Origin of the sequence: Dickeya dadantii NCPPB 898 (genome assembly GCF_000406145.1) — a bacterium.
Lineage (GTDB): Bacteria > Pseudomonadota > Gammaproteobacteria > Enterobacterales > Enterobacteriaceae > Dickeya > Dickeya dadantii.
Genome location: NZ_CM001976.1, coordinates 2,769,008 through 2,826,678, shown reverse-complemented (window position 1 = coordinate 2,826,678; position 57,671 = coordinate 2,769,008). Strand labels below are relative to the sequence as shown.

Here is a 57,671-nt window from a genome sequence, read left to right as displayed (position 1 = left end):
CTACGCCGCCACGATCTGACCGACAACCCGCTCGATCTGTTCGAACGCTGGCTAAAGCAGGCTTGCGAAGCACAGCTGGCGGACCCTACCGCGATGTGCGTGGCGACGGTCGACGAACAGGGCCAGCCTTATCAGCGCATCGTGCTGCTGAAACACTATGACGAAAAAGGCATGGTGTTTTATACCAATATGGGCAGCCGCAAGGCGCAGCAGCTGGCGATGAATTCCCGCATCAGCCTGTTGTTCCCCTGGCACATGCTGGAGCGTCAGGTCATCGTGCTGGGCAAGGCGGAAAAACTACCGATGCTGGACGTGATGAAGTATTTCCACAGCCGCCCGCGCGATAGTCAGATCGGCGCCTGGGTTTCAAAACAGTCAAGCCGCATTTCCGCCCGCAGCATGCTGGAAAGCAAGTTCTTCGAGATGAAGCAGAAGTTCCAGCAGGGTGAGATTCCGTTGCCGAGTTTCTGGGGCGGATTCCGCGTCACTATCGAGTCGATGGAGTTCTGGCAGGGCGGCGAACACCGCTTGCACGATCGTTTTCTGTACCAGCGCGAGGGCGAAGGCTGGACAATCGACCGGCTGGCGCCCTAAATCACCGGAATTTGTTGCGCTAAGCGCTGGCACTCGCGGTGTCGGCGCTTTATTCTATGTCACCCTGAATTTTTCTTTCGCCAAAGAGGCGAAAAATCGTGTACCGGCAAAGGTGCAGTCGTTTATACATGGAGACTTTGATGGCAAGCAATCTGATTCAACAATTGCAAGAGCGGGGCCTGGTGGCCCAGGTAACGGACGAGGGCGCGTTAGCAGAGCGACTGGCGCAGGGGCCAATTGCACTGTATTGCGGTTTCGATCCGACTGCCGACAGCTTGCATTTGGGACATCTGGTGCCACTGCTGTGCCTGAAACGCTTTCAGATGGCCGGTCACAAACCGGTGGCGCTGGTGGGCGGCGCGACGGGGCTGATCGGTGATCCGAGTTTCAAAGCCGCCGAGCGTAAGCTGAATACCGAAGACACGGTGCAGGAATGGGTGGAAAAAATTCGCCGCCAGGCGGCGCCGTTCCTGGATTTCGACTGCGGCGACAACAGCGCCGTGGCGGCCAACAACTACGACTGGTTCGGTTCGATGAACGTGCTGACGTTTCTGCGCGATATCGGCAAGCACTTCTCCGTCAACCAGATGATCAACAAAGAAGCGGTCAAACAGCGCCTGAACCGGGATGACGTGGGTATTTCTTTCACCGAGTTTTCCTACAACCTGCTGCAGGGTTATGACTTCGCTTCGCTGAACGCGCTGCACGGCGTGGAGTTGCAGATTGGCGGTTCCGACCAGTGGGGCAACATCACCTCCGGTATCGACCTGACGCGTCGTCTGCATCAGAAACAGGTGTTCGGCCTGACCGTTCCGCTGATCACCAAGTCTGACGGCACCAAGTTCGGCAAAACCGAAAGCGGCGCGGTATGGCTGGATCCGAAGAAAACCAGTCCGTACAAATTCTACCAGTTCTGGATCAATACCGCTGACGCCGACGTATACCGGTTCCTGAAATTCTTTACCTTCCTCGACATTGAAACCATCAATGCGCTGGAAGAAGAAGACAAAAACAGCGGCGCCGCGCCGCGCGCCCAGTATGTGCTGGCGGAGGAAGTGACCCGTCTGGTGCATGGCGAAGAGGGATTGACCGCGGCCAAACGTATCACCCAGAGTCTGTTCAACGGTAACCTGAGCGACCTGACCGAAGCGGATTTCGCGCAGCTGGCTCAGGACGGCGTGCCGATGGTTGAGCTGGCGACAGGCGCTGACCTGCAGCAGGCGCTGGTGGATTCCGAACTGCAACCGTCCCGCGGGCAGGCGCGCAAGACCATCGCTTCCAACGCCATCACCATCAACGGCGAGAAGCAGTCAGACCCGGAATACACCTTCACGGGCGCCGATCGTCTGTTCGGCCGTTATACCCTGCTGCGCCGGGGCAAGAAAAACTATTGCCTGGTCTGCTGGAAAGACTGATTGATCCACTAAAGGGAGCGAAATGCTCCCTTTGTTTTTAGGCGCGTTCCCTGCGCATTCCGCGTCATGATGGGAAACGGGCTGACAACACCGGATTGCGCTGTATCGGCTATGCGCCGAACGGCGGAACAAAGGCAACACGCGGCTTTATAACAGGCTGTTGTATAACGGACTGTTTTATAACAACAAGCACATCGCATTTGAGCAGGCAAGGGTAGTCACTTTCATGAAAAACATACTGTCGATTCAGTCTCACGTGGTTTTCGGTCATGCCGGCAACAGCGCGGCGGAGTTTCCCATGCGCCGGATGGGCGTGAATGTCTGGCCGCTGAACACTGTGCAATTTTCCAACCACACCCAATATGGTCAGTGGACCGGCTGTGTAATGCCTGCCGAGCATCTGACCGAGATTGCTCAGGGCATCAGCAATATCGATCACCTGAAGGACTGCGACGCGGTATTGAGTGGGTATATCGGTTCGCCGGAGCAGGGCGGGCATATTCTGGAAGTGGTTCGCCGGGTCAAAGCCGCCAATCCGCGAGCCATCTACTTCTGCGACCCGGTGATGGGGACGCCGGAAAAAGGCTGCATCGTGCCGGCAGGCGTGACCGATTTTCACTGTAACCAGTCACTATTGGCGAGCGATATGATTGCGCCCAATCTGCCGGAGCTGGAGCTGCTGAGCGGCCGCACCGTTCATACGGTGGATGAGGCGGTGCAGGCTAGCCGCGAGCTTTGCCGACGCGGGCCGAGACTGGTGCTGGTCAAGCACCTGAGCCGCGCCGCCGCCAGCAAAGACAGCTTTGAAATGTTGCTGGTGACGCCGGAAGACGCCTGGCATATTCAGCGTCCGCTGGTGGATTTCGGGCCGCGTCAGCCGGTTGGCGTGGGTGACCTGACCAGCGGTCTGCTGCTGGTGAACCTGCTCAAAGGCGTTGCGCCGGAAAAAGCGCTGGAACACACCACCGCAGCGGTTTATGAAGTGATGCTGGTGACGAAAGAGATGGAGCAGTATGAGCTGCAACTGGTGGCGGCGCAGGACGGCATCGTGCAGCCACGCCATCATTTTCAGGCCGTTCGTCTCTAAACGGCCGTCAGATCAACAACGGGGCGTGTGGCGCCCCGTCGTGTTCCGCAATCTTGTATTCCGCTATCAGGGGATGTCAGTATTTGACGTCAAGCCCTTCCGCCGTCAGCGCTTTTTCCACCGCCGGCCGCCCCGAGACTCGCTCCAGATAAGCCGTCAGCGCCGGGAACTGAATCAGGTCGAACCTCAGATCGTGCGCCCAACGACAGATGGTAAACAGGTAAGCATCGGCGACGCCAAAGCGATTGCCCACCAGATAGTCGTGCTCGCTCAGTACCTGGTTCAGGTAGCGGAAACGTTGCTCCAGATAGCTTTTCAGCAAATCTTTGTACAGCTCCGGCGTGCCGGGGCGGAACAGCGGCGAGAAGGATTTGTGCAGTTCAGTGGAAATGTAGGCCAGCCATTCGATGGCGCGATAATGATGAATGGTACTGGACGGCGCGATCAGATTATATTGCGGCGCTTTGTCCGCCAGATACAGGGCAATGGCAATGGTTTCGGTCAGAATGGTGCCGTCATCCAGCGCCAGCGCCGGCACCATCCCTTTGGGGTTGATCTGCAGGTAGTCATCGCCCTGTTCGGTTTTTTTGGTGCGCAGGTCGACGTTCACCAGCGTGAACTTGGTCCGGGTCTCGTGCAGAATAATGTGAGGAAACAGTGAGCAACTTCCCGGTTTGTAATAGAGTTTCATTCGCCATTCCTTCAGTAAACGCCTTCGCGGTGAGCCGCAGTGTCAGGTAACAGTGTTAACTACGATAAAAAGTGTAACTACGGTAAAAGCTTAACTACGGTAAAAAGTTTAACTATGGTAAAAGTTTTAACAACGGTAAACGTTTTCACATGATCGTGTAAATCATATTGCTATAAATCAGTAAGGCTGGCTGTGCGCGGCATCGCAAGATATAGAGTGCTGTGAAATCAATGTGCTGCCGGACCATCGCTTTCTCCCGACATCCTTGTCCAAAGGCAAACTGTCTCCTTTCTGTTGTTATCGGTTGCATAGCGGGAATATTCACCCTCGCCTGTGGCTTATCTTGCTATCCGGTATGTTGCAAATGCGTTAATCATAGTTTGTGTTATCTTTAAATAAGCATTACCTATCGCCGTAAGGCGATGCCACACCGATGGTTTTTAGCCATCAGATCATGTTGCAGCTATGTCTGCGTGGCGTTCACTGACGTGAGTCCGCCGGGCAGATTGCCTGCCGGGGAGAAATCATGTCATCTCAATCTTATCGTGATGCTTGTCTCGCTACCCTTACGGTCCACAAGCAAACTTATCAATACTGGCGTTTACCGCTGGCGGCGCAACGGCTGGGGAACCTCGATCGGCTACCCAAGTCGCTGAAGATCCTGCTGGAGAATCTGCTGCGCCATCTGGACGGCGACACGGTGCAGGAAGCCGATCTACAGGCGCTGGCGGACTGGCAGCGCGACGGTCATGCGGACCGCGAAATCACTTTTCACCCTGCCAGAGTGCTGATGCAGGATTTTACCGGCGTGCCGGCGGTGGTAGATCTGGCGGCGATGCGCGACGCGGTGCGGCGGCTGGGCGGGCAGGTCAACCGGGTGAATCCGCTGACGCCGGTGGATTTGGTCATCGACCATTCGGTCACGGTGGATCATTTCGGTAATGAACGCGCGCTGGTAGAAAACACCCGGCTGGAGATGGCCCGTAATCACGAACGTTACGCCTTCCTGCGTTGGGGACAGAAAGCCTTCCGGCATTTTCGCGTGGTGCCGCCGGGGACCGGTATCTGCCATCAGGTCAATCTGGAGTATCTGGCGAAAGCGGTCTGGAGCCGGCAGCAGGACGATGTGCTACTGGCTTACCCGGATACACTGGTCGGCACCGATTCGCACACCACCATGATCAATGGGCTTGGCGTGCTGGGTTGGGGCGTCGGCGGTATTGAAGCGGAAGCGGCGATGCTGGGCCAGCCGGTTTCGATGCTGATCCCCGATGTGGTCGGGGTGCGGTTGAGCGGCAAATTGCGCGAAGGCATCACCGCCACCGATTTGGTGCTGACGGTGACCCAGATGCTGCGCCGGCACGGCGTGGTAGGCAAGTTTGTCGAATTTTTCGGTGACGGTCTGGACCATCTGCCGCTGGCGGATCGCGCCACGCTGGCCAACATGGCGCCGGAGTACGGCGCTACCTGCGGCTTTTTTCCGATCGACGACATCACGCTGGATTACCTGCGGCTGACCAACCGCGGCGACGAGCAGGTCGCGCTGGTGGAGGCGTATTGCCGCGAGCAGGGCCTGTGGCGCCATCCGGGGGATGAGCCACGTTTCAGCAGTGTGCTGGAACTGGACATGGCGAGCGTTGAAACCAGTCTGGCCGGCCCCAAACGGCCGCAGGATCGGGTGACGCTGGCCGAGGCACCGCAGGCGTTCAACGCCAGCCGGGAACTGGAGCTGACGACGGAAAACCAGGCGGCAGGCACATCGTCAACGCAGGAAAAGGACGAGCCAACGCGGCTGGCGCATGGCGCGGTGGTGATCGCCGCCATCACCTCTTGTACCAACACCTCGAACCCCAGCGTACTGATTGCGGCGGGATTGCTGGCGCGTAATGCCGTTATGCGCGGGCTGAAAGTTAAACCCTGGGTAAAAACCTCGCTGGCGCCCGGCTCCCGGGTGGTGTCGGACTATCTGGAATTGGCCGGGTTGACCGAGCCGCTGGCGCAACTGGGTTTTCATCTGGTGGGATACGGGTGCACCACCTGCATCGGCAATTCCGGGCCGTTGCCGGAGGCAATCGAAAGCGCTATTCGTGAGGATGACCTGACCGTGGCGGCGGTGCTGTCCGGTAACCGTAACTTTGAAGGGCGCATCCATCCGCTGGTGAAAACCAACTGGCTGGCTTCGCCGCCGCTGGTGGTGGCCTACGCGCTGGCCGGGAACATGTCGCTGGATCTGACCCGCGACCCATTGGGTGAGGACGCGCAGGGGCAACCGGTTTATCTGCGCGATATCTGGCCGCCTGCCGATGCGGTGGCGGATACGGTACAGACGGTCAGCGCCGGGCTATTTAGCAAAGCCTATGCGTCGGTGTTCGACGGCACGCCCGAATGGCAGGCGATCGAAGTGGGCGAAGAGCCGACCTACCACTGGCCGGCGGGCTCCACCTATATTCGGCGTACACCGTTTTTTGACGATATGCAGAAAACGCCCGCGCCGGTGCAGGATATCCGCGGCGCGCACATTCTGGCGATGCTGGGCGATTCGGTCACCACCGATCATATCTCGCCCGCTGGCAGCATCCGACCTGACAGCCCGGCCGGGTGTTATCTGCAAGAGCAGGGCGTTGCGCCGACTGATTTCAACGCTTACGGCGCGCGGCGCGGCAACCATGAGGTGATGATGCGCGGCACCTTCGCCAATGTGCGGATCCGCAACGACATGGTGCCGGGCAAAGAGGGCGGTTTCACTAGGCATGTGCCGTCGCAGGAGGTTACAACGATCTATGACGCGGCGGTACGCTACCGCGAACAGCATATACCGCTGGCGGTGATCGCCGGTAAGGAGTACGGCTCGGGGTCCAGCCGTGACTGGGCAGCCAAAGGCCCGCGCCTGCTGGGCGTGCGGGTCGTGATTGCGGAGTCGTTTGAGCGTATCCACCGCTCTAACCTGATTGGAATGGGGATTTTGCCGCTGGAATTCCTGAATGGCGAAAGCCGCAAGACGCTACACCTGACCGGCGACGAACGGATTGAGGTGCTTAAGCTGGCAGACCTGACGCCGGGGGCGACGGTAGCGGTGACGATCACCCGGCCGGATGGCGAGTCCCGGATTATTCACACTCGCTGTCGCATCGATACCGCCACCGAACTAACCTATTTTCGTCATGACGGCATTCTGCATTACGTTATTCGCCGTATGCTTGGTTAGGCGCCACACGCCAGACACCTGAACGGTTACCCTGCCTTCTGCCTGCTATCAGCCTCCATCCGGAGGCTGATTTTTTGCCATTGTGGCGGTGCGGGGGGAATTGTGCCGTGTCCTCTTGTGCTGATCGTACAGATGCAGTATTAGTGAATAATGGCTTAATGCCATGATCCATAAAATAAAATTATAGAGGAGCACATGGAATGACGATAGACAAGGGTTGGCTGGCATCGATACTGGGTGCATTGAGTCTTACTGCGGTTTCGGTACAGGCGGCCGAGGTGCCTGCCGGCGTACAACTGGCGGATAAACAGGAACTGGTGCGCGCCAACGGTTCCGAGCCAGCGTCGCTGGACCCGCATAAAGTGGAAAGTGACGTAGAAGGCAACCTTATCCACGATTTTTTCGCAAAGCTGGTGTCGGTGCGCGATGACGGCACCGTGGTGCCAGGCCTGGCGGATCGCTGGGAAAATAAAGATAACCAGGTCTGGACCTTCCATCTGCGTCCGGGGCTGAAATGGTCTGACGGTAGCCCGATTACCGCCGATGATGTGGTGTTCAGTTGGCAGCGGCTGGTGGACCCTAAAACCCTGTCGCCGTACCAAACGTATGTCGGCAGTATGCATGTGCTGAACGCCGGCGACATCATCGCCGGTAAGAAAAGCCCGCAGGAGCTGGGCATCAAGGCGCTGGATAAACAGACGGTACAGGTCACGCTGGAGCAACCGCTGTCCTATTTCCTGCCGATGGTGGACCACTATGTGATGGTCGCCGTGCCTAAAGCCGCGATTGAGAAATTCGGCGACAAGTGGACCCAGACCGCCAATTTTGTCGGCAGCGGCCCGTTTATTCCCACCGACTGGGTGGTCAACGAGCGTATCACCGCCAAACGTAACGCTAACTATTGGGATAACGCCCACACGGTGCTGAACAAAGTGACCTATCTGGCGATTGTCTCCAACACCGCCGAAGTGAACCGCTATAAAGCCGGTGAAGTGGACGCAACGTACACCATGCCCAATCAGTTGTTCAAATCCCTGAAAGAAGAACTGCCGAACGAAGTAAAAGTCACACCGTACCTCTCGACGTATATCTATCGATTCAATACCCAGAAACCGCCGTTCAACGACCCACGAGTCAGACGTGCGCTGGATCTGGCGCTGGATAAGAGCGTGATTGCCGAGAAAGTGCTGGGGCAGGGGCAGGTACCGGCGTATAACTATGTGCCGCGCGGCATGGCCGGTTATACCAGCAATCAGCCGGAATGGGCGGGCTGGACGCAGCAGCAGCGCAATGCCGAAGCCAAAAAACTGCTGAAGGAAGCTGGCTACGATCAAAGCCATCCGCTGAAATTCGAGTTGTTGTACAACACCTCAGAATCGCATCAAAAAATCGCCATCGCCGCCGCGTCAATGTGGAAACAGAATCTCGGGGCGGAAGCCACGTTGCTGAATCAGGAATGGAAGACCCTGCTGGATACATCACGCACCGGCAACTTTGAGGTGGTGAGAAACTCCTGGGGCGCCGACTATAACGAACCGTCCACCTATTTCGATACGTTGCGCGCCAACGACAGCAACAATACCGGTAAATTCAACGATAAAGCCTATGACGAGGTGCTGGACAAGGCGGTGAAAGCCTCTTCGCTGGACGAACGCAGCACGCTCTATCATCAGGCGGAGACTATCCTGCAACAGCAGATGCCGCTGATCCCGATTTACTACTACGTGCGCAGCCAGATGGTGAAGCCGTATGTGGGCGGGTTTAAACCCGATCTGAAAGGGGATTACTACAGTAAGGATATCTATATCATCAAGCATTGATGATGACACGCCAGGCGGGTGACCGCCTGGCGAGATGTCGCTTATTTGGTGTCCAGCAGGTGGCCCATCTTGGCCGCTTTAGTCGCCAGATAGTGTTCGTTTTTCGGATTGCGGCCGACAATCAGCGGCACGCGTTCTACGATGTTGATACCCGCTTCGCTCAGAATAGCGACTTTTTTCGGGTTATTGGTGAGCAGGCGAACCGCTTCCACGTTCAATAACTTGAACATGTCGGCGCACAGCGTGAAATCACGCTCGTCGGCGGCGAAGCCCAGTTGATGGTTGGCTTCCACCGTGTCGGCGCCCTGATCCTGCAAGGCATAAGCCCGGATCTTGTTCAACAGCCCAATGTTGCGCCCTTCCTGACGGTGATACAGCAGTACGCCGCGCCCTTCTTCGGCAATGTGATTCAGGGCCGCTTCCAGCTGAAAACCGCAATCACAACGCAGGCTAAACAGTGCATCCCCGGTCAGACATTCAGAATGCACTCTGGCCAGTACCGGTTCGGGACTGGAAATATCGCCATAAACCAACGCCAGGTGATCGCGCCCGGTCGCCGTTTCCTCAAATCCTACCATCAGGAAATCGCCCCACGGGGTGGGTAGTTTGGCTTCCGCCACCCGTTTTAGCTGCATGTTAATCTCCAACGCATAAATGATGAATTCCCGCTCCGCACTGGAAGGGAATCACGTATAGACGCCACCGGACTATAACCCCGGCAGCGGGGTGATAAACCGTTTCTCTAATCGGTGGCTGAATGACTCGGGATAATCGTGGTGTCGTTGACATAACTGACAAGTATTTTACGTCATACTGACAACTGGCGCCCCCTTTTTTGATAAAATTGTGAAAATTTTGTTCTAATATCCTGCTGAATTATAGGGAGAAATAATGCACGACCTGGTCAGACGCATTCTGATTGGCACAATATCATTGATGGTGTTGCCCGTATTGGTTTGGACGACGGGATGGCAATGGCAACCGAGCGTGACGGGATGGTGGCTTAAGCCCTTGTTCTGGATGACGGAAACCGTGTCGGCGCCGTGGGGAATCCTGACCAGTGTGGTGCTGTCGGTCTGGTTTTTATGGTTGCTGCGCGTGCGTATTCGCCCGGCGGTGGTGCTGGTGACGATACTGCTCGCCAGCGTGGTGCTGGGGCAGGGCGTTAAATCGGTCATGAAAAACTGGACGCAGGAAGCGCGGCCGTTCGTGGTCTGGCTGGAACAGGCGCACCTGGTGGATGACCGCTATTTTTACTCGCTGCCGGCCAGCGCGCGCGCCAGCTTGCTGGAACATCAATTGCAGCAGGAATCACAACTGCCGTCGTGGCAGCGTCAGCACTGGCAGGAACAGGCTGACTATTCTTTCCCGTCCGGTCATGCCATGTTTGCCGCCACCTGGGCGCTGCTGGCGGTAGGATTGCTGTGGACCCGACGCCATTATGTGACGGTTTTGTTAACTATTTTATGGGCGAACAGCGTTATCGGCAGCCGTCTGCTGCTGGGGATGCACTGGCCGCAGGATGTGGCGACCGCCACCCTGATTAGCGCCGGGCTGGCGGTGATTGCCGTGTGGCTGGCACAGCGCTGGTGTGGTCCGTTGCTCACTGATGCTGTACCGCGAAACGCAACCTATCGTCAGCCTGCACGCCCGGACGCCTGACCGGTCAGGGTCAGGTTCGTCGGTCAGAAGGATGTCGCCGTTTGTCGGGCATCCTTCTGTACGTCGATTCTGTATATCGGTTATGCATATCGGCCCTGCATCTTGGTCCTGGACATCGGTAGCCGTGCGTCGTCATCCGTTTTTCCCTCCGCTATTCCCGTTAGCGTTCCCCACCCGGTGAGGAAATGTTAAGTTAATAGGGTTCACTGCCGAAATTTGGCATAATTCATCCGTTTAAGGCGATATCACAGGAAGCGAACGTGAAATATATGCTGATTTTTTTTCTGGTGCTGGCGGTATTCATCGTATCGATCACGCTGGGAGCGCATAACGATCAGGTTATTACCTTCAACTATCTGCTGGCGCAGGGAGAATACCGGTTGTCGACGTTGCTGGCGACGCTGTTCGCCGCCGGTTTTGCGCTCGGCTGGGTGATCTGCGGTCTGTTTTATCTGCGTCTGCGCATTGCGCTGGGGCGCGAACAACGTAAAATCAAACGTCTTGAGCAGCAACTGCCTGCCCCGGAGAGCGCCAGCAGCGCCCCCTCCGCTGAGTCAACCCACTAAGGATCGCTTCCATGCTAGAACTGCTGTTTCTGTTGCTGCCGGTTGCCGCCGCCTATGGCTGGTATATGGGGCGCAGGAGTGCACAGCAGGACAAACAGGACGAAACCAACCGCTTGTCGCGCGAATACGTCACCGGGGTGAACTTTCTGTTGTCCAACCAGCAGGATAAGGCCGTTGAGCTGTTCCTCGACATGCTCAAAGACGACAGCAATACCTTCGAAGCTCACCTGACTCTCGGCAATCTGTTTCGCTCGCGCGGCGAGGTGGATCGCGCCATCCGCATCCATCAGGCATTGACCGAAAGCGCTTCTCTCAGTTTTGAACAGCGACTGCTGGCGGTGCAGCAACTGGGGCGCGACTACATGGTGGCCGGGCTGTACGACCGCGCCGAAGAGATCTTCAAGCAACTGGTGGATGAAGAAGATTTTCGCGTCAGCGCGTTGCAGCAACTGCTGCAGATTCATCAGTCCACCAGCGACTGGCCGAACGCCATCGACACCGCCGAAAAACTGGTCAAGCTGGGCAAAACGCAGTTGCGCAGCGAAATCGCCCATTTCTATTGCGAGCAGTCGCTACAGGCGATGGGCAGCGATGATCTCGACAAAGCGATGACGATGCTGAAAAAGGCGTCCGCCGCGGATAACCAATGCGCTCGCGTGTCTATCATGCTGGGGCGCATCTATATGGCGCAGCAAAATTATGCTCAGGCGGTTGCCGTGCTGGAGCAGGTTCTGCAACAGGATATGGAGTTGGTCAGTGAAACGCTGCCAATGCTGCAGGAATGCTATCGTCACCTGCAGCAGCCGGAGAACTGGGCGGCGTTTCTGCGCCGTTGCGTTGAAGAGAAAAGCGGTTCCACCGCGGACCTGATGATGGCGGACGTGCTGGAACAGTATGAAAGCACGGAGTCGGCTCAGACTTACGTCACCCGCCAGTTGCAGCGTTATCCCACCATGCGGGTGTTCCATCGGTTGATCGATTACCACCTGCGTGAAGCGGAAGATGGCCGCGCCAAGGAAAGCCTGCTGGTGCTGCGCAACATGGTTGGCGAGCAGATTCAGGCCAAACCTCGTTATCGCTGCCACAAATGCGGCTTCACCTCGCAGTCGCTCTACTGGCATTGCCCTTCCTGTCGCACCTGGGCCAGCGTAAAACCCATCCGGGGATTGGACGGGGAATAAGTTCCCCGTTATGCGTCGTGGTTTATTGTCTGGTTTTTTAGTTACAACATACTAAAGGGCTTGCCGCCCTGCGTACCGGTCAGGCTATCGCGCGGTTTGGCATTTACCAGCAGGGGCGGGTAGAATGCGCGGCGGAAATGATGTTACTCACTCATGCTTAACGACGGGATCATACCAGTGAACGGCTCAAACACCTCTTCGAATACCACGGTTACCGGTTCTCCGATTATTGTCGCGCTGGATTACGCCGATCAGCGTGCGGCTTATGACTTTGTCGATCGCATCGACCCGCAAGACTGCCGGCTGAAGGTCGGCAAAGAGATGTTCACGCTGTTTGGGCCGCAACTGGTTAAAGACCTGCAACAACGCGGCTTTGAGGTATTTCTCGATCTCAAGTTTCACGATATTCCCAACACCACGGCCAGAGCTGTCGCCGCCGCCGCGGAGCTGGGGGTGTGGATGGTTAATGTACACGCCAGCGGCGGCGCACGCATGATGACGGCGGCGCGTGAAGCGCTGACGCCGTTCGGCAGCAACGCGCCGTTGCTGATTGCGGTGACGGTGCTGACCAGTATGGATGAGGCGGATCTGCAAGGACTGGGGATTACCCTGTCGCCCGCGGAACAGGCGGAGAAACTGGCGCGGCTGGCGCAACAATGCGGTCTGGACGGCGTGGTTTGTTCCGCCCATGAAGCGGTACGGCTGAAGCAGGCCTGCGGCGCGGATTTTCGTCTGGTAACGCCGGGGATTCGCCCGGCGGGCAGCGACGCGGGCGATCAGCGCCGTATTATGACGCCGCAACAGGCGCAGCAGGTCGGGGTGGATTACATGGTGATTGGCCGTCCGATTACGCAGTCCGCCGATCCGGCCCAGACGCTGAAAACCATTCTGGCCTCGCTGGGGGACCAGTGATGCGCGACGACAACAGCCGTCTGGTGTATTCCACCGAAACCGGACGTATTGATGAACCCGAGGTAAAAGCGGCCCGCCCGAAAGGGGACGGTATTGTACGCATTCAACGTCAGACCAGCGGGCGCAAGGGTAAGGGCGTGTGCCTGATTACCGGCATCGATCTGGATGACGCGGCGCTGGAAACGCTGGCGGCGGAACTGAAAAAGAAGTGTGGCTGCGGCGGCGCGGTGAAGGATGGCGTGATCGAAATCCAGGGCGACAAGCGCGATCAACTCAAGCAACTGTTGGAAGCCAAAGGCATGAAGGTCAAGTTGGCCGGGGGCTAAGTTATACCGCGCCGCGATATGCCGGTTAAAGAGTGAAAACAGAACAGGCTCCCTCGGGAGCCTGTTTGACTGTCAGCCTTAAACCACCTCACTGGGAGGGGGCGATTATTTCGTGGTCTGGTGACCGATAACGCCGCCTACCGCCGCGCCGCCAACGGTGCCGAGCGCGCTGCCGTTGGTCAGCACCGCACCGCCGAGTGCGCCGATGCCGGCGCCGATAGCGGTATTACGTTGGCGTTTGTTCATGCCCGCGCAGCCCGCCAGTGTGCTAACTATCACCATAGCCAGCACGGCCGTTGTGAATTTTTTATTGATTTGCATGGTTATTCTCCTGTTGTTCGTGTTCCATGACTCCGCATAGCCGCAGGCATGGAAATCTTGTCGTAACGCGAATTCAGTTTATGGCATCGTCGTTACCAGCTGTGTGTTACCTGGCTGCCAGTATAATTACCGGCTAGGGCCGTAAAAGGTGAAAAACTCTTAATTCACAGTGCCCTGACGGTGTTTGCCCATCTTTTGTCAAAAGCCCGTGTCGGTCCGATCCCTTTCTTGTGGTCCCAGCAGAACGCAGCCTGCTTTTCAGCCATTCAGCCCATACCTGCGCCGGTAGCCGGACGTGAGAATAAGACAAATCACACAGGAGGGCGGACGATGTTGGAAGAACTGAAAATTCAGGTGCTTGAAGCCAATCTGGCTTTGCCCCGGCATCAGTTGGTGACCTTCACCTGGGGGAATGTCAGCGCGGTGGATCGTGAACGCGGTCTGATGGTGATCAAACCCTCGGGCGTGGAGTACGACGTCATGACCGTGCAGGATATGGTGGTAGTGAATCTGGAAAACGGTCAGGTGGTGGAAGGGCAGCGCAAACCCTCGTCCGACACCGATACCCACCGTGCGCTGTATTTGGCCTTCGCATCGCTGGGCGGTATCGTCCATACCCATTCCCGGCATGCCACCATTTGGGCGCAGGCCGGGAAAGATTTGCCGCCGTGGGGCACCACCCACGCCGATTATTTTTACGGCCCGATCCCCTGTACCCGGTTGATGACCGAAGCGGAAATCAATGGCCGCTACGAGTGGGAAACCGGGCAGGTGATTGTGGACACCTTCCGCGAGCGCGGCCTGTCGCCGCAGGATATCCCGGCGGTGCTGGTCAATGCGCATGGCCCGTTCGCCTGGGGAACCGACGCGCATAACGCGGTGCATAACGCGGTGGTGCTGGAAGAGATCGCCTACATGGGGATTTTCTCGCGCCAGTTAACCCCGGCGCTGGAGCCGATGCAGGCGGCGCTGCTGGATAAACACTATCTGCGTAAGCACGGTAAGAACGCGTACTACGGGCAGTGAGAAGCTGATCGTTCGTCGGCGCTCGACGGCTGGCGAACGTAACGCTATTTTCACCTCGTGTGATAGGGTTTGGTCTATTTCATCCTCTTTACTTCGATATAAATGAAATAGTGATCCACTAAAAAAGAAACATTGTTTCATTTGTTTGCAAGCGATCACTTTTCTCTTCCGGCTAAACGACTACCTTCAGCAATGAGAAGTGGATGGGCTGTGTCCCCCAGGAGTCGTTTTCTTCATTGTCATACAGGCGACGCATGTGCATGGATGTGGCGCAGTCCGGCCTTCGGGTGGGCTGAACGGTCGGTATCCCATTATGAGGAGGATCATGATGGGTGGCGTCCGTATTGCTCATGGTTTCTGTCCCTTTTTCAGGCAATGAATCTATGCATATCAAGCGTTCTATCGAAAAGATTCCGGGTGGCATGATGCTGGTGCCGTTATTCCTCGGCGCGCTGTGCCATACCTTTGCGCCGGGTGCAGGCAAGTATTTCGGGTCCTTTACCAACGGTTTGATCAGCGGCACGGTGCCGATTCTGGCGGTGTGGTTCTTCTGTATGGGTGCATCGATTCGGCTGAGCGCCACCGGAACGGTGCTGCGTAAATCCGGCACGCTGGTAGTGACGAAAATTGCCGTAGCCTGGGTGGTGGCGGCGGTGGCTTCGCGTATTTTGCCGGAAAACGGGGTTGAAGTGGGATTTTTTGCCGGGTTATCCACGCTGGCGTTGGTGGCGGCGATGGACATGACCAACGGCGGTCTGTACGCCTCGATCATGCAGCAGTATGGCACTAAAGAGGAGTCGGGCGCGTTCGTACTGATGTCGCTGGAATCCGGTCCGTTGATGACCATGGTGATTCTCGGCACCGCCGGCATCGCCTCGTTTGAGCCGCATGTGTTTGTCGGCGCGGTGCTGCCGTTTCTGGTGGGGTTTGCGCTGGGGAATCTCGATCCGGAATTACGCGACTTTTTCAGCCGTGCGGTACAGACGCTGATCCCGTTCTTTGCCTTCGCGCTCGGCAATACCATCGATCTGAGCGTCATTGGTCAAACCGGGCTGCTGGGGGTATTGCTGGGAATTTCGGTGATCATTATTACCGGTATTCCGCTGATCGTGGCGGACAAGGTATTGGGCGGCGGTGATGGGACCGCGGGCATCGCTGCGTCCAGTTCGGCGGGCGCGGCAGTGGCGACGCCGGTGCTGATTGCGGAAATGGTCCCGGCGTTTAAGCCGGTGGCGCCGGCGGCAACTACGCTGGTGGCGACATCGGTGATTGTCACCTCTGTTTTGGTGCCGATCATCACCGCGATGTGGTCAAAACGCGTTAAAGGCGGCGATGGCACCGTGCCTAAGGAAGACGCGGTGGAAGAGAAGGCTGAGCAACAGCGGGCGGCGCATCATTAAATAGCGTTCACACCTCCCTTTACGGGGGAGGTGTGAACGCCAGCGATGATAGTGCCATTTCATGTCGTTCGGTAATGGAGGCATCCGCACTGACGAATATGGCTGTCAGCCGTTATGCGCCTCCTGACGCCATGCCGCCGTCGTTTCGTGCGTGGTGGGTATGTCGCTGCGCTGCGCGCGACGTATGGCGAAGAACGCGGCGACCAGCATGGTGACGGCGACCAGCATGAAGAAGCCGCACAGGATGGCGTTAATCTGGTTGCTGAACACGATGGTCGCCATGTCCTGCATGTTTTTCGCCGGAGCGATCAGCGTGCCGGATTCAATACCGGCCGAGAAACGCCTGGCCTGCGCCAGAAAACCGATGCTGGTTTTTTCGTGGAAAATCTTCTGCCAGCCGGCGGTCATCGAGGTGATGAACAGCCAGGCGGTAGGCAGTATCGTCACCCAGGCGTAACGCTGTTTCTTCATTTTAAACAACACCACGGTGCCGAGAATCAGCGCCATCGACGCCAGCATCTGGTTACCGATGCCGAACAGCGGCCACAGCGTGTTGATGCCGCCCAGCGGGTCGATCACGCCCTGATAGACGAAGAATCCCCAACCGGCCACCGCCACGGTAGTCCCGGCCATATTACCCAGCCAGGAGTGGCTCTTGCCCATGTTCGGCACCACCAGCCCGGCCAGATCCTGCACCATGAACCGGCAGGCGCGAGTACCGGCGTCCACGGCGGTAAGAATAAACAGCGCTTCGAACAGAATGGCAAAGTGATACCAGAACGCCATCATGGCCCGGCTGTTGAAGATTTCCGTGATGATATGCGCCATGCCGACGGCAAAGGTCGGCGCGCCGCCGGCGCGGGACAAAATCGACGTTTCGCCCACGTCTTTGGCGATGTTGGTCAAATCATCCGGCGTAATAACGAAACCCCACCCGCTGATCACCTGCGCGGCGTTTTCCACGGTAGTGCCAATCAGCGCGGCCGGCGCGTTCATGGCGAAGTAGACGCCGGGGTCGATCACCGAGGCGCAAATCAGCGCCATGATCGCCACGAAGGATTCCATCAACATGGCGCCGTAACCGATAAAACGGATATGACTTTCGCGTTCGACCAGTTTGGGCGTGGTGCCGCTGGATACCAGCGCATGGAAGCCGGAGATAGCGCCGCAGGCGATGGTGATAAACAGGAATGGGAACAGGCTGCCGGAGAACACCGGTCCGCTGCCGTCGATAAAGCGCGAAACGGCGGGCATTTTCAGCTCCGGCATGGCAAACAGGATACCGATCGCCAGCCCGACGATAACGCCGATCTTCAGGAACGTGGACAGGTAGTCACGCGGCGCCAGCAGCAGCCACACCGGCAGCACCGAGGCGACAAATCCGTAAATCACCAGCACCCAGGTCAACGTCGTGCCCTTGAGGGTAAAGAACGGTCCCCAGTAGGGATGCGCGGCGATGTCGCCGCCGTAAACAATCGCCATCATCATCAGCACAAAACCGATCAGCGACACTTCGGCAATCTTGCCCGGCCGCAGGAATCGCATATAGACGCCCATGAACAGCGCAATCGGGATGGTGGCGGCGATCGTGAACATTCCCCACGGGCTGTTGGCCAACGCTTTGACCACCACCAGCGCCAGCGCCGACAGGATGATGATCATGACGCCCAGCGCCCCTAGCATGGTCACCACGCCGGCGAAAGAACCTAATTCCTGACGCGCCATTTCGCCCAACGAGCGGCCGTCGCGCCGGGTGGAGATAAACAGCACCAGAAAATCCTGCACCGCGCCGGCCAGCATGACGCCAATCAGAATCCACAGCGTTCCCGGCAGAAAGCCCATCTGTGCGGCCAAGATCGGCCCCACCAGCGGGCCGGCGCCGGCGATGGCGGCAAAATGGTGGCCGAACAATACCCACTTGTTGGTGGGGACATAATCCAGCCCGTCGTTGCGGCGCTCGGCGGGAGTAAGACGGCGGTCATCCAGTTCAAACACCCGGCGCGCAATAAACAGACTATAGAAGCGGTAAGCGATGCTATAACAGGCGACAGCCGCGATCACCAGCCAGACGGCGTTCACATGCTCACCCTGGCTCAGGGCCAGCATAGCGAATGCCACGGCGCCCGCGATGGCTACGGCAATCCAGATCGACATGTTTTTGATGGTTTTCATCTCACTGACTCCTGACTGGTTGTCATTCCACCTGCCCGCAACGGTGCCGCTTTACGACGAAACGGATAACGCGAGGCATCATAAACACCGGGGCATCATAGACAACATAGTGCAGCGGTTAGCCAGCGTAGCCAGAACAAGACAAAAATGTGAACAAAGCTATATTTTTGTTATGAAAAAGGTTTTTCGCCGGTTTCCTCGGCAGGAAGGGCAGTCGGCGCGTGGTGATGCCATAGGATGTCGGTATCGGTTGAATCAACTGCCGTCAGGGCGAAAGCGCGCGACCGCGTGGAGAGGGCAAGCCCGGCGCGAGCCGGGCGGGGATATCAGGGCAGTTTGTTGCCGGCGGCACGGTAAATTTCGTACCACTCTTCGCGGCTGATACGCAGTTCGGAAGCGGTGGCGATGTCTTGCAGACGGTGCGGGTCCATACTGCCGACGATCACCTGCATGCTGGCCGGGTGACGCAAAATCCAGGCCGCGGCGAGGGCGGTAGTGGACACGCCGTGCTGGCTGGCGATGTGGTTCAGGGTGGCGTTCAGTTGCGGAAACTTGTCGTTATCCACAAACACGCCGTCAAAAAAACCGTACTGAAACGGCGACCACGCCTGAATGGTCATTCCCTGCAAACGGCTGTATTCCAGCACCATGCCGTCGTGATGGAGTGACGGCGCGTGGGTCATGTTGACGTTGAGGCCGGCGTCGATCATCGGCGTGTGCATGATGCTGAGCTGCAACTGGTTGGCGAGCAGCGGCTGGCGCACCGCGGTTTTCAGCAATTCGACCTGTAATGGATGCTGGTTGCTGACGCCAAAATGGCGCACCTTGCCGCTGGCTTCCAGCTCGTCAAACGCGGCGGCGACTTCATCCGGCTCGCACAGCGTGTCCGGGCGGTGCAGCAGCAGGGTATCAAGGTAATCGGTGTTCAGGCGTTTCAGGCTGCCTTCCACCGCAGCGATAATGTGCGCTTTGGAAAAATCGAAAAAGCCGGGGCGAATACCGCATTTACTTTGAATCAACAGTTGGTCGCGGGCGATACCGGCCTGGCGTACCGCGGCGGCGAACATCTCTTCGGAACACCCGCCGCCGTAGATATCGGCATGGTCAAAGAAATCGATCCCGGCGTCGAGCGCCGTCTGTAACAAGGTTACCGCTTCCTGCTGCGTCTTACCCGCCAGCCGCATACAGCCCAGCGCAATGTTCGGGACCGACAGGGTGCTTTTTCCCAGTGTGATTCTTTTCATGTTCACATCTCCGTTATGCCGTTATCTCTTGTAGGGGAGGGTCGACAGGCGTTCCGACGATAAAAAAACGCCACCCGACTGGGTGGCGTGGGACTGGCGCGAATCAGGCCGCCGGTTTGGCGATGATGCTGCGGGTCTCAAGCCGCACCTCGATCAGCATCACCGTCAGGGTATCGCTCTGGCGGTAGACCGGTTCGCCTTTCACCGTGACGATGCCGGTGTCCTGACTGCACACCAGTTCGTCGCGCACCGCGTGAATGAACGAGGCTGGAATAAAGGCGGTAGCGCCGTTTTCCAGCAGGCGTACGCGCAGACCGCCGCGGTTAACGTCCATAATCTCACCGGTAAAGCGGGCGTCGGTGCCGGCTTTATCTTTCAGGAAACGGGCGTACAGCCAGTCGCTGACGTCGCGCTCCGCCATCCGGTTGAGGCGGCGACGTTCGGCCAGTTGCAGCGTCACGTCGTCCTGCGGTTTTTCCGCCGGGGTATGCGTAATGATCGCTTTCAGCAACCGGTGGTTGACCATATCGCCGTATTTACGGATCGGCGAGGTCCAGGTGGCGTAAGCTTCCAGCCCCAAACCAAAGTGCGGGCCGGGCGCGGTGCTGATTTCCGCAAACGTCTGGAAGCGGCGAATACGGCTGTCGAGGAACTGGGTCGGCTGGGCGTCCAGCTCGCGGCGCAGAACGCAGAAACCGTCCAACGTCAGCAGTTGCTGGGCGTCGGCCTGAATACCGTTGCTTTCCAGTACCGCCACCGCCTGTTCAATGCTGACCGGGTCGAAACCGTTGTGGACGTTGTAGATGCCAAAACCCAGCTCGTCGCGCAATACCTGCGCCGCGCAGACGTTGGCGGCGATCATCGCTTCTTCCACGATGCGGTTGGCGATGCGGCGCGGTTCGGTGACGATATCCAGCACCTCGCCTTTTTCACCCAGCAGGAAGCGGTAATCCGGACGGTCGCGGAACACCAGTGCATGGGTAGTACGCCAGGCGCTGCGGGCCTGACACACGCGGTGCAGCAGACGGATCTGGTCGGCGATATTATCGCTTTCCGGCTGCCAGTCGCCTTGTTGCTCCAGCCAGTTAGACACCTCGTCGTACACCAGTTTGGCGCGCGACTCGATCCAGGCGGCAAAGAACCGAATCTGGCTCAGCGCGCCGTCGGCGGCAATTGTCATGCGGCAGGCCAGCACCGGACGGCGTTCGTTCGGGCGCAGCGAGCAGATATCGTCAGACAGGTGGCGCGGCAGCATCGGAATATTGAAGCCGGGCAGGTAGTTGGTGAACGCGCGCTGGCGGGCGATAGCGTCCAGCTCACTGTCGGCGCGTACGTAGGCGGTCGGATCGGCGATCGCCACCGTCATCTCCAGCGTGCCGTCGCCGTTGTCCTGCACATACAGCGCGTCATCCATATCTTCGGTGCTGGCGCTGTCGATGGTGACAAAATCCAGCCCGGTCAGGTCTTCGCGTTCAAGCTGGCCGTCGTCGAGTTCGGCGGCGTCCGCGTCCGGCGCGATGCGCTCCAGGTTATGACGCGACAGCGTCACCCACCAGGGCGCCAGCGGGTCGTCGCCGGTGGTGATGTAGTGAGTCAGATCGGCAAAAAAACCGCGGTCGCCTTTCAGCGGATGACGGCGCATTTCCGCTACCGCCCAGTCGCCTTCTTTAAAATCCTGCTCGACTTCGCGCGCCGGGCGGCAGGGAATGGCGTCTTTCAGCAGCGGGTGGTCCGGCACGATGGACAGACGGTCGTCTTTTTTCTGTACCCGCCCGACAAAGCGGGTCAGGAACGGTTCCACCAGCGTTTCCGGCTCGGCGATTTCGCGCTCTTTCTCGGTATGCAGCGCGGCGATGATACGGTCGCCGTGCATCACTTTCTTCATGTGCGGCGGCGGGATGAAATAGCTCTTCTGCCCGTCGGCTTCAAGAAAACCGAATCCCTTGTCGGTGGCTTTTACGATGCCTTCCGCTCGCGGCGTCTGAGAGTGGAGTTGCTGTTTAAGCTGCGCAAGCAGCGGATTGTCTTGAAACATAGCGTCCAGAATTGCGGTTAATAGTGGCTTTAGCGGCAGACAGTTTTACGCGAATCGGCCGCTGGCGGCAAGCGTTGTTCGGCGGGGATGGGAAGATCCATCGTCACCCGTATTGATGGGAATATATTGCCGGGCCGGGTGCGAAAAGAACCCACCCGGCCCGTGCATCAGGCGATACGTTGCAGCGCTACCGTCTCACTGGGCGTAATGCGCACCGGCACCGATTTGGAGGTTGGCGTGAAGGTGCCTTCGCCATAGCTGGACAGCGGCACCAGCGGGTTGGTTTCCGGGTAGTAGGCCGCCAGATTGCCGCGTGGGATGTTGTAGCCGACCAGCCGGAAACCGGTGACTTTGCGCTCGATATGGTCATGCCACAGGGTTTCGATATCCACCCGATCGCCGTCCCGCAACCCGAGCGCGGCGATATCCTTCGGGTGCATGAACAGTACGTCGCGCTGGCCGTACACGCCGCGGTAGCGGTCATCCAGCCCATAAATAGTGGTGTTGTACTGGTCGTGGGAGCGCAAGGTTTGCAGCGTGAACGGTGCGGGCGCATCGCCGGAAACCGGCACCACGCTGTCCGGCAGCGGTGCGTCGCCAAAACGTGCATGGCCGGTAGCGGTGTTGAATCGATACGCCGCCGCCGCGTTGCCGAGCCAGAAGCCGCCCGGCTCGGCGCAGCGCTGATTGAAGTCGGCGAAGCCCGGCAGGGTGGCGGCGATGTGGTCGCGGATCAGGTTATAGTCGGCGGCCAGCGCCAGCCAGTCGAGGTGGTCGCGCCCCAGCACCGCGTGGGCGATGCCGGCGACGATGGCGGTTTCCGAGCGCTGCTGAGCCGACAGCGGTGGGCTGATGCCTTCCGAGGCATGCACCATGCTGAATGAGTCTTCAACGGTTACAAACTGCGGGCCGCTGGCCTGCATGTCCCGTTCGGTGCGGCCCAGCGTCGGCAGAATCAGCGTATCTTGCCGTGCGGTAATCAGGTGGCTGCGGTTGAGCTTGGTGCTGATGTGCACCGTCAGGCCGCAACGGCTCAGCGCCTGTGCGGTGCGGTCGGTATCCGGCGCGGCGGCGGCCAGGTTGCCGCCCAGCGCGATCAGCACCCGGATTTCATCACGCAGCATCGCTTCCAACGCCTGTACGGTGTTGTGGCCGTGGCCGCGCGGTGGGGTAAAGCCGAAGTGACGCGCCAGGCTGTCGAGCAGCGCGTCGGCGGGTTTCTCATCGATCCCCATGGTGCGGTTGCCCTGTACGTTGCTGTGGCCGCGCACCGGGCACAGACCGGCGCCCGGCTTGCCGAGCTGGCCGAACAACAGCTGCAGATTGACGATTTCCCGCACCGTCGCGACCGAATGCCGGTGCTGGGTGATGCCCATCGCCCAGGTGCAGATCACCCGGTCGGACTGCTGGTAAATGCCGGCGACGTAGCGGATCTGCGCTTCACTCAGCCCGGACTGCCGCACGATGTTGTCCCACGGGGTGGCGTCCACCTGTTGCAAATACGCCGCCACGCCATCGGTATACTGGTCGATAAATGCCTGATCGAACAATCCCGCTTCGCCTGCCGCCAGCCGCTGGCGGTGGGTTTCCAGCAGCGCTTTCACCATGCCGCGCACCGCCGCCATATCGCCGCCCAAATTGGGTTGCAGGTAAGTTTCGCTAATGGCGCCGGACAGCGGCGTCAGCAGTTCCAGCGGGTTTTGCGGGTTGGCGAAGCGTTCCAGACCGCGCTCGCGCAAGGTGTTGAACGCCACGATATGCGCGCCGCGATCGGCGGCATGACGCAGGCTGTGCAACATACGCGGGTGGTTGGTGCCGGGGTTCTGGCCGAACACGAAAATGGCGTCGGCGTATTCGAAATCCGCTAATCGTACCGTGCCTTTACCGACGCCGATGCTCTGTTTCAGCCCGGTGCCGCTGGCTTCATGACACATGTTGGAACAGTCGGGAAAATTGTTGGTGCCGACCATACGGCCGAACAGCTGATACAGATAAGACGCTTCATTACTGGCGCGACCGGAAGTATAGAGCTCCATCTGATTAGGATGGTCCAGTTCGCGGATATGACGGGCGATTAGCGTGAAGGCTTCGTCCCAGTCGATCGGCACATAGTGGTCGCTGTCACGATCGTAGCGCAACGGGTGGGTCAGCCGGCCCTGATACTCAAGAAAATAGTCGCTCTGGCGGCGCAACGTGCTGACGCTGTGTTCGGCGAAGAAATCCGGCCCGGCGGCTTTGCGCGTCGCTTCCCAACTGACCGCCTTGGCGCCGTTTTCACAAAAACTGAAGGTGCTGCTGTTGTCGTCGCCCCAGGCGCAGCCGGGACAGTCGAATCCTTTGCTTTTATTGACTCGCATCAAATTGCGGATATTTTTCAGCGCTTGTTTGCTGTCCAGGACAAAACGGGTGGTGGCTTCAAGAGAGCCCCAGCCGCCCGCGGCGGCGCGGTATGGCTTGATTGAAGATTTGAATTTCATGATTCGCTACGCAGGTGATGATGTTTTTAGTATGTAAAAAAATCTTTAAATCTTTGCTTGCTAACCAAGAGTGTAGGCGGCGGGTGGCATGGCGTCTAATCAAGGGGGGTGATAGTGAGATAGAGGCGGTTTATCGCGACGCCGATCTCTGACGCAGGGGGATGGTATACTGGCGCGGCCTGCCCTGTTGGAGAAGCTGATGGACATCAAGCAACTTATCTATTTGTGCAATCTGGAAAAAGAGCGCCATTTTGGCCGGGCGGCCGAGGCCAGCTTCGTCAGCCAGCCGACGCTGTCGATGCGGCTGAAGAACCTGGAGCGGGAACTGGGGCTGTCGCTCATCAATCGGGGCAATAATTTTGAAGGCTTCACCGCCGAAGGCGAGCGGGTGCTGGCGTGGGCGCGGGAAATGGTGTCGGTGTATCAGGGGCTGAAACTGGAAGTGGCGTCACTTGCGCGCGGCACCAGTGGGCTGCTGCGTATTGGCGCGGTGCCGCAATGCAGCATGGCGCTGCCAGAATTACTGGCGGCGGTCAGCCGTGCTTACCCGGAGATGGATTATCAGGTATCGCTGTTCAGCGCGGGTCGGTTGCTGGAAGCGCTTACCGCCCACACGGTGGATGTCGGGATCGGTTTTTTCGAGCTGACCACGCTGCGTGAGCTGCATTTTCAGGCGTCGTCGCTGGCGGAGCAGGGCGCATCGCTGCTGTATCATCCGCGCCACTTTCCTGGCCTGCACGGTGACAGTCCGTTGGCGTTGGCCGATCTCGCCACGATTCCGCTGTGTCTGGCGGAACCCAGCCGTTATTTCCGTCGCTATCTGGATAGCCAGTTCCGCGAAGCGGCAATCACGCCGCGGGTACGGGTGGAAAGCGCGTCGGTGCTGCAATTAATGCAAAGCGTATTTGTCGGGCTGGGGTGCGGCATTGTGCCCAATGGCAGCTTGTTGCCGGCGATGACACCGGAGCTGGCCTGGCGACCGCTGGCGCTGACGCCGATGCCGCGTCACGGCGCGGTGGTGATCGCCGAGGCCGGGCGCGCGACTATGCTGGCGCAGCATTTCTTTGAGGCGGCGCAGTACTGGCTGATGGACCGCTAACGGCAGTGGTATTGAGAGTGAAGAAAAGCAGCGAAGGCACAGCAAACAGGCGGGGAGACAGCGGTAACTCACGAAACGAAAATCCTGTACCGGACCGTGGTCCGGTACAGAGCGGCGAGATTAATCGCCCAGTTCCAGTTCGTTCATCGCGGCGATGTTGAAGCCGCCGTCAACGTGCAGAACTTCACCGGAGATACCGGCAGCCAGGTCGGAACACATGAAGGCCGCGGCGTTGCCCACGTCTTCAATGGTGACCACGCGACGGATCGGGGTGACCGCTTCGCAGTGAGACAGCATCTTTTTGAAGTTCTTGATGCCGGACGCCGCCAGTGTGCGGATCGGACCCGCGGAAACGGCATTGACGCGCACGCCGTCGCGGCCCATGGCGTTGGCCATGTAGCGCACGTTGGCTTCCAGCGACGCTTTCGCCAGGCCCATCACGTTGTAGTTCGGAATGGCGCGCTCGGCACCCAGGTAGGACAGAGTTATCAGCGCGGAGTTCGGGTTCAGCATGCTGCGGCAGGCTTTCGCCATCGCCACAAAGCTGTAGGCGCTGATGTCGTGAGCGATGGCAAAACCTTCGCGGGTGACGGCGTTCACGTAGTCGCCGTCCAACTGGTCGCCCGGCGCGTAAGCGATGGAGTGTACGAAGCCGTCGAATTTCGGCCAGACTTTCGCCAGTTCGGCGAACAGCGCGTCAATGCTGGCATCTTCCGCAACATCACACGGCAAAACGATGCTTGAATCGAACTCTTTGGCAAACTCTTCCACACGTGACTTCAGCTTGTCGTTCTGGTAGGTGAACGCCAGTTCTGCACCTTCGCGATGCATAGCCTGTGCGATACCGTATGCGATGGAGCGGTTGCTGGCAACGCCCGTTACCAGAATGCGCTTACCGTTAAGAAAACCCATGGCAATATCCTTGTGATCATTGTTGCTGCGATCATCGTCAATAAAAATAATTATTTACCATGATCGGTGTGAATAAACCGGGCGATTCTAGCACGTATGGCGCCCCGAGGGGTACTCCAACCACTTATCCTGCTGTCTTCGCCCGGCGGGTCAGACGGGGCTACTGTCGCGACGCCAGGCGTCGGCGCTCAGCGCTTCGCCAAAGTGACTGGTGATCAGACGCTTGGTCAGGTCGTGCAGCGGCGAGGCCAGCACATCGGCGGTGCTGCCGCGTTCGACCACTTCACCTGCCTGCATCACCAGAATCTGGTCGCTGATGTGTTTCATCATGCCCAGATGCTGGGTGACATAGATATAGGAGATACCGTGTTTCTCCTGCAGCTCCAGCATCAGGTTGATGATCTGTGAACGCACCGACATATCCAGCGACGCCAGCACTTCATCCGCCACGATCACCTTGGGTTGCAGGATCAACGCCCTCGCCAGCCCGATACGTTGTTTCTGACCGGGCGCCAGCGCGTGCGGGTAATAGGTGGCGTGATCGGCGCGCAGACCGACCTGGCGCAGCGCCAGGTTAATGGCTTTCTCCCGCTCCTGCGGCGTCAGGTCGGTATTGAGCCGAAGCGGTAATTCCAGCAACTGACCGATGCGCTGACGCGGGTTGAGCGAGTTGGCCGAATCCTGAAAGATCATGCGAATACGCTGGCTGCGGTAGTGATAGTCGCCGTATTCCAGCGGATGATCGTCAATCACCAGTTCGCCGGAGGTAGGTGGGATCACGCCGGTCAACATCTTGGCCAGCGTGGATTTGCCCGAACCGTTTTCGCCGATGATCGCCAGCGTTTGCCGCTCCCGCAGCGTAAAACTCACCGATTTTACCGCTTCGACGTGCTGACGCCGGAACCAGCCGGTACGGTAACGGAAGGTTTTGGTGAGGTTACGGGCTTCCAGCAGGGTTTCCACCATCAGGATTCCTCCATGTTGAGCGGGAAGTGGCAGGCGTACCAGTGGGTTTTCACCGGGATGAGCGGCGGCGCCGTCATGCACTCTTTCTGTGAATAGGGGCAACGTGGCCCCAGACGGCAGCCCACCGGCAGGTGCGCCAGCGACGGAATCGCTCCCGGCAGCGCGTTGAGGCGGCTTTTGTGCGGCAGCGAGCAGCCGAAGTCCGGCATGGCGCGGATCAGCGCCTGGGTGTAAGGGTGATGCGGCGCGCTGATCAACTCATCGCTGACCGCGCTTTCCACCGTCTGGCCGCAGTACAACACGTTGATGCGGTCCGCCCATTTGCTCATGGTCTGCAAGTCGTGGCTGATCAGCAGAATGGTGGTGTTGTTGTTCTGATTGAGCCGGGCGAGCAGGCGGAAAATCTGCGCCTGCGTGGTGGCTTCCATCGCGTTGGTCGGTTCGTCGGCGATCAGCAGTCTGGGCTGATTGGCGAGCGCGATGGCGATCATCACCTTCTGGCATTCCCCTTCCGTCAGTTCGTAGGGAAAGCTGCGCATGATGTCTTTGTGATCCTTGATGCCGACGCGGTGCAGCAGTTCGATGGCGCGGCGCTTACGCCAGTTGATGCGTTGCCACCAGCGGCCTTTGTAGGTCCAGCCGGGGATCGATTGCATCAGTTGACGGCCGACGCGGGCGGAAGGGTCCAGACAGGACTGCGGTTCCTGAAAGATCATCGACATGTTGTGCCGCACCAGCTTACGCCGCTGATGGGGCGTGAGTTGCAGCATGTCCACGTCATCGAAACGGAAACGGTCGGCGGTGATGCGCCAGTTTTCCTTGTTAATGCCGCAGATAGCCTTGGCGATCAGGCTCTTGCCGGAGCCGGATTCGCCCACCAGTCCGCGAATTTCTCCCTCGGTGAGGCTGATGCTGACGCGATCCACCGCTTTTACCGGGCCGTCCGGCGTGAGGAATTCAATGGTCAGATTACGAATTTCCAGTAATGCCATGGTGTTGTTCCGTCACTATTCGGTTTGAGCGAGCAGGGCGCGGCGAATGCCGTCCCCCAGCAGGTTGACGATCAGCACGCTGAGCGTGATGGCCGCACCGGGCAGCATCACCGTCCAGGGCGCGGCGTACACCAGTTCCAGCGAATTGCCCAGCAGCACGCCCCATTCGGTGGTAGGCAACTGCGCGCCCAGATTGAGAAAGCCGAGCGCGGCGATATCCAGAATGGCGATGGACAGCGCGCGGGTCACTTCGCTGACCAGCAGCGGCAGGATATTGGGCACCACCGCATACCAGATAATGTAGCGCGTAGACGCGCCGTCCAGCCGGGCGGCGGTCACATACTCTTTTTCCAGTTCGTCGTGCACCGCGGTATAAATCGTGCGCACCATGCGCGGCAGCAGCGCCATCCACACCGCCAGCATGGCGTGCGTCAACTGCGGGCCGATAAAGGCGATCACTACCATCGCCAGCAGCAGCGAAGGAATCGACAGCAGTGGGTCGAGAATGTGGTTTAGTATGGCGGAACGCAGGCCGTGGGTTACTCCGGCCAGCAGGCCGATCAGAATGCCGGCCAGCATAGCGGCCAGCGTGACCAGCAATGCCGAACCAAACGTCGGTGCCGTGCCGCTCAGCAGTCGGCTCAGCAGGTCGCGCCCCAGATCGTCGGTGCCGAGAAAGAACGATACTTCGCCATAGCGCGACCACGAGGGCGGCAGCAGTTGGTAACCGAGAAATTGCTGATCCAGCGCGTAAGGCGCCAGCGTATCGCCGAACAGGCACAGCCCCAGCAGCAACAGAAACCCGTAGAAACCGACCATCGCCATCCGGTCCTGGCGGAACACGTTCCAGGCGTCGCGCCAGCGGCTGGGAAGCTCTTTCTCGCCGTAGATGTTATCGGAGTGCATACCATTCCTTATGTTTCAGCGGGTTTGCCATGGCGCCCCAGATATCGGACAGCACATTAATGGTGATCACCAGCGCGCCGATCACCATCACCCCGGCGGAGATCGCCGCAAAGTCCTGCTGGCGGATGGCGTTGACCAGCCAGCGGCCGATGCCGGGCCAGTTAAAGACCACTTCGGTGATCATCTCCAGCGTCAGCATGGTGGAGAATTGCAAACCCAGTTGCGGAATGATCGGCGGCAGCGCGTTGTGCAGCAGGTGGCGACGAATCACGGTGGAACGCGGCAACCCGCGGATAATCGCCGCCTTGATGTAATTCTGGGTGCCGACATCGGTGGTGCTGATACGCATCAGTCGGATCACTTCGGTGGTGGGGCCGACCGACAGCACCAGCACCGGCAGAATCAGGTGCTGTACGGCGCTGGCGATCATCTCTTCCCGGTAGGGCGAATCGGACAGCCAGGCGTCGATCAGCGCGAAGCCGGTGACCTGCGGCACCGGGTAGAGCAGGTCGAAACGGCCGGACACCGGCAGCCAGCCCAGATGCAGCGAAAAGAATAACGTCATCAGCAGCGCCAGCCAGAACACCGGCAGCGAAAAGCCCAGCAACGCCAGCCCGCTGATCAGTCGATCGGCGGTTTTGTGCTGCAGTACGCCGGTAGTGATGCCAAGCGGAATTCCCACCAGCAGCGACAACGAAAACGCCAGCAGACAGAGTTCAATGGTGGCGGGCAGCACGTCGCGCAACTGTTCGCTAATCGGCTGCCCGTTGGTACTGGAGACGCCGAAATCCCCTTGCAGCAAACTGCTGAAATAAAAGCGGTAGGCGTCGAGCAGCGCCGCGCCGTTGAGCGGCGCATGCGGGGTGTAATACATCAGACTGAAACCGATCAACGACAGCAGAAATAGCGTGACCAGCAACAACAACAGGCGACGAAGCGTAAAGATAATCACGGTTGTTCTCCCTGGATCGGCGCGCTGGAGGACGGGTCTACGGCGGAGCCATCCGGTTTTTCCTCATTCTTCTCTTCACTGCCGTCATCGCGGTAGACGCCGGCGAAAGAGGCGTTGCCGAACGGGCTGAGCACCAGTCCTTTCATGTCGTAGCGATAGGCCTGCATCCGCAGCGACGAGGCCAGCGGCAATACCGGTAACTGCTCGGCCAGAATGTGGTGCGCCACGCGATAGTATTCCATGCGGCGGGAGAGTTGCTGGGAAGAGAGCGCATCCTGTAGCACCTGATCGAAACCGGGGTCGCACCAGTGGGCGTAATTGGTCTGGGAGCGGATGGCGGCGCAGCTCAGCAGCGGCCGGAACACGCTGTCCGGGTCATTGCTGTCGGTAGCCCAGCCCGCCAGCGTCAGGTCGTGATTCATCTCCATCAGGCGCGCTTCCTGAAAACGCCCTTCCACCGGCATGATGGTCACCTTGATCCCCACCTGCGCCAGATCGGCCTGAATCAGTTCGGCGGTTTTCACCGGGCTGGGGTTGTAGGACTGCGAGGCGCTCGGCACCCACAGTTGCAGTTGCAGGTTGGTAATCCCCAGTTCTTTCAATTGCTGGCGCGCTTTCTCCGGATTGTATTCGGTGATCTGTGCTTCGTTGTCGTAGGCCCAGGAGGCGCGCGGCAGGATCGAGGCGGCGGTTTCCGCGGTGCCGTAGTAAATCGACTGCATCAGGCGGTCATTGTTGATCGCCAGCGCGATGGCGTGGCGCACGCGGGAGTCGTCCAGCGGCGGTTTGCGCACGTTGAACGCCAGATAAGCGACGTTCATCCCCGGCCGCAGCGACAGCCGCAGGCGCGGGTCGTTGCGCAGAATGGTCAGTTGGCTGGCGGCCGGGTAGGCCAGCACGTCGCACTCGCCGGTCAACAGTTTGGACAGACGGCCGGTGCCGCCGGAGCCGAGATCGACCACCACCTGTTCCATGCGCGGCTGGCCGCGCCAATAATCATCATTGCGTTTCAGCCGCACATACTGCCCGTAACGGTATTCATCCAGCCGGTAAGGACCGGTGCCTACCGGCTGACGGTCGAGCAGTTCGCGCCGATCTTGTTGGGTCAACTGTTGGGCGTATTCCGCCGACAGGATCGGCGCGTAGTGGGTAGCCAGATGCCACAGAAACGAGGCATCGGGGCTGTGCAGGCGGATCTCGATGCTGTAATCGCCCAGTTTGCGGATGCTCTGTACGTTGTCCGCCAACTGCAAACTATCGAAATAAGGGTAGTCGCCGCCGTTGACGTCGTGGAACGGGTGATTTTTGTCCAGCATGCGCTGGAAGCTAAACAGCACGTCGTCGGCGTTCATTGTGCGGCTGGGGGTAAACCAACTGGTTTGCTGGAACGGCACATCACGGCGCAGGGTGAATCGATAAGTGGAGCCATTGTCGGTGACGTCCCAGTGCTGCGCCAGTTCCGGCATCAGCCGGTAAGTGTACGGATCGACGCCCAGCAGGCGATCATAGAGCTGGGCGGCCAGCGTATCCACCATCAGCCCGCTGCGGGCCATCTGGGGATTAAAGGTGCTGAGCACGTCATTGACGCAATAAACAAAACCGCTGTGGCGGATGGCTTGCGCCGGCGTCGACGTGGCGGGCGGCGTTTGTGCCAGAACCGGCAGCGCCAGCCAGGCCAGCGCCAGTGCGAGAGTGTGTTTTCCGGACATACGGTTTTTTTTCAGGCAATCGGCAATATACAGAGTGTACCGCACTCTGCCATTCCACCCAATTTCTTACGTCTATCTGCCGGTTTTTTCAGCAAACTGATGGGGTTGTCGGCAGGATTCGACAGCTATTTATGCATGACGGCGCCGTGAACATTGTTTATGTTATGTTATAACATATCAATTATGATAGTATGCGTGCCGCGAGCAGCGGTCATGCCGTTTAGGGCCGCAGAACAATCATTTCTGAGCAGGAGCACGCGTATGCAACCTTTACCCGTCACGGTACTGTCCGGCTTTCTCGGTGCCGGCAAGACCACGGTGCTGAATCACATTCTGAATAACCGCCAGGGTCGCCGGGTCGCCGTGATCGTCAATGACATGAGCGAAGTGAATATCGATGCCGATTTGGTCAGCCAGGAGGTAACGCTTGATCACCGTCAGGAAAAACTGGTGTCGATGAGCAACGGCTGTATTTGCTGCACCCTACGGGAAGACTTGCTGGTGGCGGTGCGCGAGCTGGCCCGCGCCGGCCGTTACGATTATCTGCTGATCGAGTCCAGCGGTATTTCCGAACCGTTGCCGGTGGCGGAGACGTTTACCTTTGAAGACGAGCAGGGGCAAAGCCTGTCGGATTTCGCCCGGCTGGATACCATGGTGACGGTGGTGGATGGCGCCGCTTTCCTGTCGCAGTATCAGGCGGCGGAAAGTTTACAGTCGGTGGGGCAGAGCCTCGGCGAAGATGATATCCGCAGCGTGACCGACTTGCTGATTGAGCAGATTGAGTTTTGCGATGTTCTGCTGGTGAGCAAAACCGATGAGATGACCGATAGCCAGCGGGATGAAGTGGTGGCGATTCTGCACACCCTGAATCCGTCGGCACGCATTCTGCCGATCGCGCACGGTCAGGTGCCGATGGACGAGGTGCTCAATACCGGGCGTTTCAATATGCAAACCGCGGCCATGGCGCCGGGCTGGCTGCAGGAATTACGCGGCACCCATACGCCGGAAACCGAACATTACGGCATCGGCAACTTTGTATATCAGGCGCGGCGGCCGTTTCATCCGCAGCGTTTCCATGACTTCCTGAGCAAGGATGAATGGGGGCCGGGCCGCCTGCTGCGTTCCAAAGGGTTCTTCTGGCTGGCGACCCGTCCGTTTCAGGCCGGCTCCTGGCATCAGGCCGGGGGCATTCTGCGCTACGGACTGGCGGGCATGTTCTGGAAGGCGATTCCGCCGGAGCGCTGGCCTCAAGATGAAGAAACGCGGGCAGCTATCAGGAATAAGTGGCAGGAGCCGTTTGGCGATATGCGTCAGGAGATTGTGTTTATCGGTCAGCATCTGGATCAGGCGTGGATCGCCACGCAGCTGGATAACTGCCTGCTAACGGATGATGAATTGCTGGATGGCGTGGACAGCTGGCTGGAATTAGATGATCCGTTTGAGCCGTGGTGACCGCTGCGGCGTTGTGCTGATGCCTGTCCGGCGCGCACGTCCATTGCCAACTGGCGCGGTGGTCATCGCGCGCCGAGAGACGCTGTCATACGCCTCGATGGGCGCATTGGGATTGGCAAAATGTTGTGCGCTGGTGGTGTGCGGCAAAGAGCATTGCCATGTCATTCATTGTCATTGATGGCGTGTTTCTTTAACAGGCCGCGAAACTGGTGGTAAGTCACCCCTAAGAGTTCGGCCGCCTTGCGCTGGTTGAAGCGAGCCTGCGTCAGCGCCTGCTGCACCAGTTGCTGTTCCTGAACATGCTGCCAGTCGCGCAGGTCCAGCGGCAGCGTCGGGAGCGACGCCTGTGCGGCGGCGGTTGCCTTCTCGGGCGTGAACGCGGCCAGCGGCTTGAACGGATTGAGGATAATGCGATCTACTGGATCGCGGCTATCGCCGTGCCGGTACAGCGAACGTTCCACCACATTTTTCAGCTCGCGGATGTTGCCCGGCCAGGCGTAATCCAGCAGCGTGCGCTCCGCCTGCGGGCTGAATCCGGGGAACAGCGGCAGCCCAAGTTCCCGACACATCTGCACCGCGAAATGCTGCGCCAGCAACATGATGTCCTGCTGGCGCTGACGCAGCGGCGGCAGGTGAACCACGTCGAACGCCAGCCGGTCCAGCAGGTCGGCGCGAAATTTCCCCTGCGCGGCCAGCTCGGGCAGGTCTTCGTTGGTGGCGCACACCAGCCGCACATCCACCTGTAGCGACTGACCGCCGCCCACACGTTCCAGCACGCCGTATTCGATCACCCGCAACAGCTTCTCCTGAACCAGCATCGGCGCGGTAGCCAGTTCATCCAGAAACAGGGTGCCGCCGTCGGCGCGCTCAAAACGGCCCAGATGCCGCTTTTGCGCGCCGGTGAAGGCGCCGGCTTCATGGCCGAACAGTTCGGAATCCAGCAGATTTTCGTTCAGCGCCGCGCAGTTGAGCGAAATGAACGGCCCCTGCCAGTGCGGCGACAGGTAATGCAGACGGCTGGCAATCAGTTCCTTACCGGTTCCCCGCTCGCCAATCACCAGCACCGGTTTATTGAGCTGCGCCAGTTGCGACACCTGTTCCAGCACTTCCAGAAAACTGTTGGCTTCGCCCAGTAACGACTCTTGCTCGTGCGCCATGACATTACCTTGTATTTTTCACCACTTGTTAGTTAATTTGACCATATCAAAGATAGCGCTGACTGTATATTTAAATGATTAACTCGTTATTTATCATTGTTTTATTTGATTTTTAAAAGCTGGCACGGTATTTGATTATACCACTGTGTCATCAGGCAACGGCTGATGGAGATAATGAACCGGGCGTCGCAGACGCCGGAAATCACTGAGGAGTAGAGTATGGGTATTTTTTCCCGTTTTGCCGACATCGTGAACGCCAATATCAATGCCTTGCTGGATAAGGCCGAGGACCCGCAGAAGCTGGTGCGGCTGATGATTCAGGAAATGGAAGATACACTGGTTGAAGTGCGTTCCACCTCCGCCCGGGCGCTGGCGGAAAAGAAACAGCTGGCCCGCCGCATTGAACAGGCCCGTGGTCAGCAGGACGAATGGCAGGAAAAAGCGGAGCTGGCGCTGCGCCGTGAGCGTGAGGAGCTGGCGCGCGCCGCGCTGGTGGAAAAACAGAAACTGACGGAACTGGTGACGGTGCTGGAGCAGGAAGCGGCGGCGGTGGACGAAACGCTGGAGCGCCTAAAACGGGAAATCGGCGAGCTGGAGAATAAGCTGACCGAAACCCGCGCCCGCCAGCAGGCGCTGACGCTGCGCCATCAGGCCGCCAGTTCATCCCGCGATATTCGTCGCCAGCTCGACAGCGGTAAACTGGATGAGGCGATGGCTCGCTTTGAACAGTTCGAACGTCGTATCGATACGCTGGAGGCGGAAGCGGAAAGCGTGGGGCTGGGCAAACATAAATCGCTGGATCAGCAGTTTGCCGATTTGAAAACCAGCGATGAGATCGATGCGCAACTGGCGGCGCTGAAAGCCAAAGTAAAACCGGCGGAGTAATCGCCACTGGCTGCCGCTGCGGCGGCAGCCCTGCCGCATCGCTATAATAATTAAGGAGAAAAAATGGGTGCTCTGGTACTGACAATGATTCCGCTGACGGTGTTCCTGCTGTTTGTGGCGCCACTGTGGCTGTGGCTGCACTACAGCCAGCGCCGCAATCGTTCGCCGCAATGGGATCCGGCTGAACGGCAGCGGCTGGTCCGGTTAACGGAAGACGCACAGCGTATGCGCGAGCGGATCGACGCGCTGGAACAGATTCTGGATGCAGAGCATCCCAACTGGAGGCAATCCTGATGAACACCCGTTTTGAGCGAAAACTTTATCGTCTGCCGGAAGAAGGCATGATCAAAGGCGTGTGCGCCGGGCTGGCGCGTTATTTTGATGTGCCGGTAAAGCTGGTGCGTATCATCGCCGTGCTGTCGATTTTCTTCGGTCTGTTCCTGATTACCGCTGTGGCCTACATTGTGCTCAGCTTCGTGCTGGACCCGGCGCCGCCGGAGGCGTACCAACCCGCCGATGCTGGTGTCTCGCCGAATGCGTTGCTGGATCAGGCGGATGCGATACTGAGCGCCAGCGAGCAGCGGTTGCGTAGCATTGAGCGCTATATCACATCGGACACGTACGGCCTGCGCAGCAAGTTCCGTCAGCTATAATCACCACGTCTGTCATTACCACGCCAGCCGACGGCTGGCCCACACGCTGCAGCGGGGTTCGACGCTATCGAATCCCGTCTATCATTTTTCGTTTTTTCGCGGCGGTCGCACCATAATGCGGTATCGCCAGGCAAGAAAATGAACAGGAGCGTCATGGCTTATTCCCTTCCTTTCAACCGGTTACAGAACGAATTCAACGCGCTGGTCAATCGCAGCGCCGATCGCCATCTGCGGCTGGCGGTTACCGGTCTGAGCCGCAGCGGTAAAACGGCTTTTATTACCTCACTGGTTAATCAATTACTCAACGCCCAGCACGGTGCGCGGTTGCCGCTGTTTTCGGTGGCGCGTGAAAACCGGCTGCTGGGCGCGCGGCGCATTCCGCAGCGGGATCTGGGTATTCCCCGGTTTGCGTATGACGAAGGCATGGCGTCGCTGTACGGCGTGCCGCCCGCCTGGCCGACGCCGACCCGCGGCGTCAGCGAAATCAGGCTGGCGCTGCGTTACCGTTCCCGCGACAGCTTGCTGCGCCATTTCCGCGACACCGCGACGCTCTATCTGGAAATCGTCGATTATCCCGGCGAGTGGCTGCTGGATTTGCCGTTGCTGGAGCAGAGTTACGCCGACTGGTCGCGGCAGATGTCCGCCATGTTGCAGGGCGACCGGCTGGGCTGGGCGCAGCCCTGGCTGGCGCTGTGCGAGGGGCTGGACCCGCTGGCGCCGGCGGATGAAAACCGGCTGGCGGCGATCGCCCAGGCGTACACCGACTATCTGTTGCGATGCAAACAAGAAGGGCTGCATTTCATTCAACCGGGGCGTTTTGTGTTGCCGGGCGATCTGGCCGGCGCGCCGGTGTTGCAGTTCTTTCCCTGGCCGTGGCCTGACGACCGGCTGGACGCCGCGCTGGCGCAGGCCGGCGATCACACCCTGATCGGTATGCTGCGTCAGCGATTTGATTATTACTGCCAGCATGTGGTGCGCGAATTCTATCGCCAGCACTTTGTGCGCTTCGACCGGCAAATCGTACTGGTGGACTGCCTGCAACCGCTCAACCACGGCGTCCAGTCGTTTAACGACATGCGACTGGCGCTGACCCAACTGATGCAGAGCTTTCACTACGGCAAACGCACCCTGCTGCGACGTCTGTTTTCGCCGTGTATTGATCGACTGATGTTTGCCGCCAGTCAGTCCGACCATATCACCGCCGATCAACACGCCAATTTGGTGTCGTTGCTACAGCAACTGGTGCAGGAAGCCTGGCGTAATGCGGCGTTCGAAGGGATTGAGATCGACTGTGCGGGCATTGCCTCGGTGCAGGCGACGCAAAGCGGCGTGGTGTCGCATCAGGGGCAGTCGTTGCCGGCCTTGCGCGGCAACCGGCTGGCGGACGGCGAGCCGGTCACGGTGTATCCCGGCGATGTGCCGTCGCGGCTGCCGGATCCGTCCTTCTGGCGCGAGCAGGGATTCCACTTTGAACCGTTTCGTCCGCTGGAAATGCAAACGGACGCGCCGTTGCCGCATATCCGTCTGGATACGGTGATGGAGTTTTTACTGGGAGATAAATTGCGATGAATGAACCGTTGAAACCCCGCATCACCTTCGATAATGGGCCGGTGGAACCGGCCGATGCGCCGTTGCGGCCGTCGATCGCCTTTGCCGAGGGCGAGGCGCAGCGCTTTGTTCCGGCAACAACGGCCGACGACGACGAACCGGATGATGGCGAGAGCGCCGAGCAGGTGGTCAGCGACGCGTTACGCCCGCGCCGAAGCCTGTGGCGCAGGATGCTGGAGCTGGGCGTAGCACTGTTCGGTCTTAGCGCGCTGGCACAGGGTGGGCGCTCGCTGTATCAGGCCTGGATCGGTCAGGACTGGATTGCGCTCGGCGGTGTGGCGGCAGGCACTCTGATTGTCGGCGCCGGCGTCGGCGCGCTGGCGGTCGAGTGGCGCCGGTTGTATCGGTTGCGCCAGCGGGCGGAAACCCGTGACCGGGCGCGGGAGTTGCTCAACAGCCACGGCACGGGCAGCGCCCGCGCCTTTTGTGAAAATCTGGCCCGTCAGGCCGGGTTGGATGTCGGGCATCCGGCGCTGCAACGCTGGCAAGCGTCGCTGCACGATACCCACAACGATCGTGAAGTCACCGAGTTATACGCGCATGTGGTGCAACCGGTGCTGGATGCCCGGGCGCGCCGCGAGATCAGCCGCTCCGCCGCCGAGTCGGCGCTGATGATTGCCGTCAGCCCGCTGGCGCTGGTGGACATGGCGTTCATCGCCTGGCGCAATCTGCGGCTGGTCAACCGGATTGCGCGGTTGTACGGCATCGAACTGGGCTACTTCAGCCGTATTCGCCTGTTCCGGCTGGTGCTGTTGAATGTGGCGTTTGCCGGCGCCAGCGAGCTGGTGCGGGAAATCGGCATGGACTGGATGTCGCAGGATTTGGCGGCGCGGCTGTCGGCGCGCGCGGCGCAAGGGCTGGGCGCCGGTCTACTGACCGCGCGGCTGGGTATTCGCGCTATGGAGCTGTGTCGCCCGCTGCCGTGGCTGGATGACAAGCCTCGGTTGGGGGATTTCCGGCGTGAGCTGATTGGCCGGATTCGGGTGAAAACGCCGTCGTCGTCCGGGGAATGACGCCCGGCGCGAGGCATGAAAGCGTCTCCACAGGTTGTGCGTTATGTAACCAGTTATATCACCTGTCGATCGCCATCACGCTGTGGATGGCGATAACATTACGATTATCTTCGCAAAGCCCACCGTAGGGTATTACCGCCCGGTTGCACTTTAACATTCTGTAAATAATGTTACCGACAAATAATAACAAATGATAATTATTGCCGCTATGGTTTGCCAGAACGTTTACCAACGATAACCGATCATCATCAGGGGCAATACCATGGATTCTACTTTTAGTGCGCGCAACGCGCCGACGGTTTATGCCGTCAATCATCCTCTTCCACTTCATTCGCTGGCGACGCGTATTGATGCCTTACCTTCATCGTGGGGGCTGTGGCGCTTCATCATCCTGCTGTCGCTGGGTGGTTTCTTTGAGCTTTACGACCTGTTTCAGACCGCCTACATCAGTACCGGCCTGATCGGGGAGAAGATTTTTCATGTCGGCAAGGAGGGATTGTTCGGCGTATCGGATCAGGCCACGTTTGCGTCCGCCACCTTTTTCGGCCTGTTTATCGGTGCCAGTTTGGTTGCGCCGCAGGCGGATAGGTTCGGACGGCGCGCCGCTTTTATGTTTGCGCTGGCGTGGTATGGCGTGTTTTCGCTGCTGATGGCGTTCCAGACTCAGGCGGAATGGGTGATCCTCTGCCGCTTTCTGGTGGGGATTGGTCTGGGGGTGGAATTGGTGACCATCGATACCTACCTGTCCGAATGGGCGCCGACCCACCTGCGTAGTCAGGCGTTTGCGATGGCGTTCTTCATGCAGTTTCTGTCGGTGCCGACGGTGGCGCTGATGTCCTGGTGGCTGTTACCGCAGACGCTCTGGGGACTATCCGGCTGGCGTTATGTGGTCATCATCGGTGCGGTATGCTCGCTGGTGGTGTGGCTGCTGCGCCGTAATCTGGTGGAATCGGCGCGTTGGCTGGCATCGCGCGGACGCTACCGGGAAGCGGAAAAAGCAATGACGGCGATGGAACACCGCTGCGGCATTCCGCCGGGTAAGGCGCTGGAGCCGCAGACGAGGATTACGTTGCCGTCACGCGGTCGATTCCTCGATATCTGGTCAGTGCGCTATCGCCGCCGTACCCTGATGCTGGTGGTCATGAACACCTTTCAGGCGATCGGATTCTTCGGCTTCGGCAACTGGCTACCGGCGCTGCTGGCGGGACGGGGCGCGACCGTGACCCACAGCCTGCTGTACGCGTTTTTCATTACGCTGGCCTATCCGCTGGGGTCGCTGCTGTGCAGTTGGTACGTCGGCAAACTCGAAAACAAGTGGCAAATCGTGTTGTCGTCGCTGATGACGGTCGTGTTCGGCACGCTGTTTGCCTTTCAGACGCAACCGCTGTGGCTGATTGTCTGTGGTTTTCTGATCACCTATTCCAACGCCTGGCTGACCATCAGCTATCACGCCTATCAGACCGAGGTTTTCCCCACGGCGATCCGCGCCCGCGGCGTGGGTTTTTGTTACTCCTTCAGCCGCCTATCGACAGCGCTCAGCAGCATCGTCATCGGTCTGATTTTGCAACATTACGACACCAGCGGCGTGCTGGCGTTTATCATCATCAGCATGTTGACGGTGGTGGTGACCGTCGGCGTGTTCGGCCCGCGGACCCGCGGTGTCCGACTGGAAAGTATCTGATTGGATCTGATTGGAAAACATCTGATTAGAGAATGTGTGATTAGAAAAAATCCGATCGGAAAACATCTGATCGGAAAACATCTGATCTTGAGGGGAGGTCGTTTTTACTGCGGTGATAATGTCCCTGCAACCATAAAATGAATGGGTTGCAGCCGAAAAACAGCGGGGGTTTTGATATAGCCCGCATTCCGCTGCCACGAAGCATGCTTATCTATAACTGTCATACTTCACGTTGTCGGTGCATTGTCGCTCCCGCAACTCGAATTATTTTAGGCAGATAAGCAGGATAAACCCGGCGGATGAATCGCGTCCGTATCGCTCAGGCGATGACCGATGCTGCCGATAACCAGAAGATGGATGTTCTTTTTTTTCCTCTGGCTGGAAGGATACTTATGATGCTTCGTGGCAACAAACTCCTGTTGGCCGGCGTGCTCGGCGCGCTGGTGACGGCAGGTTCCGCTCAGGCGCAGTGGATCATGACGCCGACTGACGCCCAGCGTTTCGCTCAGGCCAGCTTTCCCGAATACCTCGACGGCTTGACGCTCAGCAACGACACCGATGTGGCGGCGGATATTCAGCGCAACCTTAACTGGCTGGACAAGGCTTTTCAGAAACGGGGATTTACCACCCAGCAGCTGGCCAATGGCGCGCACCCGATGCTGTATGCCGAGCTGGGGCCGATGCAACCCAACCGCCCGACCGTGTTGTTCCTGATGCACTTTGACGGACAGTCGGTCAGCGCGTCCGAATGGAGCACCGACCCCTGGAAACCGACGCTGAAAATCAAGGATTCGCGCGGTATCTGGATGCCGCAACCCAACGACCGGTTGATGCAGCCGGGGTTGGATCCGGAATGGCGCGTGTTTGGCCGTTCAGCGTCGGACGGGAAAGGGGTGATCTCCGTGTTTCTGACCGCGGTGGATGCGCTGAAAAGCGCCAGGGCCGCCACCACGGTAAATATCAAGGTGCTGCTCGATTCGGAAGAGGAACGCGGCTCGCCGCACCTGGCCGCGGTGGTCAATCAGAACGCTGCCCGGCTAAAAAATGACGGCGTGGTGATTTTTAACGGCGCGGTGAACACCAATAATATGCCGGTGATCACGTTCGGCTATCGCGGGTCGATACAGGTGGACATGACGGTGTTCGGCCCCGACCCGGCGGCCCACAGCGGCGCGTTCGGCAATGTGATCGTCAATCCGGTGCAACAGCTGGCGAGCCTGCTGGCCGGGCTCAAGGACGCCACCGGTCGGGTGACGCTGCCAGGGTTTTATGATCGGGTCAAAATCTCCGATGACGAACGCAAACAGCTGGCCGCACAGGCGCCGCAGCCGGGCACCATCGAAAGCCGTTACGGGGTGACCCAACTGGAAAAAATGGCACCCAACCCGGTGGAAGCGGTGCAGTATCCGTCGCTGGATGTCATCGGACTCAGGGCGGGCGATACCGGCCGCAAAGCCATCTATGCCATTCCGTCTACCGCGACCGCCAGCATTAATATCCGTACGGTGCCGGAAACCTCGCCCGATTACCTGTATGACCTGCTGAAAAAGTATGTAACCGCCAACGGTTTCTATATCGTGCGTTCCGACTCGCCCGCGCTGCAGGAGCGTAATCACAACCCCAAATTGATTTCGATGAGCATGATGACCTCGTCGGGCAGTTCGTTTGCCGTGCGCACGCAGATGGCGTCGCCGCTGGCGAAATGGGCGCTGGACGGCGTGAAGGCGCCGAGCAAGGGGGAACCGGAGAAGAACCGCATGCTGGGCGTGTCGCCGCCGATCAATGGGGCGCTGGCGGCGTTAAAAAGCGCCTTTGCCGTGGTGTCGCTGGTGAATGCGGACAATAACTCCTACAGCAACGACGAGAACATGCGCATCGGCAACTACATCGAAGGTATCCGCATCATCGTGTCGATGATGACCACGCCGTTCCCGGAAGAGGAAAAAACGAAGTAAATCCGCATTTCGGTTGCCGGGGTGTCAACTTTTGCTGACACCCCACTTCATCCGATGACGGCGAAAGGGTATGATGCAGCTCTCGTCCCTGCCGCACCTGATGAAGAAGGTTTTATTGATGCGTCTGGAAGTATTTTGTGAAGACCGGATTGGTCTGACTCGTGAGCTGCTCGACCTGCTGGTGCTGCGACATATCGACCTGCGCGGTATCGAAATTGATCCGATGGGTCGGATCTACCTCAATTTTACCACCCTCGGTTTTGACGCTTTCCGTGAGCTGATGACGGAGATTCGCCGCATTCCTGGCGTCAGCGATGTGCGTACCGTGGCGTTTATGCCGTCCGAGCGAGAGCATCGGGCGCTGAACGCGCTGCTGGAGTCGATGCCGGAGCCGGTGCTGTCGTTCGATCTCAAAGGCAAAGTGGAGTTGGTCAACGCCGCCGCGCTCAGCCTGTTTGAGCTGACGCAGGAGAAAGCCCGCACCCTTAACGTCGGCCAGTTGCTGAACGATTACCATTTTTCCCGCTGGCAGGAGCAGGGCGGCTTGCCGGAAACAAGCCGCGTGGTGATCCGCGGGCAGGATTTTCTGCAGGAAGTGACGCCGGTTCATCTGGAAGACGATAAAGGCAAATCCACCGTCGCCGGCGCGCTGGTGACGCTGAAGTCGGCAGTACGCATGGGCCGTCAGTTGCAGGACACGCCGATCAACGATGAACGGGAATTCGACCATATTGTGGCGGCTAGCCCGCGTATGCGTCAGGTGGTGGAGCAGGCGCGCAAGCTGGCGATGCTGGATGCGCCATTGCTGTTGGTGGGGGAAACCGGCACCGGCAAGGACATGCTGGCTCGCGCCTGTCATCTGCGCAGCAGCCGCGGCAAGAAGCCGTTTCTGGCGCTCAACTGCGCCGCACTGCCGGATGACGTGATGGAAAGCGAGCTTTACGGCCACGCGCCGGGCGCCTATCCCAACGCGCTGGAAGGCAAGAAAGGCTTTTTCGAGCAGGCTAACGGCGGCTCGGTGTTGCTGGACGAAGTCGGCGAAATGTCGCCGCAGATGCAGACCAAACTGCTGCGTTTTCTCAATGACGGTACGTTCCGCCGGGTGGGCGAAGAACACGAGGTGCACGTGGATGTCCGCGTGATCTGCGCGACCCAGAAAAACATGCTGGATCTGGTGCAGCGCGGCCTGTTTCGTGAAGACCTCTATTACCGCCTCAACGTGCTGACGCTGCAACTGCCGCCGCTGCGCGAGTGCCCGGCGGATGTGATGCCGCTGGTGGAACTGTTCGTGTCCCGCTTTGCCGACGAGCAGGGCATCGCCCGTCCTCATATCGCGCAGGAAGTGCGTAATCTGTTGCCTCAGTACGGCTGGCCGGGCAACGTGCGTCAGTTGAAAAACACCATCTACCGGGCGCTGGCGCAACTGGAAGGCGATGAACTGCGCCTGCGCGATATCGACCTGCCGGCCTTCCAGCCGGAAATTGTCCACAATGACGATTTGCTGGAAGGGTCGCTCGACGACATCAGCAAGCGGTTTGAACGCTCGGTGTTAACCCGCCTTTATCAGACCTACCCCAGCACCCGTAAGCTGGCCAAACGGCTCGGCGTGTCCCACACCGCCATCGCCAATAAACTGCGGGAATACGGTCTGAGCAACCGCAAAGGCGGGGATGAGGACGAGTAATTCCAAATAAAAAAACAGGGGGCAGGTCACGGGATCGGGAAAGGGTTTGGCTGCCCCAAGACTAACTCTACGCTCTGATCCATTCACAGAAGCGGCTGATTCGTCCGCCCCCGCGCATGAACCTTCCTGCTTTTGATGCGTGTCCGATCGAAAAAGGGATGATTGGAAGATCTGCAATTCGATTTTGAGGTGGTGATTGAAGCTGAAGGCGAACGGCGCGGGCCTATGGCGGAGCCGTTCCGTCCCCGAACATCAACCCGCCTACGAACGATACCGAAGGGTTTCGACGAATAAAGAGAACGCGGAAGAGTGGTGCCGGCGGTTAGGGTAGTAGAGATGATAGCCAGGAATGTCACGAGTAAGTCCGCTAAGAACCTGGATAAGACTGCCGTTGTCAATAAATCTCTGCACCTGATCAAGATGGATACACGCCAAACCATGCCCATCCAGTACCGCGTCGACCAAAAGATCAATCGTATTTACGACCAGTTGCCCCTGGCCCCGAACTCTTATTTCTCGTCCGTCACTCATTAGAGGCCATCCAATTAACGTGCCGGATGTCGGCAGGCGGAAGCTGATGAGGCTATGGTCGAACAGTTCGGCGGGCGTCGTCGGCGCGGGACGTCTTGCCAGATAAGCCGGGCTGGCAACGACAACCATTGGGATGTCGGGACCAATCCGCACCGCAATCATGTCCTTGTCGATGTCTCCCCCCAAGCGGATGCCCGCATCAAATTGATTGGCTACGACATCCACCAGCGCGTGATCAACGTTGACCTCAATACGGATGTCGGGGTTGTCTGCCAGCAACCGCTTCATGGCCGGCATGAGTATAGTCTTTGCCGCATGTTCCACCGTCGTGATCCGTAGCGTTCCGGAAGGGCGGTCGCGCAGTTCACCAAGGGAGCCGATCACCGTGTCGAGGTCATGCAGCATCGGTCCAAGCTTCGCAAGCAGGCGTTCTCCAGCCTCGGTGGGCGCGACACTGCGTGTCGTGCGCGAAAGCAGGCGAAGCCCCAAACGCTCCTCGACACGGCGGACGATCTGGCTAAGGGCTGACTGTGCCATCCCCAGACGGAGAGCCGCCTTCGTGAAACTGCGTTCCTCGGCAACCACCACGAAAGCGGTCAGATCTGCAATCTCGTCGCGACGCAAGGTTTTCTCTCCTCACGATTAATCATTGAAATGATAAGGCTAAGTGTTTTTATGCATCTAGTCCACTTAATCGATAACCCCTATCTTAGCCAGCGACACCGAGGCTCGCTCCTCCCGGATCAAAATTGTTCGCACTTATTGCAAGGAAAATCTCGTGACCCATTCAAACCCGCTTTTCGACGGTTTCCACTTTAAAAATGGTATGACGCTTAAAAATCGCGTTGTTATGACGCCAATGACAACCTGGTCCGCCAATCCAGACGAAACCATCTCCGACCAGGAGGTCGCCTATGTCCAGGCTCGCGCCAAGGACGTTGGTATGGTCATCACCGGATGTACGCACGTCACTCCGGAAGGGATCGGCTTCACGGGCGAATTCGCCGCCTACGATGACCGTTTCATCCCCAGCCTACGCAAGCTGGCGCAAGCCGCAAAGAGTGGTGGTGCTCCGGCCATCCTGCAGATCTTTCATGCAGGCAGTAAAGCGGTGCCGGAACTCGTTCCGAACGGGCGAATCGTCGCTCCCAGCACGATGGAAGTCCCCGCTAATCTGTTCAACAAGGGGGGGAACACGGCTATTGCTCTGGCGCATGACGAAATTGAGAACATCATCAAAGCATTTAGTGACGCGGCGCGGCGCGCGATCGACGCAGGCTTCGACGGCGTTGAATTGCATGGCGCACACGGGTTCCTCCTTCAGGAGTTTTTCTCGCCGCTGGCTAATAATCGCGACGACGAGTGGGGCGGTTCTCTGAGCAACAGACTTCGCTTCCCGTTGGCCGTTATTCAGGCCGTCAGCCAGGTCATCAAGACGCACGCTGATCGACCTTTTCTGCTGGGATACCGTATTTCGCCTGAAGAACAGGAGGAAGGTGGGTTGCGGATCGCGGATACCAAGATACTGATCGACGAGCTGATCAAAGCCGGTGTTGATTATATCCATGCGTCGCTATACGACGTGCTCAATGGCAAGCCGATTGTTGATGACGGCGGCAAGACGACGGCGCAATTGATCATTGAGCACGTGGCCAACCGCGTTCCCGTAATCGCGGCCGGTGGCCTCAAGATGCCGGCGCTGGCACAGGCGGCATTGGACGCAGGTCTCTCGTTGACAGCAATCGGCCAGGCTCTGGTCATGAATCCGAATTGGGTCGCACTGGCCAAGGCCGGTCGCGCGGATGAAATCGTGAACGTCCTCGACCCTGCGTCAGTACCGGATCTGAACATCCCGGAAAAACTTTGGGCTGTTATCAGCTATGCGAAGGGCTGGTTCCCGTTAGTTGAGACTGAGCCGGCGGCTGAGTGACGCTTTCCGGCTGCCGCGTGCGAAGTCATGACCGAGGCTGCGTCATCGCAGCCTGCATGAATACCGGGCTACCGCCACATATCGCGCGCGAAATCCACTCGGGTTGAAATAATTTGCCTGGCTTCCAGGTAATGCTGGTGAGGAATGATAATGAGTAAGACATTTAATGAAGAACTGGCCGCAATTGAAGCGGCGGCGGTCGCTTACTTGACCGCCTTCAATCGCGCCGATATCGCCGCCGTAATAGCAACATACACTGATGACGGCGTACTGATGGGGCCAGGCAGGCCAGCTGCCGTGGGCAAGAACGAGCTTGCTGTGGTCTATCACAGCGTGTTTGAAGCAGTCGGCTTCGATATGACCTACGAAATAAAGGAGGTTGAGCAAATCAGCGCCGACTGGGCCTTCGTTCGGAGCGCCACCGAGGGAACCGAAACAGACAAAGCGACCGGCGTCGTCACTCCTGCGGCTTATCAGGAGCTGTTTCTGCTAACTAAGTCGGCTACCGGATCATGGCAGACTGCGCGATACTGCACGTCCAGGATCAGTCCATAGAATCTGATCAGCAGACTGACGGAACACGGTTTTACCGTAAAGCGATCTGTCGCAAACATAGCAACTGAAGCCGATAAGTTCAGCCACCTGATGGAGCTGTCTGAATACGCAATAGAATTGCCAGGCTATCCCATACTGGGGCCGTTGTGGGTCTTCTGTTTCTGCGGACGTTCCAACTCCAGATTTTTCTGGTACTGAAATTCTCGCTCCTGCCGCTGATGCCATTCGATGGCGTCAGCTTTTCGACAACCGTGCATCTGAACGCTTAAACTCTACACCTGCCCGCTAAAGCTGTTGACCTGCTCGCTCAGCCTCGCGTTCTCCCACTCGTCTAGTCTTATCGAGTAGTCATGTCCGCCTCTGGCAACAGCAGACAGCCAGATTAGGCATAGCTCAGTGCAGTAAAAATGTCAGGTCAGGTATGAGTCAATACCGACAAACATCAATGAATAAGCACATCCCCCGGAATCAGCGAATACAACGCCGCCGTTACCGGCTGGTCACGAATAATAATCCGGTTGCGCAGCAACCCTTCGAAATGCGCGCCCACTTTTTCCGCCACCCGGCGACTGGCGTGGTTTTCCTCCGCCGCGACGATTTCCAGCCGGGTCAGCCCCAGCGTGCCGAAACCGAACGGCACGATTTCCCGCACTGCTTCGGGAATCAACCCTTGCCCTTGTGCTGACCGCCGAACCCAGTAACCGACATTACCTATTCGATAGGCTTTGTTGATACTGTTGATGGCGATGTTGCCGAGCAGGCGCCCGCCGGTACGGTCGATGATGGCCAGGTCGAACGACTCACCTTCATGGCGCTGCTGTTCGCAACAGGTTATCCAGTCCTGCGCCATCGGCAGATCGTAATCCGACACGCACCAGGGCAACCAGCGCCCGACGGTTTCCAGCGACTCATGTATTGCGCCAAGCAGCGCGGCGGCATCGGAGGGAACAAACGGGCGCAGGCACAGGCGGGCTGTCAGCAACGGAAACATATCTCCTCCAAAAGCGACAAGGGCGGATACAGGATGATACAAATGATAATGCAACAGTTTTCAGCCTCACGCTATTGTCATGATGGCTCGCCTGAATCACGAGGGAGGACAGGGTGGTGCGTTTGAGCAACTGGCTACGGATAACGGTTGGCGGACTGGCGCTGTGCGCCGTGCTGGCGGTGGCGCTCGCCGTCGCCGTGTGGATGCTGTTGCGCCAGAGTCTGCCTCAGTTGGATGGCGAGCTGGGCGTGCCGGGTCTGCATACGCCGGTGACGGTGGAGCGAGACGCCGCCGGCGTGCCGATCATCCGGGCGGGCGATCGCCTGTCCGCCGCGTTCGCGCTGGGGTTTGTCCATGCGCAGGATCGCTTTTTCCAGATGGATTTGCTCAGGCGCAGCGCGTCAGGGGAACTGGCGGCGTTGGTGGGCGCGGCGGCGTTGCCGCTGGACCGTCAGCGCCGGTTGTTTTTGCTGCGCCGACAGGTTGCCGGACGCTGGCAACAGTTGCCCGCCGACCAGCAGCAGATCCTGCGTAGCTATACTGATGGCGTGAACGCCGGGTTAAGTAGCCTGAAAACACGGCCGTTCGAGTACTGGCTGCTACGCGTCGAGCCGCAAGTCTGGCTGCCGGAAGACACCTTGTTGGTGATCGCCGCCATGTATTTTGATCTGCAGGATAATCAGTTCGGCCGCGAATACGCCCGCGGCTGGATTGCCGACCAGAGCACGCCGGAACAGGCCGACTTTCTGTTGCCGGATGCCAGTGTGTGGGATGCGCCGCTGGCAGGGCAATTGCCGCCCGGGCCTGCGTTGCCAGCCGCGCCGCCTGAGTGGTGGGGGCAGCAGGACAGTGCGTCGTTTGCCGCCGGCGTTGAAGAACAAGCCAAAGGCAGCAATGGGTGGCTGGTGCGCACGCCGAAACGGGCGATACTGGCAAACGACATGCATCTCGGGCTGCGTTTGCCAACGGTGTGGTATCGCGCGCAGTTGATCTATCCGACTGATGACGGGACGCTGCGCCTGACCGGGCTCTCTCTGCCCGGCGCGCCCGCCATCGTCAGCGGCAGCAATGAACATATCGCCTGGGGTTTTACCAATAGTTACGCCGATACTTTCGACTGGGTGAAACTGAATAGCGCTGAGGGCAATCCGCATCTTGTGCAGGAAACGCTGGCGGTCAGCCACGGCGAGCCGCAGTCGCTGACGGTACAAACCAGCGACTGGGGACCGATTGTCGAGACCGGGCAAGGACGCATGGCGATGCACTGGGTGTTGCAGTTGCCGGGTTCGCTGGATCTGTCGCTGATGGCGATGGCGGAAACCCGCTCGGTGCCGGAAGCGCTGGCGGCCGGGCAACGAGCCGGCCTGCCGGTGCAAAATCTGCTGGTGGCCGACAGCCACGGGCACATCGGCTGGACGCTGGCCGGAATGCTGCCGGACCGGCTCACGCCCGGCGTACAGAACAGTTTTCCGCTGACGAGCGCCCAGCAGGCGCGCTGGCGTGATACGGCGCTGTCGCCTGCATCTCATCCTCAACTGATCGACCCGCCGCAAGGGGTCATCGTGACCGCCAACAACCGCCTGCTGTTTGATGAACAAGGGGACATCGTCGGAGATGGCGGCGCCGACCCCGGCGTACGCGCATCGGCGATTCATCAGGCGCTGGGCGACGTCACACAGCCGGATATCGCCGCGATGCACCGTATCCAACTGGACAACCGAGCGCTGCTGGCGGCGAGCTGGCGCGACCGGCTGCTCGACTGCCTGAATGCCTCCGCCCCGGACGCTATCGTGGATCAGGCGGCAATCAACGTGCTATTGCAGCAATGGAACGGGCAGGCGGCGGCTGGCTCAACGGCCTATCTGCTGTTGAGCCGCTGGCGCGAGACGCTTTACCAGCGGTTGTTCGGCTCGTTGGATCAGCAACTGGCGCAGGCGTGGCCGGAGAGCAGCTACCGTGCCGCTAATCCGCGCTGGGATATGACGGTGCAACAGCTGATGCATGATGAGGCGCGTCAGTGGGTGCCCGCGCCGGCCAAAGACTGGTGCCAGTTCTCGTTGCAACAACTGGCGACGGTATGGCGGGAAAACGGGGAAGGCAACCGTAACTGGGGAGATGTTAACCAGAGCCGCATCGCCCACCCGCTGGCCTCGTCGCTGCCGCTGCTGGGTCGTTTGCTGCGGGTGCCGGCGGAGCCGCTCTCCGGGGACAATAATGTGCCGCATGTGAATCGTCCAACGTTCGGCGCGTCGGAACGATTGGTGATTTCGCCGGGCGATGAGGCTAACGCTACCTTGAGCCTGCCGGGCGGGCAGAGCGGTAATCCGCTCAGCCGCTGGTGGCTTGATGGCTATCGCCGCTGGATGAGCGAGGCGCTGACGCCGCTACTGCCGGGTGCCAGTGCCAGCCGGCTGGAACTGAAACCTGCCGACGCCGCTCAGCCTTAAGGCGACGTCATCATCAATCGTGGGGCGCTGACTGATGCTGTTCGCCGGGCGGCGGCAGTTGCGCGAGCTGCACCAGCCGCGCATTGTCCTGCTCGCTGGCGGGCATGTAAACCAGCATCCGGTCACCGTTGCGTGACGCGCTCCACCAGTTGATCTGGCGCAGGGTGAAAATGCCCAGCGTCGGATGACGAAAGCGCTTGATTTTGTCATCCACGCCTTGAATCTCGTAGCGCTGGTACCACAACTGGCGAAACTCTTCAGACGCGCTCAGGTAGCGCTGCAATTGCGCTTCCCACAGCGGTTCGCCCGCGTGTTCCGTCATCTGCGCCCGGAACATCGCCACCAGATTGGGTAACAGCTCATGCTGGTCCACCAGCCTTTCCCGCCAGTTCGGGTGGGTGAGCGCCAGCCAGATGCAGTTGCGGTCTTCCGGCGCCATCTGATGCAGGTCGATATCCAGCAACCGGCACCAGGCGAGGTTAAATCCCAGAACGGTAAAACGGGCGTTGACGATCACCGCCGGAAACGGGTTGAGCTGATCGAGGATGCGCTGGCTATCGGCGCTGATTTTCTCGCAACTGGCCTGCGCGGCCGGGGAGAACGGCAATCCCGCCAGCATAAACAGATGCCGGGTTTCCGCTTCGTTGAACTGTAGAGCATTGGCAATGGCGGTCAGCGTTTTGGCGGAGGCGCGAATTTCCCTCCCTTGTTCCAGCCAGGTGTACCAGGTAATGCCTACGTCCGCCAGCAGCGCCACATCTTCGCGGCGTAGCCCCGGCGTGCGCCGTTTACGGGGCAGCGACAGGCCCAGACGCAGCGGGTCGAGGCTTTCACGTCGTGCGCGCAAAAACGCCCCCAGCCGTTTGCGGTTATCCGGTTGTAACGGTGCAACACGGGTGTCGGCCTGTGGGGCGGGTATCGGCATGACCATAGCATGAGCCTCCGGATAATGCGGTGAATCGTTACAGACAGGTAGTTTTTATACCAGGATAAACAGGAACTGGTACCCGTTTAAATTATCGATAATGCTAACTGCCTCACAGAATTAACACAATCAGCAGAGTTAATACAAAGGGTACATCGATGAAACAGGTTTCACTTTCGCAGGGGCTTACCGGTATCGGCCTGATGGTGCTGCTGACCGGCCAGCTGTTGCCGATGATCGATTTTTCGATCGTTAACGTGGCGCTGGAAGCGATCGCCCATTCACTTTCCGCCAGCCCGGCTGAACTGGAATTGGTGGTGTCGGTATATGGCGTGGCGTTTGCCGTATCGCTGGCGATGGGTGGCCGGTTGGGCGATAACCTGGGGCGCCGCCGGGTATTCATTGCCGGCGTGGCGCTGTTCGGCGTGGCGTCGCTGCTGTGCGGCATCGCTCAGGCGGTATGGGTGCTGCTGGCGGCTCGTGCCTTGCAAGGGGTCGGTGCCGCGCTGGTGGTGCCGCAGATTCTGGCGACCATTCATGTCTGCCTGCGCGGGCGTGAGCATGCCCGGGCGTTGGGTTTTTACAGCGCCATCGGCGGGCTGGCTTTTGTGGTCGGGCAGGTGCTGGGCGGTTTTTTGATTCAACTGGATATCGCCGGTTATGGCTGGCGCAGCGTGTTTCTGGTCAATCTACCGGTTTGCCTGCTGGTATTGTTGCTGGCGCCGTCGCGTCTGCCGGATACCCGTGGCGAAAAACCAGTGGCGCTGGATATGCCCGGCACGGTGCTGCTGTCGCTGATGCTGGCCAGCCTACTGTTCCCGCTGGCGTTAGGGCCAATCTGGCACTGGCCGTGGTCCTGCGTGGCGGTGTTGCTGAGCAGTCTGGTGTGGTTTGCGCTGTTGTGGCGGGTGGAACGTCGTCAGCCGGCGCCGTTGCTGCCGCCCGCGCTGTTCCGGTTGCCGGGGATCCGCTTCGGCTTGCTGTTGGCGCTGCTGTTTTTCTCCAGTTGGAGCGGCTTTATGTTCGCGGTTGCTTACACCCTGCAATCCGGCGCTGGTTTTACGCCGCTGCAGTCGGGTAACAGTTTTATCGGGCTGGGGCTGTCCTATTTTGTTGCATCGTTGCTCAGCGGTCGTCTCGCCACCCGTATCGGCACTATCGGAGCGTTGCTGACCGGATGCGCGATTCAGATGAGCGGGCTGGCGCTGCTGATGGCGTCGCTGGCGTGGCGCTGGCCGGTGTCGGTGCTGCAATTATTGCCTGCGACCATGATGATTGGCTTCGGTCAGGCATTTATTGTCAGCAGCTTTTATCGCATCGGGCTGTCGGATGTGCCGACGCATCAGGCGGGCGCGGGCAGCGCGCTGCTTTCCACTATGCAACAGGCATCGCTGGGGCTGGGGCCGATTGTGCTGGGTACGGTGCTGGTTCAGGTGTTGCATACCAGCGGCGGGCATTTTGCCAGCGCGCTGATTGCCACGCTGATGGCGGAATGGGGGCTGATGTTGGTATTGGTGCTGTGCGCGCTGCGCAACCGGTTGATGCTGGCGTACCCACGACCGATGGTCTGAGAGAAATAACGGCGGCAAAAGGCGTTTGGGAAGAAAAAAATGCCAGTCGACTGACTGGCATTTCTAGCGCAACTGGCCTTGTTGGCACGAATGTATTGCTCGCGCGGGTATTTGGTGCCGAGCTTATTTCAGTACGGCGATAGCCGCGTCGTAGTTCGGTTCGGTGGTGATTTCGTTCACCAGTTCGCTGTGCAGCACGTTGTCGTTTTCGTCCAGCACCACGACGGCGCGTGCGGTCAGACCTTTCAGCGCGCCTTCGGCAATCGCCACACCGTAGTTTTCCTGGAATTCGGCGCCGCGCAGGGTGGACAGTACCACCACATTGTTCAGGCCTTCGGCGCCGCAGAAGCGGGACTGGGCGAACGGCAGGTCGGCGGAAATGCAAAGCACGACGGTATTATCCAGGCTGGATGCCAACTGATTGAATTTACGCACGGACGCGGCGCACACGCCGGTATCGATGCTCGGGAAAATGTTTAGGACTTTGCGCTTGCCTGCGTAGTGGCTCAGCGCCACGTCAGAGAGGTCTTTGGCAACCAGTGAAAACGCCGGTGCTTTGCCGCCGGCCGCCGGGAAAGATCCTGCTACCGGCACCGGGTTACCCTGGAAATGTACATTTGTTGACATGCTTACGTCCTTCATTACAGGTGATTAACATGTCGATCAGTGTAGGGCAACATGATCAACATTGGTATAAAAAATTATGGGACAGCAACCGGGTCAGGGCGGTCAGATAGCGGTGATTGGCGCTGTCGGCGGCAATCACCGGCAACTCGGCGGTGATGCAATGCAGGCGGCGCTCGGCGCACCAACTGCCAAACGATCCCGGCGTTGGGTAGCCCACGCTGTCGACCAGCGGCAGCGCGAATTCACGCGCCAGCCAGCCGCCCAGCTCGGAACGATGGGGATCGTCGATGCAGGCCAGCGGCTCATGAAAGGACACCACCCACGGCGGCGATAGCCGATCGATCAGGCGACACAATGCCTGCGTTTCCGGCTCGGAGCCGGGGCGATCGCCGGTGGAGAGCTGTACGTCGCGCACTGGCGTGTCTTCGCTCCAGCGGTAGACAGTGCCATCCGGCTGCCAGTTGGCCGCCGGGAAATTACGGTTGAGATCGACGCCGCCGGCATTGGCGCGCAGGCCCAACTGACAGCCATCCGGATTGACCGCCAGTACCACATGGTGAGCCCGGCTGCCCGGCGCTAGCGTACGCAACGCGCAGGAGAGCGCCACCACCGACGCGGTTTCGTCGCCGTGCGTGCCGGCGAGGATCAATCCGCTGTGTTTTCCTTCCACTTCCGCCGGGAACCAAAGCAGCGGCGCACCCAGCCGGGAGCGGCCATACTCCTGGCCCGGCGAAGTAAAGAACCCGCGTTCGGTACGGGGTCGATAAAGAAACTCGGTGTCTGTCATGGCGGCATCCTGAACAATAGTCAGCGGTGTTTTGCCTGATGATAACAAAAAATCCCTGCTGGTCGCGGGAGCCGGCCCGAAATCGCGGAACGCTCCGCAAACCGGCGTCGCGCCGCTGGCTGGAAGAGCAGGTTTGAGACTATGATAACTTCCAGCCTGATAACGATTTTTTCAGTAGATATACCCTCAATGCTCTGGAGTGCTTGCTGGGCAGCGCACGTGCCTGCCGCTTGATGCATGACGGTCTTGATACATGACGGTATAGACGAATTTCTTTTTTTGACCGGTGATGATCGCGTGCCGTCTTCCGTGCGCAGAGATGACTCCCGGTTGTTCCTGCATCCCTCCCGCGGCGTCGGCACGATACGGCGGGCTGGCGAAGACAGGGCCTCTTTGGTTAAGGACACAACATGCACTTTCGTTATTCCGCAGTTTCCGTCGGCGTGGTTTCCGCCGTCCTGATGACAGCGCTGATGAACCCGGCAGGCGCGGCGCAGGTTCCTGCCGGCGCCGTTCTGGCGGACCGGCAGGAGATCGTCCGCCACATCAAGGATGAACCGGCGTCGCTGGACCCGATTAAAGCGGTTGGTTTGCCGGAGATTCAGGTGATTCGCGACCTGTTCGAAGGGCTGGTGAATCAGGACGCGCAGGGTAATCCGATCCCCGGCGTCGCTCAGCGCTGGCAGACTAACGATAACCGCACCTTTATTTTTACTCTGCGCCCTGACGCGCGCTGGTCGAACGGCGATCCGGTCACCGCCAGAGACTTTGTCTACAGCTGGCGGCGACTGGCGACGCCGCAAAATACGTCGCCGTTTAGCTGGTTTATCCGGCTGACGGGGATCGTCAATGCGGATGATATCCTGGCCGGCAAGCTGCCCGCCGACAAACTGGGCGTCATGGCGGTTGACGATCACACGTTAAAGGTGCAACTGAGCAAGCCGGTGCCTTATTTCATCAGCCTGATGGCCAATTTCTGTCTTTATCCGGTGCATCAGGCTACGGTGGAAAAATACGGCAACGAGTGGATCAAACCGGGCAATCTGGTGGGCAATGGCGCTTTCGTACTGAAAGATCGGGTGGTCAATGAAAAACTGGTGCTGACGCCGAATAGCCATTACTGGGATCACGCCAATACCCGGCTGACGCAGGTCACCTTTGTGCCGATCAATCAGGAATCCAACGCCACCAAGCGCTATCAGGCCGACGATATCGACATCACCGAGTCGTTTCCCAAGAACCAGTATCAGAAGCTGCTGAAGGACTTGCCGGGGCAGGTCTTTACCCCGGACCAACTCGGCACCTATTACTATGCGTTCAACACGCAGCGAGCGCCGACCAACGACGCGCGGGTGCGCAAGGCGCTGTCTTATGCCATCGACCGTAAGATTATCGCCGGGAAAGTGTTGGGAACCGGCGAGAAACCGGCGTATCGCCTTACGCCGGATGTTACCGCCGGGTTCACGCCGCAGCCGGGACAATTGCAGCAGTACTCGCAGGCCGAACTGGATATGCAGGCCAAGGCGCTAATGACGGCGGCCGGCTATGGTCCGTCTAAACCGCTGAAACTGACCCTGCTGTACAACACGCAGGAAGTGCATCAAAAAATTGCCATCGCCGTCGCGTCGATGTGGAAAACCAAACTCGGCGTAGACGTGAAACTGGTGAATCAGGAATGGAAAACGTACATCGACAGCCGCAATACGGGTAATTTTGATGTCATACGCGCTTCCTGGGTCGGCGATTACAACGAGCCGTCCACCTTCCTGTCGCTGCTGACCGCCAGTCACAGCGGCAATATCGCCCGTTTCAACAACGCCGATTACGATCGATTGATGGCGGATACCGCCGGGCAGACCGACCGTAAGGTGCTGAACGAGGATTACAACCGCGCCGAGCAGATCCTGGCGGAGCAGGCGCCGATCGCGCCGATTTACCAGTACACCAACGGCCGGTTGATCAAGCCTTGGGTGAAAGGGTATCCCATCGCCAACCCTGAGGATGTCGCCTACAGTCAGACGCTCTATATTCTGAAACACTGACTGGATTCTGAAACACTGACTGACGGAGCGTCATTGCGTCATGTGGTGCACGCGACTCCGCCCTGGCTCGGCGCCTGCGGCGGAGGATGCACTCTTTCTGATTGCAGTCATTGATGCAGACAGTAAGATGGAAACCGTGTGCATAGTGGGAGATAACGTGTGGAAGTGACTGAAAGTAAAGCTATCCGGCACACCGGCGCCGTCTTTACCTGTCAACTGGACGGCAGGGGAGGCATTCTGCCGCTGGCGGAGAGTGGTCTGGGCGAGGAGGCGTTTCTGCCTGCCTGGCTGCACCTTGACTCGACGCAACCAGCCAGCGTGCGCTGGCTGCATGAAACCACGCTGCTGCCGGACAGCGTACGTAACGCGCTGGCGGGGGAAAGCGCCCGTCCTCGCGTCGTACGGCTTGGTGAAGGCACGCTGGTGACCCTGCGCAGCATCAATTATAACCCTGATGCCCGGCCGGATGAGCTGGTGGCGATCCGGGTCTTCATCACCGATCGCCTGATTGTCTCCACCCGGCGGCGTAAAGTAGCGGCGATCGATGAGGTAATGAGCGATCTGAAAGAGGGTAACGGTCCTGCCAACAGCGGAGACTGGATGGTGTCTATCGCCGAGGCGTTAACCGATCACACCAGCGAGTTTATTGATGAGCTGCACGAGAAAATCATCGATCTGGAAGATGCGTTGCTGGAACAGCGCATTCCGCCGCGCGGCGAACTGGCGTTGATTCGCAAGCAGCTGATTGTGTTACGCCGCTACATGACGCCGCAGCGCGATATTTTCTCGCGCTTGTCCGGCGAGAAGTTTGGCTGGATGCAGGATGACGACCGCCGCCGCATGCAGGAAATTGCCGAGCGCCTCGGCCGGGGTCTGGAAGATCTGGACGCCAGCATCGCCCGAACGACAGTGATTGCCGATGAAATCACCACGCTGATGACCGACGCCATGAACCGGCGTACGTATACCATGTCGTTGCTGGCGATGGTTTTCCTGCCGACTACGTTTCTGACCGGGTTGTTTGGCGTTAATTTGGGCGGGATTCCAGGTGCTAACAGCGGTATCGGATTCGGCGTGTTCTGCCTGTTGTTGGTGTTGTTGGTCAGCGGCGTTGCCTGGTGGTTAAAGCGTAGTAAATGGTTGTGAGTGTCATGGCGGAATTATTGCGTGGGATATCACACAACCGGCGGCGATGATAAAAACCATGGTCAATATTGAGCAATATCAACATTTTTGGTCTACGTCTGCGGCACTATCCTTCTCGCAGGTGAATGCAACGTCAAGCGATGGGCGTTGCGCTCCATATTGTCTTACTTCCTTTTTTGAATTACTGCATAGCACAATTAATTCACACCATGCCGACGTTTTGTCGGCTTTTTTTTGCCCGCGATTCAGTACGCGACATGCTTAAACCTGTGCCGGTGGGGTGTCTGTGGATGCGGGTGTCTGGTCTGAACACCCGTTTTTATCAGGAAAGGCAGCATACGGAAAGAGAGAACGTTGGCGG

47 protein-coding genes (1 of these 47 cut by a window edge) are annotated in these 57,671 nt (G+C 58.9%); 28 read left to right on the top strand and 19 right to left on the bottom strand.

Annotated features, from left to right (window positions below):
* From pdxH to pdxY, 3 genes are all read left to right on the top strand, one after another.
* Positions 1–594 carry the 3' portion of a pyridoxamine 5'-phosphate oxidase gene (gene pdxH / locus DDA898_RS12870; protein WP_236616662.1) on the top strand. It extends 141 nt beyond the left edge of the window, so the window shows 594 of its 735 coding nt (coding positions 142–735); its start codon lies beyond the left edge, outside the window; it ends in the stop codon at positions 592–594.
* A gap of 137 nt (positions 595–731) precedes the next feature.
* Complete coding sequence (gene tyrS, locus DDA898_RS12865; protein WP_107768472.1) at positions 732–2,009, top strand: tyrosine--tRNA ligase; 1,278 nt, start codon at positions 732–734, stop codon at positions 2,007–2,009.
* A gap of 226 nt (positions 2,010–2,235) precedes the next feature.
* The gene (pdxY, locus tag DDA898_RS12860; protein ID WP_038911379.1) at positions 2,236–3,096 is read left to right on the top strand and encodes a pyridoxal kinase PdxY; all 861 of its coding nucleotides are present in this window, start codon (positions 2,236–2,238) and stop codon (positions 3,094–3,096) included.
* Between the two features lie 76 nt (positions 3,097–3,172).
* Here pdxY and gstA read toward each other — a convergent pair whose 3' ends face one another.
* The gene (gene gstA / locus DDA898_RS12855; protein WP_038901448.1) at positions 3,173–3,787 is read right to left on the bottom strand and encodes a glutathione transferase GstA; all 615 of its coding nucleotides are present in this window, start codon (positions 3,785–3,787) and stop codon (positions 3,173–3,175) included.
* 526 nt (positions 3,788–4,313) lie between these two features.
* Here gstA and acnA point away from each other — a divergent pair.
* Both acnA and DDA898_RS12845 read left to right on the top strand, forming a co-directional pair.
* Positions 4,314–6,992, top strand: coding sequence for an aconitate hydratase AcnA (gene acnA, locus DDA898_RS12850; protein WP_038911378.1), 2,679 nt, complete (start codon positions 4,314–4,316; stop codon positions 6,990–6,992).
* Positions 6,993–7,192: 200 nt separating this feature from the next.
* Positions 7,193–8,812, top strand: coding sequence for an ABC transporter substrate-binding protein (locus tag DDA898_RS12845; RefSeq protein ID WP_038901446.1), 1,620 nt, complete (start codon positions 7,193–7,195; stop codon positions 8,810–8,812).
* Positions 8,813–8,853: 41 nt separating this feature from the next.
* On the opposite strand, the gene ribA is transcribed toward DDA898_RS12845, so the two are convergent.
* Positions 8,854–9,447, bottom strand: coding sequence for a GTP cyclohydrolase II (gene ribA, locus DDA898_RS12840; RefSeq protein ID WP_013318314.1), 594 nt, complete (start codon positions 9,445–9,447; stop codon positions 8,854–8,856).
* 256 nt (positions 9,448–9,703) lie between these two features.
* On the opposite strand from ribA, the gene pgpB reads away from it, so the two are divergent.
* The 5 genes from pgpB to yciH all read left to right on the top strand — a co-directional run bounded on the left by pgpB (position 9,704) and on the right by yciH (position 13,459).
* On the top strand, positions 9,704–10,474 hold the full coding sequence (gene pgpB / locus DDA898_RS12835; protein ID WP_038911377.1) for a phosphatidylglycerophosphatase B: 771 nt from the start codon (positions 9,704–9,706) through the stop codon (positions 10,472–10,474).
* Between the two features lie 260 nt (positions 10,475–10,734).
* The gene (locus DDA898_RS12830) at positions 10,735–11,040 is read left to right on the top strand and encodes a LapA family protein (protein WP_013318312.1); all 306 of its coding nucleotides are present in this window, start codon (positions 10,735–10,737) and stop codon (positions 11,038–11,040) included.
* Positions 11,041–11,051: 11 nt separating this feature from the next.
* Positions 11,052–12,221: a lipopolysaccharide assembly protein LapB gene (gene lapB, locus DDA898_RS12825; protein ID WP_013318311.1), complete on the top strand. Its 1,170-nt coding sequence runs from the start codon at positions 11,052–11,054 to the stop codon at positions 12,219–12,221.
* A gap of 153 nt (positions 12,222–12,374) precedes the next feature.
* Positions 12,375–13,133, top strand: coding sequence for an orotidine-5'-phosphate decarboxylase (gene pyrF, locus DDA898_RS12820; RefSeq protein WP_050570265.1), 759 nt, complete (start codon positions 12,375–12,377; stop codon positions 13,131–13,133).
* Complete coding sequence (gene yciH, locus DDA898_RS12815; RefSeq protein WP_038901444.1) at positions 13,133–13,459, top strand: stress response translation initiation inhibitor YciH; 327 nt, start codon at positions 13,133–13,135, stop codon at positions 13,457–13,459. The genes pyrF and yciH overlap by 1 nt, the downstream gene beginning before the upstream one ends.
* A 105-nt stretch (positions 13,460–13,564) precedes the next feature.
* On the opposite strand, the gene osmB is transcribed toward yciH, so the two are convergent.
* Positions 13,565–13,780, bottom strand: a complete 216-nt coding sequence (gene osmB, locus DDA898_RS12810) for an osmotically-inducible lipoprotein OsmB (RefSeq protein WP_013318308.1) — start codon at positions 13,778–13,780, stop codon at positions 13,565–13,567.
* 330 nt (positions 13,781–14,110) lie between these two features.
* Between osmB and araD the strand changes: the two genes are divergently transcribed.
* On the top strand, positions 14,111–14,806 hold the full coding sequence (gene araD, locus DDA898_RS12805; RefSeq protein ID WP_013318307.1) for an L-ribulose-5-phosphate 4-epimerase: 696 nt from the start codon (positions 14,111–14,113) through the stop codon (positions 14,804–14,806).
* A gap of 383 nt (positions 14,807–15,189) precedes the next feature.
* A complete protein-coding gene (gene kdgT / locus DDA898_RS12800; RefSeq protein ID WP_033111917.1) occupies positions 15,190–16,206 on the top strand; it encodes a 2-keto-3-deoxygluconate transporter in 1,017 nt (338 codons plus the stop codon).
* A 105-nt stretch (positions 16,207–16,311) separates the two neighbouring features.
* Here the strand turns inward: kdgT and DDA898_RS12795 are convergent, their stop codons facing one another.
* The 4 genes from DDA898_RS12795 to DDA898_RS12780 form a co-directional block, all read right to left on the bottom strand.
* The gene (locus DDA898_RS12795) at positions 16,312–18,378 is read right to left on the bottom strand and encodes a carbon starvation CstA family protein (RefSeq protein ID WP_038911376.1); all 2,067 of its coding nucleotides are present in this window, start codon (positions 18,376–18,378) and stop codon (positions 16,312–16,314) included.
* 326 nt (positions 18,379–18,704) lie between these two features.
* Entirely contained in the window at positions 18,705–19,622 is a 918-nt protein-coding gene (locus DDA898_RS12790) for an aldo/keto reductase (RefSeq protein WP_038911375.1), read from the bottom strand.
* Positions 19,623–19,725: 103 nt separating this feature from the next.
* Positions 19,726–21,657, bottom strand: coding sequence for an exoribonuclease II (locus DDA898_RS12785; protein ID WP_038911374.1), 1,932 nt, complete (start codon positions 21,655–21,657; stop codon positions 19,726–19,728).
* 167 nt (positions 21,658–21,824) lie between these two features.
* Positions 21,825–24,134 carry an FdhF/YdeP family oxidoreductase gene (locus DDA898_RS12780; protein WP_038911373.1) on the bottom strand — a complete coding sequence of 770 codons (2,310 nt, stop codon included), beginning with the start codon at positions 24,132–24,134 and terminating at the stop codon, positions 21,825–21,827.
* 199 nt (positions 24,135–24,333) lie between these two features.
* Here DDA898_RS12780 and DDA898_RS12775 point away from each other — a divergent pair, with 199 nt between their 5' ends.
* Complete coding sequence (locus DDA898_RS12775) at positions 24,334–25,233, top strand: LysR family transcriptional regulator (RefSeq protein ID WP_038912569.1); 900 nt, start codon at positions 24,334–24,336, stop codon at positions 25,231–25,233.
* A gap of 120 nt (positions 25,234–25,353) precedes the next feature.
* On the opposite strand, the gene fabI is transcribed toward DDA898_RS12775, so the two are convergent.
* The 6 genes from fabI to sapA all read right to left on the bottom strand — a co-directional run bounded on the left by fabI (position 25,354) and on the right by sapA (position 31,670).
* Positions 25,354–26,145, bottom strand: a complete 792-nt coding sequence (gene fabI / locus DDA898_RS12770) for an enoyl-ACP reductase FabI (protein WP_038911371.1) — start codon at positions 26,143–26,145, stop codon at positions 25,354–25,356.
* A 150-nt stretch (positions 26,146–26,295) separates the two neighbouring features.
* A complete protein-coding gene (sapF, locus tag DDA898_RS12765; protein WP_013318298.1) occupies positions 26,296–27,111 on the bottom strand; it encodes a putrescine export ABC transporter ATP-binding protein SapF in 816 nt (271 codons plus the stop codon).
* Positions 27,111–28,103, bottom strand: coding sequence for a putrescine export ABC transporter ATP-binding protein SapD (sapD, locus tag DDA898_RS12760; protein WP_013318297.1), 993 nt, complete (start codon positions 28,101–28,103; stop codon positions 27,111–27,113). Before sapD ends, sapF begins: the two co-directional genes overlap by 1 nt.
* A 15-nt stretch (positions 28,104–28,118) precedes the next feature.
* On the bottom strand, positions 28,119–29,009 hold the full coding sequence (gene sapC, locus DDA898_RS12755; protein ID WP_038901437.1) for a putrescine export ABC transporter permease SapC: 891 nt from the start codon (positions 29,007–29,009) through the stop codon (positions 28,119–28,121).
* On the bottom strand, positions 28,996–29,961 hold the full coding sequence (gene sapB, locus DDA898_RS12750) for a putrescine export ABC transporter permease SapB (protein ID WP_038901436.1): 966 nt from the start codon (positions 29,959–29,961) through the stop codon (positions 28,996–28,998). Before sapB ends, sapC begins: the two co-directional genes overlap by 14 nt.
* Complete coding sequence (gene sapA, locus DDA898_RS12745) at positions 29,958–31,670, bottom strand: ABC transporter substrate-binding protein SapA (protein ID WP_038912568.1); 1,713 nt, start codon at positions 31,668–31,670, stop codon at positions 29,958–29,960. The genes sapB and sapA overlap by 4 nt, the downstream gene beginning before the upstream one ends.
* A 261-nt stretch (positions 31,671–31,931) precedes the next feature.
* On the opposite strand from sapA, the gene zigA reads away from it, so the two are divergent.
* Complete coding sequence (gene zigA / locus DDA898_RS12740) at positions 31,932–33,122, top strand: zinc metallochaperone GTPase ZigA (protein WP_038911370.1); 1,191 nt, start codon at positions 31,932–31,934, stop codon at positions 33,120–33,122.
* Positions 33,123–33,283: 161 nt separating this feature from the next.
* On the opposite strand, the gene pspF is transcribed toward zigA, so the two are convergent.
* The gene (gene pspF / locus DDA898_RS12735) at positions 33,284–34,279 is read right to left on the bottom strand and encodes a phage shock protein operon transcriptional activator (protein ID WP_038911369.1); all 996 of its coding nucleotides are present in this window, start codon (positions 34,277–34,279) and stop codon (positions 33,284–33,286) included.
* A 219-nt stretch (positions 34,280–34,498) separates the two neighbouring features.
* Here pspF and pspA point away from each other — a divergent pair, with 219 nt between their 5' ends.
* The 8 genes from pspA (at position 34,499) to tyrR (ending at position 43,758) form a co-directional block, all read left to right on the top strand.
* A complete protein-coding gene (gene pspA / locus DDA898_RS12730) occupies positions 34,499–35,164 on the top strand; it encodes a phage shock protein PspA (RefSeq protein WP_013318291.1) in 666 nt (221 codons plus the stop codon).
* A gap of 63 nt (positions 35,165–35,227) precedes the next feature.
* Positions 35,228–35,458 (top strand): envelope stress response membrane protein PspB, encoded by a 231-nt coding sequence (pspB, locus tag DDA898_RS12725; protein WP_038901432.1) that lies wholly within the window; start codon positions 35,228–35,230, stop codon positions 35,456–35,458.
* Entirely contained in the window at positions 35,458–35,817 is a 360-nt protein-coding gene (gene pspC / locus DDA898_RS12720; protein ID WP_038911368.1) for an envelope stress response membrane protein PspC, read from the top strand. Before pspB ends, pspC begins: the two co-directional genes overlap by 1 nt.
* 153 nt (positions 35,818–35,970) lie before the next feature.
* Positions 35,971–37,386: a YcjX family GTP-binding protein gene (locus DDA898_RS12715; protein WP_038911367.1), complete on the top strand. Its 1,416-nt coding sequence runs from the start codon at positions 35,971–35,973 to the stop codon at positions 37,384–37,386.
* Positions 37,383–38,438, top strand: coding sequence for a YcjF family protein (locus DDA898_RS12710; RefSeq protein WP_038911366.1), 1,056 nt, complete (start codon positions 37,383–37,385; stop codon positions 38,436–38,438). The genes DDA898_RS12715 and DDA898_RS12710 overlap by 4 nt, the downstream gene beginning before the upstream one ends.
* A gap of 262 nt (positions 38,439–38,700) precedes the next feature.
* Entirely contained in the window at positions 38,701–40,119 is a 1,419-nt protein-coding gene (locus DDA898_RS12705) for an MFS transporter (protein ID WP_038911365.1), read from the top strand.
* Positions 40,120–40,514: 395 nt separating this feature from the next.
* Positions 40,515–42,074 (top strand): M20/M25/M40 family metallo-hydrolase, encoded by a 1,560-nt coding sequence (locus DDA898_RS12700; protein WP_038911364.1) that lies wholly within the window; start codon positions 40,515–40,517, stop codon positions 42,072–42,074.
* 118 nt (positions 42,075–42,192) lie between these two features.
* Positions 42,193–43,758 (top strand): transcriptional regulator TyrR, encoded by a 1,566-nt coding sequence (gene tyrR / locus DDA898_RS12695; RefSeq protein ID WP_038912567.1) that lies wholly within the window; start codon positions 42,193–42,195, stop codon positions 43,756–43,758.
* A 261-nt stretch (positions 43,759–44,019) separates the two neighbouring features.
* On the opposite strand, the gene DDA898_RS12690 is transcribed toward tyrR, so the two are convergent.
* Positions 44,020–44,913 carry a LysR family transcriptional regulator gene (locus DDA898_RS12690; protein ID WP_038911363.1) on the bottom strand — a complete coding sequence of 298 codons (894 nt, stop codon included), beginning with the start codon at positions 44,911–44,913 and terminating at the stop codon, positions 44,020–44,022.
* A 154-nt stretch (positions 44,914–45,067) separates the two neighbouring features.
* Between DDA898_RS12690 and DDA898_RS12685 the strand changes: the two genes are divergently transcribed.
* On the top strand, positions 45,068–46,219 hold the full coding sequence (locus tag DDA898_RS12685) for an NADH-dependent flavin oxidoreductase (protein WP_038911362.1): 1,152 nt from the start codon (positions 45,068–45,070) through the stop codon (positions 46,217–46,219).
* A 150-nt stretch (positions 46,220–46,369) separates the two neighbouring features.
* Positions 46,370–46,774 carry a YybH family protein gene (locus DDA898_RS12680; protein ID WP_038911361.1) on the top strand — a complete coding sequence of 135 codons (405 nt, stop codon included), beginning with the start codon at positions 46,370–46,372 and terminating at the stop codon, positions 46,772–46,774.
* Between the two features lie 442 nt (positions 46,775–47,216).
* Here the strand turns inward: DDA898_RS12680 and DDA898_RS12675 are convergent, their stop codons facing one another.
* Entirely contained in the window at positions 47,217–47,765 is a 549-nt protein-coding gene (locus DDA898_RS12675; RefSeq protein WP_038911360.1) for a GNAT family N-acetyltransferase, read from the bottom strand.
* Between the two features lie 116 nt (positions 47,766–47,881).
* Between DDA898_RS12675 and DDA898_RS12670 the strand changes: the two genes are divergently transcribed.
* On the top strand, positions 47,882–50,212 hold the full coding sequence (locus DDA898_RS12670) for a penicillin acylase family protein (protein ID WP_038912566.1): 2,331 nt from the start codon (positions 47,882–47,884) through the stop codon (positions 50,210–50,212).
* 13 nt (positions 50,213–50,225) lie between these two features.
* On the opposite strand, the gene DDA898_RS12665 is transcribed toward DDA898_RS12670, so the two are convergent.
* Entirely contained in the window at positions 50,226–51,143 is a 918-nt protein-coding gene (locus DDA898_RS12665; protein WP_013318275.1) for a helix-turn-helix transcriptional regulator, read from the bottom strand.
* A gap of 152 nt (positions 51,144–51,295) precedes the next feature.
* Here DDA898_RS12665 and DDA898_RS12660 point away from each other — a divergent pair, with 152 nt between their 5' ends.
* Positions 51,296–52,708: an MFS transporter gene (locus DDA898_RS12660; RefSeq protein ID WP_038911359.1), complete on the top strand. Its 1,413-nt coding sequence runs from the start codon at positions 51,296–51,298 to the stop codon at positions 52,706–52,708.
* A 123-nt stretch (positions 52,709–52,831) separates the two neighbouring features.
* On the opposite strand, the gene tpx is transcribed toward DDA898_RS12660, so the two are convergent.
* Together tpx and mpaA are read right to left on the bottom strand one after the other, a co-directional pair.
* Positions 52,832–53,335 carry a thiol peroxidase gene (gene tpx, locus DDA898_RS12655; RefSeq protein ID WP_038901421.1) on the bottom strand — a complete coding sequence of 168 codons (504 nt, stop codon included), beginning with the start codon at positions 53,333–53,335 and terminating at the stop codon, positions 52,832–52,834.
* 55 nt (positions 53,336–53,390) lie between these two features.
* Positions 53,391–54,122, bottom strand: coding sequence for a murein tripeptide amidase MpaA (gene mpaA / locus DDA898_RS12650; protein ID WP_038911358.1), 732 nt, complete (start codon positions 54,120–54,122; stop codon positions 53,391–53,393).
* Between the two features lie 410 nt (positions 54,123–54,532).
* Between mpaA and DDA898_RS12645 the strand changes: the two genes are divergently transcribed.
* Together DDA898_RS12645 and zntB are read left to right on the top strand one after the other, a co-directional pair.
* Positions 54,533–56,164: a peptide ABC transporter substrate-binding protein gene (locus DDA898_RS12645; protein WP_038911357.1), complete on the top strand. Its 1,632-nt coding sequence runs from the start codon at positions 54,533–54,535 to the stop codon at positions 56,162–56,164.
* Between the two features lie 159 nt (positions 56,165–56,323).
* Complete coding sequence (gene zntB / locus DDA898_RS12640) at positions 56,324–57,310, top strand: zinc transporter ZntB (protein WP_038911356.1); 987 nt, start codon at positions 56,324–56,326, stop codon at positions 57,308–57,310.
* Positions 57,311–57,671: the final 361 nt, after the last annotated feature.

Excerpts from the sequence above, each read along its gene's own strand:
- pdxY (WP_038911379.1), top strand. The coding sequence starts at position 2,236 with ATGAAAAACATACTGTCGATTCAGTCTCACGTGGTTTTCGGTCATGCC.
- gstA (WP_038901448.1), bottom strand. The coding sequence starts at position 3,787 with ATGAAACTCTATTACAAACCGGGAAGTTGCTCACTGTTTCCTCACATT.
- acnA (WP_038911378.1), top strand. The coding sequence starts at position 4,314 with ATGTCATCTCAATCTTATCGTGATGCTTGTCTCGCTACCCTTACGGTC.
- DDA898_RS12845 (WP_038901446.1), top strand. The coding sequence starts at position 7,193 with ATGACGATAGACAAGGGTTGGCTGGCATCGATACTGGGTGCATTGAGT.
- ribA (WP_013318314.1), bottom strand. The coding sequence starts at position 9,447 with ATGCAGCTAAAACGGGTGGCGGAAGCCAAACTACCCACCCCGTGGGGC.
- pgpB (WP_038911377.1), top strand. The coding sequence starts at position 9,704 with ATGCACGACCTGGTCAGACGCATTCTGATTGGCACAATATCATTGATG.
- lapB (WP_013318311.1), top strand. The coding sequence starts at position 11,052 with ATGCTAGAACTGCTGTTTCTGTTGCTGCCGGTTGCCGCCGCCTATGGC.
- pyrF (WP_050570265.1), top strand. The coding sequence starts at position 12,375 with ATGCTTAACGACGGGATCATACCAGTGAACGGCTCAAACACCTCTTCG.
- yciH (WP_038901444.1), top strand. The coding sequence starts at position 13,133 with ATGCGCGACGACAACAGCCGTCTGGTGTATTCCACCGAAACCGGACGT.
- osmB (WP_013318308.1), bottom strand. The coding sequence starts at position 13,780 with ATGCAAATCAATAAAAAATTCACAACGGCCGTGCTGGCTATGGTGATA.
- araD (WP_013318307.1), top strand. The coding sequence starts at position 14,111 with ATGTTGGAAGAACTGAAAATTCAGGTGCTTGAAGCCAATCTGGCTTTG.
- kdgT (WP_033111917.1), top strand. The coding sequence starts at position 15,190 with ATGCATATCAAGCGTTCTATCGAAAAGATTCCGGGTGGCATGATGCTG.
- DDA898_RS12795 (WP_038911376.1), bottom strand. The coding sequence starts at position 18,378 with ATGAAAACCATCAAAAACATGTCGATCTGGATTGCCGTAGCCATCGCG.
- DDA898_RS12790 (WP_038911375.1), bottom strand. The coding sequence starts at position 19,622 with ATGAAAAGAATCACACTGGGAAAAAGCACCCTGTCGGTCCCGAACATT.
- DDA898_RS12785 (WP_038911374.1), bottom strand. The coding sequence starts at position 21,657 with ATGTTTCAAGACAATCCGCTGCTTGCGCAGCTTAAACAGCAACTCCAC.
- DDA898_RS12780 (WP_038911373.1), bottom strand. The coding sequence starts at position 24,134 with ATGAAATTCAAATCTTCAATCAAGCCATACCGCGCCGCCGCGGGCGGC.
- DDA898_RS12775 (WP_038912569.1), top strand. The coding sequence starts at position 24,334 with ATGGACATCAAGCAACTTATCTATTTGTGCAATCTGGAAAAAGAGCGC.
- fabI (WP_038911371.1), bottom strand. The coding sequence starts at position 26,145 with ATGGGTTTTCTTAACGGTAAGCGCATTCTGGTAACGGGCGTTGCCAGC.
- sapF (WP_013318298.1), bottom strand. The coding sequence starts at position 27,111 with ATGGTGGAAACCCTGCTGGAAGCCCGTAACCTCACCAAAACCTTCCGT.
- sapD (WP_013318297.1), bottom strand. The coding sequence starts at position 28,103 with ATGGCATTACTGGAAATTCGTAATCTGACCATTGAATTCCTCACGCCG.
- sapC (WP_038901437.1), bottom strand. The coding sequence starts at position 29,009 with ATGCACTCCGATAACATCTACGGCGAGAAAGAGCTTCCCAGCCGCTGG.
- sapA (WP_038912568.1), bottom strand. The coding sequence starts at position 31,670 with ATGTCCGGAAAACACACTCTCGCACTGGCGCTGGCCTGGCTGGCGCTG.
- zigA (WP_038911370.1), top strand. The coding sequence starts at position 31,932 with ATGCAACCTTTACCCGTCACGGTACTGTCCGGCTTTCTCGGTGCCGGC.
- pspF (WP_038911369.1), bottom strand. The coding sequence starts at position 34,279 with ATGGCGCACGAGCAAGAGTCGTTACTGGGCGAAGCCAACAGTTTTCTG.
- pspA (WP_013318291.1), top strand. The coding sequence starts at position 34,499 with ATGGGTATTTTTTCCCGTTTTGCCGACATCGTGAACGCCAATATCAAT.
- pspB (WP_038901432.1), top strand. The coding sequence starts at position 35,228 with ATGGGTGCTCTGGTACTGACAATGATTCCGCTGACGGTGTTCCTGCTG.
- pspC (WP_038911368.1), top strand. The coding sequence starts at position 35,458 with ATGAACACCCGTTTTGAGCGAAAACTTTATCGTCTGCCGGAAGAAGGC.
- DDA898_RS12715 (WP_038911367.1), top strand. The coding sequence starts at position 35,971 with ATGGCTTATTCCCTTCCTTTCAACCGGTTACAGAACGAATTCAACGCG.
- DDA898_RS12710 (WP_038911366.1), top strand. The coding sequence starts at position 37,383 with ATGAATGAACCGTTGAAACCCCGCATCACCTTCGATAATGGGCCGGTG.
- DDA898_RS12705 (WP_038911365.1), top strand. The coding sequence starts at position 38,701 with ATGGATTCTACTTTTAGTGCGCGCAACGCGCCGACGGTTTATGCCGTC.
- DDA898_RS12700 (WP_038911364.1), top strand. The coding sequence starts at position 40,515 with ATGCTTCGTGGCAACAAACTCCTGTTGGCCGGCGTGCTCGGCGCGCTG.
- tyrR (WP_038912567.1), top strand. The coding sequence starts at position 42,193 with ATGCGTCTGGAAGTATTTTGTGAAGACCGGATTGGTCTGACTCGTGAG.
- DDA898_RS12680 (WP_038911361.1), top strand. The coding sequence starts at position 46,370 with ATGAGTAAGACATTTAATGAAGAACTGGCCGCAATTGAAGCGGCGGCG.
- DDA898_RS12675 (WP_038911360.1), bottom strand. The coding sequence starts at position 47,765 with ATGTTTCCGTTGCTGACAGCCCGCCTGTGCCTGCGCCCGTTTGTTCCC.
- DDA898_RS12665 (WP_013318275.1), bottom strand. The coding sequence starts at position 51,143 with ATGGTCATGCCGATACCCGCCCCACAGGCCGACACCCGTGTTGCACCG.
- DDA898_RS12660 (WP_038911359.1), top strand. The coding sequence starts at position 51,296 with ATGAAACAGGTTTCACTTTCGCAGGGGCTTACCGGTATCGGCCTGATG.
- tpx (WP_038901421.1), bottom strand. The coding sequence starts at position 53,335 with ATGTCAACAAATGTACATTTCCAGGGTAACCCGGTGCCGGTAGCAGGA.
- mpaA (WP_038911358.1), bottom strand. The coding sequence starts at position 54,122 with ATGACAGACACCGAGTTTCTTTATCGACCCCGTACCGAACGCGGGTTC.
- DDA898_RS12645 (WP_038911357.1), top strand. The coding sequence starts at position 54,533 with ATGCACTTTCGTTATTCCGCAGTTTCCGTCGGCGTGGTTTCCGCCGTC.